The 57,671-nt window shown below is 41.6% G+C and carries 36 protein-coding genes and 3 pseudogenes (1 of these 39 only partly in view); 6 read left to right on the top strand and 33 right to left on the bottom strand.

Features of this window, described 5'->3' with window-relative positions:
- Window positions 1-696: 696 nt before the first annotated feature.
- The 13 genes and pseudogenes from AC0YN6_RS20625 to AC0YN6_RS20565 form a co-directional block, all read right to left on the bottom strand.
- Window positions 697-6,390 (bottom strand): discoidin domain-containing protein, encoded by a 5,694-nt coding sequence (locus tag AC0YN6_RS20625; protein WP_475749132.1) that lies wholly within the window; start codon window positions 6,388-6,390, stop codon window positions 697-699.
- A gap of 610 nt (window positions 6,391-7,000) precedes the next feature.
- A complete protein-coding gene (locus AC0YN6_RS20620) occupies window positions 7,001-7,291 on the bottom strand; it encodes a hypothetical protein (protein ID WP_475749131.1) in 291 nt (96 codons plus the stop codon).
- Window positions 7,292-7,497: 206 nt separating this feature from the next.
- Entirely contained in the window at window positions 7,498-11,844 is a 4,347-nt protein-coding gene (locus AC0YN6_RS20615; RefSeq protein WP_475749130.1) for a carbohydrate-binding protein, read from the bottom strand.
- A 215-nt stretch (window positions 11,845-12,059) separates the two neighbouring features.
- A complete protein-coding gene (gene galA / locus AC0YN6_RS20610; protein ID WP_475749129.1) occupies window positions 12,060-14,429 on the bottom strand; it encodes a beta-galactosidase GalA in 2,370 nt (789 codons plus the stop codon).
- Window positions 14,430-14,482: 53 nt separating this feature from the next.
- Window positions 14,483-16,588: a DUF5054 domain-containing protein gene (locus tag AC0YN6_RS20605; RefSeq protein WP_475749128.1), complete on the bottom strand. Its 2,106-nt coding sequence runs from the start codon at window positions 16,586-16,588 to the stop codon at window positions 14,483-14,485.
- Between the two features lie 157 nt (window positions 16,589-16,745).
- Window positions 16,746-18,845, bottom strand: coding sequence for an alpha-galactosidase (locus AC0YN6_RS20600; RefSeq protein ID WP_475749127.1), 2,100 nt, complete (start codon window positions 18,843-18,845; stop codon window positions 16,746-16,748).
- Window positions 18,846-18,928: 83 nt separating this feature from the next.
- Window positions 18,929-20,488, bottom strand: coding sequence for an ABC transporter substrate-binding protein (locus tag AC0YN6_RS20595; RefSeq protein WP_475749125.1), 1,560 nt, complete (start codon window positions 20,486-20,488; stop codon window positions 18,929-18,931).
- A 77-nt stretch (window positions 20,489-20,565) separates the two neighbouring features.
- Window positions 20,566-21,462, bottom strand: a complete 897-nt coding sequence (locus AC0YN6_RS20590; protein WP_475749124.1) for a carbohydrate ABC transporter permease — start codon at window positions 21,460-21,462, stop codon at window positions 20,566-20,568.
- Between the two features lie 11 nt (window positions 21,463-21,473).
- Window positions 21,474-22,388 (bottom strand): ABC transporter permease, encoded by a 915-nt coding sequence (locus tag AC0YN6_RS20585; protein WP_475749123.1) that lies wholly within the window; start codon window positions 22,386-22,388, stop codon window positions 21,474-21,476.
- A gap of 426 nt (window positions 22,389-22,814) precedes the next feature.
- A complete protein-coding gene (locus AC0YN6_RS20580; RefSeq protein WP_475749122.1) occupies window positions 22,815-27,047 on the bottom strand; it encodes a discoidin domain-containing protein in 4,233 nt (1,410 codons plus the stop codon).
- Between the two features lie 489 nt (window positions 27,048-27,536).
- On the bottom strand, window positions 27,537-29,891 hold the full coding sequence (locus AC0YN6_RS20575) for a helix-turn-helix domain-containing protein (RefSeq protein WP_475749121.1): 2,355 nt from the start codon (window positions 29,889-29,891) through the stop codon (window positions 27,537-27,539).
- A 639-nt stretch (window positions 29,892-30,530) separates the two neighbouring features.
- Window positions 30,531-31,046, bottom strand: a pseudogene (locus tag AC0YN6_RS20570) (ATP-binding protein); the annotation flags it as partial.
- Window positions 31,047-31,428: 382 nt separating this feature from the next.
- Window positions 31,429-31,635 carry a hypothetical protein gene (locus tag AC0YN6_RS20565; protein WP_475749119.1) on the bottom strand — a complete coding sequence of 69 codons (207 nt, stop codon included), beginning with the start codon at window positions 31,633-31,635 and terminating at the stop codon, window positions 31,429-31,431.
- A 435-nt stretch (window positions 31,636-32,070) separates the two neighbouring features.
- Between AC0YN6_RS20565 and AC0YN6_RS20560 the strand changes: the two genes are divergently transcribed.
- The 3 genes from AC0YN6_RS20560 (at window position 32,071) to AC0YN6_RS20550 (ending at window position 34,109) form a co-directional block, all read left to right on the top strand.
- A complete protein-coding gene (locus tag AC0YN6_RS20560; RefSeq protein WP_475749118.1) occupies window positions 32,071-32,946 on the top strand; it encodes a helix-turn-helix transcriptional regulator in 876 nt (291 codons plus the stop codon).
- Window positions 32,947-32,965: 19 nt separating this feature from the next.
- A complete protein-coding gene (locus tag AC0YN6_RS20555; RefSeq protein ID WP_475749117.1) occupies window positions 32,966-33,640 on the top strand; it encodes a phytanoyl-CoA dioxygenase family protein in 675 nt (224 codons plus the stop codon).
- A 166-nt stretch (window positions 33,641-33,806) separates the two neighbouring features.
- A complete protein-coding gene (locus tag AC0YN6_RS20550; RefSeq protein WP_475749116.1) occupies window positions 33,807-34,109 on the top strand; it encodes a type II toxin-antitoxin system VapC family toxin in 303 nt (100 codons plus the stop codon).
- Window positions 34,110-34,448: 339 nt separating this feature from the next.
- On the opposite strand, the pseudogene AC0YN6_RS20545 reads toward AC0YN6_RS20550, so the two are convergent.
- From AC0YN6_RS20545 to AC0YN6_RS20510, 8 genes and pseudogenes are all read right to left on the bottom strand, one after another.
- A pseudogene (locus tag AC0YN6_RS20545) lies at window positions 34,449-34,538 on the bottom strand (recombinase family protein); the annotation flags it as partial.
- 316 nt (window positions 34,539-34,854) lie between these two features.
- On the bottom strand, window positions 34,855-36,738 hold the full coding sequence (gene drmB, locus AC0YN6_RS20540) for a DrmB family protein (protein WP_475749114.1): 1,884 nt from the start codon (window positions 36,736-36,738) through the stop codon (window positions 34,855-34,857).
- 1 nt (window position 36,739) lies between these two features.
- Window positions 36,740-40,243 carry a helicase-related protein gene (locus AC0YN6_RS20535; protein ID WP_475749113.1) on the bottom strand — a complete coding sequence of 1,168 codons (3,504 nt, stop codon included), beginning with the start codon at window positions 40,241-40,243 and terminating at the stop codon, window positions 36,740-36,742.
- A gap of 5 nt (window positions 40,244-40,248) precedes the next feature.
- Window positions 40,249-41,763 (bottom strand): DISARM anti-phage system protein DrmE domain-containing protein, encoded by a 1,515-nt coding sequence (locus AC0YN6_RS20530; protein ID WP_475749111.1) that lies wholly within the window; start codon window positions 41,761-41,763, stop codon window positions 40,249-40,251.
- Window positions 41,760-42,752 carry a hypothetical protein gene (locus AC0YN6_RS20525; RefSeq protein ID WP_475749109.1) on the bottom strand — a complete coding sequence of 331 codons (993 nt, stop codon included), beginning with the start codon at window positions 42,750-42,752 and terminating at the stop codon, window positions 41,760-41,762. The genes AC0YN6_RS20530 and AC0YN6_RS20525 overlap by 4 nt, the downstream gene beginning before the upstream one ends.
- Before the next feature lie 118 nt (window positions 42,753-42,870).
- Window positions 42,871-43,098: a DUF2188 domain-containing protein gene (locus tag AC0YN6_RS20520; protein WP_475749107.1), complete on the bottom strand. Its 228-nt coding sequence runs from the start codon at window positions 43,096-43,098 to the stop codon at window positions 42,871-42,873.
- A 129-nt stretch (window positions 43,099-43,227) separates the two neighbouring features.
- Window positions 43,228-43,788: a hypothetical protein gene (locus AC0YN6_RS20515; protein ID WP_475749106.1), complete on the bottom strand. Its 561-nt coding sequence runs from the start codon at window positions 43,786-43,788 to the stop codon at window positions 43,228-43,230.
- A gap of 89 nt (window positions 43,789-43,877) precedes the next feature.
- Window positions 43,878-44,732 (bottom strand): hypothetical protein, encoded by an 855-nt coding sequence (locus tag AC0YN6_RS20510; RefSeq protein ID WP_475749104.1) that lies wholly within the window; start codon window positions 44,730-44,732, stop codon window positions 43,878-43,880.
- Window positions 44,733-45,236: 504 nt separating this feature from the next.
- On the opposite strand from AC0YN6_RS20510, the gene AC0YN6_RS20505 reads away from it, so the two are divergent.
- A complete protein-coding gene (locus AC0YN6_RS20505) occupies window positions 45,237-45,668 on the top strand; it encodes a very short patch repair endonuclease (protein WP_475749102.1) in 432 nt (143 codons plus the stop codon).
- A 227-nt stretch (window positions 45,669-45,895) separates the two neighbouring features.
- Here the strand turns inward: AC0YN6_RS20505 and AC0YN6_RS20500 are convergent, their stop codons facing one another.
- The 12 genes and pseudogenes from AC0YN6_RS20500 to AC0YN6_RS20445 all read right to left on the bottom strand — a co-directional run bounded on the left by AC0YN6_RS20500 (window position 45,896) and on the right by AC0YN6_RS20445 (window position 55,746).
- Window positions 45,896-46,735, bottom strand: a complete 840-nt coding sequence (locus AC0YN6_RS20500) for an SEC-C domain-containing protein (RefSeq protein WP_475749099.1) — start codon at window positions 46,733-46,735, stop codon at window positions 45,896-45,898.
- 4 nt (window positions 46,736-46,739) lie between these two features.
- Window positions 46,740-47,828 (bottom strand): restriction endonuclease, encoded by a 1,089-nt coding sequence (locus tag AC0YN6_RS20495; protein WP_475749097.1) that lies wholly within the window; start codon window positions 47,826-47,828, stop codon window positions 46,740-46,742.
- Window positions 47,806-48,957 (bottom strand): DNA cytosine methyltransferase, encoded by a 1,152-nt coding sequence (locus AC0YN6_RS20490; protein WP_475749095.1) that lies wholly within the window; start codon window positions 48,955-48,957, stop codon window positions 47,806-47,808. The genes AC0YN6_RS20495 and AC0YN6_RS20490 overlap by 23 nt, the downstream gene beginning before the upstream one ends.
- A 51-nt stretch (window positions 48,958-49,008) precedes the next feature.
- Window positions 49,009-49,257 (bottom strand): HAD family hydrolase, encoded by a 249-nt coding sequence (locus AC0YN6_RS20485; protein ID WP_475749196.1) that lies wholly within the window; start codon window positions 49,255-49,257, stop codon window positions 49,009-49,011.
- A 468-nt stretch (window positions 49,258-49,725) separates the two neighbouring features.
- Window positions 49,726-50,010 (bottom strand): hypothetical protein, encoded by a 285-nt coding sequence (locus tag AC0YN6_RS20480; RefSeq protein ID WP_475749093.1) that lies wholly within the window; start codon window positions 50,008-50,010, stop codon window positions 49,726-49,728.
- A 243-nt stretch (window positions 50,011-50,253) separates the two neighbouring features.
- Window positions 50,254-50,481: pseudogene (locus AC0YN6_RS20475) on the bottom strand (GmrSD restriction endonuclease domain-containing protein); the annotation flags it as partial.
- Between the two features lie 203 nt (window positions 50,482-50,684).
- The gene (locus AC0YN6_RS20470) at window positions 50,685-50,903 is read right to left on the bottom strand and encodes a hypothetical protein (protein ID WP_475749091.1); all 219 of its coding nucleotides are present in this window, start codon (window positions 50,901-50,903) and stop codon (window positions 50,685-50,687) included.
- Window positions 50,904-51,026: 123 nt separating this feature from the next.
- Window positions 51,027-51,635, bottom strand: coding sequence for a hypothetical protein (locus tag AC0YN6_RS20465; protein WP_475749089.1), 609 nt, complete (start codon window positions 51,633-51,635; stop codon window positions 51,027-51,029).
- Window positions 51,636-51,891: 256 nt separating this feature from the next.
- On the bottom strand, window positions 51,892-53,112 hold the full coding sequence (locus AC0YN6_RS20460) for an AlbA family DNA-binding domain-containing protein (protein WP_475749088.1): 1,221 nt from the start codon (window positions 53,110-53,112) through the stop codon (window positions 51,892-51,894).
- A gap of 345 nt (window positions 53,113-53,457) precedes the next feature.
- Window positions 53,458-53,589 carry a hypothetical protein gene (locus tag AC0YN6_RS20455; RefSeq protein WP_475749086.1) on the bottom strand — a complete coding sequence of 44 codons (132 nt, stop codon included), beginning with the start codon at window positions 53,587-53,589 and terminating at the stop codon, window positions 53,458-53,460.
- A gap of 123 nt (window positions 53,590-53,712) precedes the next feature.
- A complete protein-coding gene (locus tag AC0YN6_RS20450) occupies window positions 53,713-54,726 on the bottom strand; it encodes an RES family NAD+ phosphorylase (protein WP_475749084.1) in 1,014 nt (337 codons plus the stop codon).
- Between the two features lie 48 nt (window positions 54,727-54,774).
- Entirely contained in the window at window positions 54,775-55,746 is a 972-nt protein-coding gene (locus AC0YN6_RS20445; protein ID WP_475749083.1) for a hypothetical protein, read from the bottom strand.
- A gap of 657 nt (window positions 55,747-56,403) precedes the next feature.
- Between AC0YN6_RS20445 and AC0YN6_RS20440 the strand changes: the two genes are divergently transcribed.
- Both AC0YN6_RS20440 and AC0YN6_RS20435 read left to right on the top strand, forming a co-directional pair.
- On the top strand, window positions 56,404-56,760 hold the full coding sequence (locus AC0YN6_RS20440; RefSeq protein WP_475749081.1) for a hypothetical protein: 357 nt from the start codon (window positions 56,404-56,406) through the stop codon (window positions 56,758-56,760).
- 65 nt (window positions 56,761-56,825) lie between these two features.
- Window positions 56,826-57,671 carry the 5' portion of a spore germination protein gene (locus AC0YN6_RS20435; protein WP_475749079.1) on the top strand. The gene runs 729 nt beyond the window's last position, so 846 of the gene's 1,575 nt are visible here — the first part of the coding sequence; it begins with the start codon at window positions 56,826-56,828; the stop codon falls past the right edge of the window.

Here is a 57,671-nt window from a genome sequence, read left to right as displayed (position 1 = left end):
CTAAGATTGTTCTCTTGGCTTTCGATCCCCCTGGCGGTGATGGATGCACGAATTAGCGTGTCCGATCCGCAAAGGAATTTCACATTCTAAAATCTATAATACTATAGCAATCATACTAATCCAGCTTTTTCTGGTTAATGGTAACTTGGACGAAAGCAAAAAAGACGCCATCCCATTGATTCAGTATCAGACAAGTGGTAAAAATGACGTATAATACATGATATTATCGGTGTAAACTAAAAAGAGCCTTCGCCACTCCAACGGCAAAGACTCTAAGGACAGATGTCAAATACGCCGCGCTCTTGAAGGGTGGGCCATGGACAGTCGCATGGGATGAAGCTCCAAGGCGCTATGGCCATTTTCACGGTTAATCTAAAACGGATTTTGAAGCTAATGAAGTAAGAAAACAGCCATACAGGCATACTTAGATAATTAAATGTCGACCTTCATGCCTAAAAAATGGGAAAAGTTCGTCTTTTTTATTTGTGTCTCTTTACCACTAGGAAAAACTATAAGTTATTCAGCGGCCTCACTAAATGCAAGAAGTTTTTCTATCATTGGACAATTCGCCCTTTCTGTACTCGTCTTAATTGATGAGAGGGAAGAAGTAAGGAGGGGAGAAAATAGATATCCCCCCCCCATTTCATTACAAGCCCATCCTAAATCACGCTAAAGCAAACATAATTGCAGGTTTGTTTATTTCAGGATCGCTTTAGCTACGATTGCAAGGTCTTCGATATCAACCTTGCCGTCTTTATTGACATCCGCATTCACATTCCAACCCGCTTGACCTTGTTGTGTGCCATAAGCCGCTGCGACAATAGCCAAATCTCCAATCGAGACCTCGCCTTTACCATCGACATTTGCGTTTATCTTCTTGTTATTAAACGCTTGAATTGCTACTTCCAATGCGCCTTTCGCATTATCAACCTGCTGCTGAGAAGCATTCGAATCGTTTGCTGTCACATTAGCCGCATTGATAGCTGACTGTAATAGCGCTTTGGATCCAATCACATACTGACCGTCCGCATTGCCTTCCACTGCAGCATCGTACTTCGCTTGAGCACTTGTAATCAATGCATTTAGCAATGATTTATCCACGCTTTCCACGATTTGAATATCCTGGTTGCTTCCTTTGATCTGCAGTTCATGCCCCTGCGCGTTAGCAATCGCAACATTATTGAAAGAAATCGTCGTAGAGGTTGCCTGCGTTCCAGATTTGGCAGTAAATGCGAATGCAAGGACATCCCCTTGAGCATTCACTCCTTGATTTTCGTTCACGCTAGCAACCAAAATCCGGACTTGTCCCGGTACTGCTTCCTTTTGATCGATGATTTTAAAACCGTCTTTCAATGATGTAACCGATTCAAACTGTAAATGTGCCGGATCATAGTGAAGCGTCAAATCTTGAGCATACACTTGCTTGTATACACTATCCGTAACGCCAGTCAATCCCATCTTCAGATTGAATGCTTGGCCAGCGTTCACCTTAACTGGACCTGTAATAACCGATTGCGGCACTTCCACTGATTCAAGTAATACATTGATCTCAGCAGCTGATGCGTAACCACCAACGCCCGCTGTTGCTTCGAGCTTGACATATGATGCTTTTGTCGAAGTAAATGATGCGTATTTCTCCTTGTTATCGTTTACCCAATCTCCATTTGCAACCTTAGTGTAGGATACTCCATCCTCACTTACATACACGTTATAGCTTGTAATATTTCCGTTGTTGCCTGATTGCCTTGGTAAATAAGCGAGTCTATTGATTTGGTGGGTTCCTCCAAGATTTAAGATAATCGATTGGGGGAGAACGCCTGATTTATCCCACTTTGTATGCCAAAACGTTTGTGGGTTTCCATCTACTGCCAACGAGGCTGCATTGTTCTCGCTGGCAGTTTCCTGACTTGCCGCTGATGCCGTCATTTGTGACTGAGGAACACTATTACTAGCTACATTTATTGTCAAAGGACGACTTATAACGGTCACCCCGTCTAAAGTAATCTTTACCGCAACAGTTGCTATAAACCCTACGCCAAAATCACCTTTAACAATGATCGTGTTACTACCTTCAACAACAGATAACCTTGCATCGCTAAATTGATATTCTACAGCAGCCTTTGATAGATCGACCGTCTCTCCATTACTTAATATGCCATTAATAGTAGATACGATTGGATCATTCGGTTTAATTGTCGTTTTATTCAGAGTGAAGTCAATTTTCTCTAAATAAGGAGCCATGTAGATTTCCTTTTGCTCATTAACAAAAAGATACGTAACTTTGTCAATCGAACGTCCGTCTATTTGCACTCGGATGTTAATCTTCGCCATACCTTGTGAAACAGCGGTCAGCAGGTTGGATTCGTCCACCGTAATCACATCCTGGTTTTCGCTTGTTACTGTGATCTTCGCATCTTTAATATCAATCGGTTCACCCTTACCCGTAAAAGCCGCAATGTCATATTTTCCTGTAGTAGCATCAACCGGCTTATACTCATAATCGAATCGATCAAATAACCCGGACTTATCCACTCCGTTTATTGCCACTTCAAGTAAATCAATCGTTGGCCCGTTTGAACCATTTTCAAATTGTAATCTAACGTATTGAGCTCCCACTCCCGTGTTTAATACATATTGATTGTAGAATCCAAAATAAGCAGATCCCGTCGGGCCGTTAACGGTGCTGACATCATTCCAGTCCACGCCATCAGCGCTCGTTTGAATTTTTATTGTTTTTGGTGTATTGATATATCTTTGATCCAAAGAATTGAAGTTTAAATTGATACTGGAAATCTCAGAGATTGTCGGAAGCTTAAATTCAATCCAAGCCTTCTCATTTGCTGGTACCGACCATTTGGATTGATCAAATTGAGTTCCGTCAATTGTTTTTCCATCAACTAGTTGACTTACAGCATCTTGATCATGACTAGCTGTAATTTCAGCGGCTCCTGCAAGGTTTTCGTGTGGCAGCAGATCCATGAATACTTTATTTGTTGTAAATGTTTTACCGTCTAAAGTTACATCCGCCCACACAACTCCCCGTGTAGGTTTTTCTACGAACGGCGCAATAATTTCATCATCCTTGAAAGTAAACGTATTTACTTCTTGGATAGCCACGGGATTATATTTATCACCAGCTTTTAAATCAATAGTACCCCCATGCCATGTAATATCTGCTGTATCAAGCCCGATCGCTCCACCTTTAGCTGATCTGCCTTCTATTTCATAGCGTAGGCCTTTCAGTAAATTAAACTCACCATAGGCTTCTTTACCTTCAATCAACAAAGTTGCTCCAATCAAGCTCTCGCCAACATAAACGACTCCATCTTTAACGGATATTTTTAAGATGTCCTCTTTCGTTACACCCTCATAAGCAGCACTTACGGTGATGGATGTTGTTCCGTTTGATACCGGAGTCACAATTCCGTTAGTATCGACCGCAGCTATTGCTGGATCTGCACTACGATAAGTTAAATCTGAAAGCTGGGCTTTCAGCGCCGGAAATGTCATATATCCCTCAGCGTTGATTTTCAGCGATGAAGGCGTTAACTGCTCCCCTGTTGCATTTACATCAGTAAGTGTATAGTTACGTTCAGGATTGTCAGTTACTATCTTAATAATCGTATCAATCGGATCCTCTTGAACGTTAGCAAGATTGATAGTCAAGCTGTCCCCATTTTGTTCAAACGATGTGACTGGGACATTCTCGTTCAACCATGTCACGGATGTTACCTTATCTTTAACCGGACGAATGGTCAAAGATTTTCCTTCAATGGCGTCAAACCCTCTTTTGCTGTCTGGTCCTTTCATAATATGAAGATAAACATTGTTGTCTCTATACGTTGCGTATCCCCATTGTGGACCTGTCGTACTGTTAGGAAAAGCAAATTTTTCATAATTGCCTTTCCCATCGTCTTCGTAGCCATAGCCTGAGAGGAAATATGGCATTGTACCCGTTGTAGACTCATGTCTTTCCGGCTTTCCTGCAGGTGCAAACCATTTTACAAAACTTTCTCTAACATCTATGAATTCCTGCTCTGCTTTCGGATACCTTGTAGCAATATCCTGAACGGAATCCCAGAAAGGCCCCCGGCTGTCTACGGGCGTCTGATCATTATTGTCCACGTAGCCTCTGCCTGCATTCATTATCATTTCTTTTGCCACTTGCCGGAAATCGTCGCGTTTGCCGTAGTAGGGAGACAGCGCGTTTTTCGTCCGAATCATTTTCCACGGCTCCATCGGCGTCCGTTTCAACAGATGATTCGCCCCGGCATTGTGGTAAATGCCATCCGCTTCCGCTGTTCTTAGATCCGGGTCTCCGAACTCCTCGCCCCAAGCATTGGAATTGACGATAATTTCATCGCTATAATTGCGGATGTTGCTGTACATCACATCATAGTTGGCACTACGCATAGCTTGAGGACCGTCAAAATAAAGGTAGGCCGGATCATATCGCAATATGAGGTCCTCCACATTCTGCATAAACACATCCGTAGAATTATGCTGCAGGCCCCCGCCTTCGGTTGCGTAATAGATACCGAACTTCATGCCATGGCGTTTGACTGCCTCCTCAAAAGGCTTAATGGTGTCGATGAGCTTGCCGTTCTCATCCTTGGGTAAATGCTCATGTCGAGGATGTTTCGGATCTGCAAATTTAGACGGCCAAGTATAAATTTGTTGCAACGATTCAATCGAAACTAATGAATGGCCTTGACGTTTTGCTCTTTCTGCCCATAGATCTGCCGAGAAATTCGGATCCACAAAGTTGCTGTACGACGGGAAAGCATGAGTTAAAGCGCCCACGCGCCCTTCTTCAAACCATTTATTCGGTCGTTCCTTTACCGTAATCGTCATATTCTTTCTAGCTGTATTCCCATCAAGATCCTTTACTTGTACAGTAAAGTTATAATCACCTGGTTTAGTATTAATATCGATGATACCTTTACTGCTAGTTAAATCGACATTTCCGTTCACTAATCCATCTGCAATGGTACCATCTGCATTTAATTCCAAGCCGTCAGGCAGTTTGCCGTCTACGAGCGTCCACGTATAACCAGGCTGCCCACCGCTCGCCATAAATTGAAATGCCGATGCCGCGACGCCGTGTTGCTTAGCGGAAGTCGATTTATTCCATACATAAGGCCATTCCTTGTAACCAAATGGCATCGTATGGGTTGGAAGCGATGCTTCCAAGTCATCCTCGGTTGAAAGGCCTTGCGTGACAATTTTTAAAGTTTCAGCTTCGCCTTCGACCGAATGGATTAGTCCGCTTATTTTATTGCCGTTTTGATCCGCGACTCGGCCATAAAACCCGAGATAAGCCACGTTCTGATCTTTTCCTACCGGGATATTGTTGGCATTCACATCTTCTGTATAGGTATGCTTGATTTGAATCATCAGTTTATTCCAACCCTGCTTCAACAGGACTGCTTGTTTGGTCAAATCCTTTTGCACTTCTACTGGTACAGTCGGTGCGGTCAAAGTTTTATCGTTTACATAAATGCGATATGAACCGCTTGCGCCTACATTAAAATACGCTTGTTGTTCTACCGGACTGTATATGTACGTGTGAGCATACACATATTTGTTTTTAGTTTCGACACCTTTTTTCACATAATAATAACCATGTAAATCTTGATAATCATCATAGTTTCTGTTATAAATTCGATCATCAAAGTACTCCCACTTATTACTTTCACCGTCAGAACTTAATGAATCGCCAATATTAGGAGTAATCGCTGTCGTTGGCTCTACACCTGTCACTGCTGGATTGTTATAAACTTCTATTTCAGAAAGGCCGGTGATTGTTGGATAAGGTGTGCGTCCCTTATCTATTTCAACCTTCATTTGAACCACATTCTTCAATCCGGATGATAAAGCATAAACAGTTGGTTCGGATGAGTTAGAAGATGTACTTTTAACCTCTCCGGATTCAACTTTACTGCCGTCTTCAAGAGTAAACGTAAGATGATACCAATTGTTTACGTGACGCGAATCGCCCCATTGCGCTATTTTCACTTCATTGATTGCAATAGGTGTACTCCATTTTAGATTTACCCATGGGTTAGAGTCTCTTTCTGTCACCCATTGCTTTTTTTTGTCTCCATCCACTAAATTTGATACAGGGTTTACTGCAAGCGTTGACGACGATGCTGTTATTTCTGATGCCAACGGCGCATAATTCACGTTTTCTTCCACTTCAGTCCCGTAAATTTTGTCCACTACTGGCGCATCAAATGGACCAGATACCAGCCACGAATTTATAAATGGCGCATTACCTGCCACTTGCTGTGCACTTACTCTCGTGTTAGTGAATACAAACGTAAATGTTGTCATAATCATTGCAGCTGCCAATGTTACAGAAGTGATTTTTTTGAATCTTTTCATCATTTATTTCTTTCCTCCCAATTTCTGAATTTCTCCGCTTTTGAACGTAAAACAACTCAGATTGTGATAGCGCTTTCATAATCTCATGACAAGGTCGTTCTTAGTTGCGCATCCGGTGAGCGATAGGGTAGATACAAGTACTAATGAGATTGTCGATGTTAAAAGATATTTTAGTTTAAATATGTTTTATCCTCCTTATATTCACATGTACGCACTCAAACCGAACTCCTTAATAAGCTAACTTCTACAAAACCATTCTCCCGATAGGCGTCCCCCTTCTCTCTGATAGACTTCAATGTTGCATATTACAATTTCACAATAATTGATAAAACAAGTATTGCAAACATAAAAAAGTGTTTTTCTCTTTGATAAATCATCATTTCAGCTCTTTGAATAATAACACTTCTCCGAAATTATTAAATTTTAGAGAAAAATAACGATGGCTCTTGTATCCTTTTATGCTTTAACGGCTTCAAGGGTAATTCCATTGACAAAATACCATTGCAAAAAGGGATAAATCGGCCCTATCGAAAGTATGCAGGCAGCCATTCTGGCGCTTTCGCTTGGTAGTGTGCTCATTGCCATCTCAACCGATCTGGAAGCTTTCTCATTACTAAGAAAATACTGTATATTCGTCAGTAGCGATTGAAGCAAATATACCTTTGACCCTTAAGATGATCGTTACCTTATATGCGTTCAAAATCGATACAGCGCCGGATAATACAAACCGATAACCCGCGAGACCGAAATCTTTCGGGATAAGATGATACCCTTCTGCCAACAGCGATTTCTCACCCGTTAACGAAACGAATAGTACCATCAACATCGGAATAAGGCACATCGCGCAATAAACAATGAACATCAAATTGATCGCGAACTTTGGAAACACTCCTAATCTTCCCATTCATCGCTCACCAATTCATGCATGCACTTCTACACGAGAACCCGATTTTCCCGTTAAGCAAAAATAAGATCTCCCTTGGAGTAGGAAGACCTAAGTAGTAAAGCAACTTGCCCAAATGGATGAGGGGAAGCATATATCTCCCCCTTTTAACTACCAATACTTACTAGTGCGGTAAAACGATCAACACAACAATGTTCGATGTTATTTTATTGCAAGATTGCTTTAGCTACGATTGCAAGGTCAACAATATCCACCTTGCCGTCTTTATTTACATCTGCTTTCTCATTCCAGCCCGCCTGTTCTTGTTGTTTGCCGTAAGCCGCTGCAACAAGAGCCAAGTCTCCAATAGAAATATTTCCATCCCCATTGACATCCGCATTGATTTTCTTGGTGTCAAACACTTGAATGGCCGCTTCCAGTGCAGCTTTCGCACTATCCACCTGCTGCTGAGTAGCATTCGGATCGTTTGCTGACACTTTAGCTTCAGTGATTGCTGATTGCAGTGGCGCTTTGGATCCATTCACATACAAGCCGTGCTCATTGCCTTCCTCTGCTGCATCGTACTTGGCCTGAGCGCTTGTGATTAATGCATTCAAGAGCGACTTATCAACGGATTTACTAATTTGTATTTTGTGGGAGGATCCGTTAACCTTCAGTTCATTCCCCTGTCCGTTGGCAATCACAACATTGTCGACAGCAATTGTCGTTGCCTCCGTTGCAGATTTGGCTGTAAATTTGAAAGTCAACAAATCGCCTTGGGCAAGTACTCCTTGGCTTGCTTCCACGCTGGAAGCAATAATCCGAATTTGACCCGGTGCAATCTCCCTTTGGTCAATGACTTGGAATCCATCTTTAAGGGATGTAACCGAATCGAATTGCAAATTCGCTGGATTATAATGCAGAGTCAAATCTTGGGCATACACCGACTGGTATACACTTTGTGTTACGCTGGTCAATCCCATCTTCACATCAAATGTTTGACCAGCGTTCTCCTGCTGTAACCCTGTCAATGTAGACTGGGGATTTGAATTTATTGGATACAATAGCTTGAACCAGTTGAAATTAAATCCATCTGCAGTTGCCTGGAGCCTTATGGTATGCTTCCCGGCCGCCAGTGTAACCGTATCGGACACTGTTGACCAATTCCCCCAGCCTCCTGTACTCGGCAATGTCGTTGTCTTCTGCGGAACTCCGTCTACGATAAATGTGATGCCGGATCCTGCCGACTTATTGACAGCTACCCTGTATTGCAGAGTATAAGTTCCTGACGACGGAATATCGATATTACTGTATTCCATCCAAGAACCCGCACCAATCCATCCAAGACTCTGTCCGCCGCCAATGTCACCCGTATCCTCTTTCTTTACATTGTTCATAGAGGTATAGTTTTCCGCCTGAATAAAAGCTGGTGTATCAACAGTTACTCTAATGCTTGTTGTCAAAGGCGCGCTATTGGGATTTCCCACCCCAGTTGGCAAAGTTACAGCTCCATTTAAAGTGAAGGACTGTACAGTCTTTACTGTGGGATCATACTTTGAAGCATCTACATTCCATACAACATTAGCATTCAAGTTTTTCTGATCTGTAACCAATACTACTGTGGAAGGCAGTCCAAGGGCGTCCGCTGTCTTCGCCGTTCCGATTGTCACCTCTGTTATGTCAGCGGGCGGTGTGATGCTAACAAGCGTCATATCGCGCAATCCGCCCTTTGGCTTCAACTCATAGGAAGCATTTGTTTTGGTTGCAATTGTGTAAATGTCACCTAAAGCATTGGCACGCTTCGTTGCAGAAATCAGTGTGCCATCCTCATATACTTCCACTTCTTGATCTGGCCATGGGTTCAGAACGGAGAGATCTTTTCCTTTTTCACTTAATATTTTGACAAATGTCGTTTGACCAAACTCATTTTGATTGGCATCTACCAGAAATGCTCCTTTTGCGCGCAATCTTTTAAAGCTTGCTGCTTGATTATCGAACCAGTTCGCAAATATATTGAGAAAACCTTCATTGCTTTGCAATAACGAGTCTTGAATCACACCTAATAAGTTGGCGCCACCAATATCGCCGATCGTATTATTGCCTCGTAATCCCGACCAGTCACTTGGTTTTGGGTTAATCGAACCGATATTAAGCTGTTCGATAATTTCATTAATGTCATAGCCTAGACGCGTAGCGCTTGTTAATCGTCTTGCATTCCCAATGCCATTTTTCACGTTGAGATAGTTAATATATTTTTCCTTCTGGTCCGCAGGCGTGCTCATGCCGGCCGCATCATAATAATAAACGCTCTGAATAGTAACCGGATTGCCGTCAAAAGTAGGACCCGTATTTTGTTGGGTTCTACCCTCAACATCACTAATTGTTACTTTGCCATTATACAAAAACGTAGGTTGCGAGCTCATGTTGTCAATGATGTTCTGCCAGACCGGTATTTTATCCGTATCCACACCAAGCGCATTCGCTCCGTCGATTGCATTCTTCAAGATATAGACGCAAGCATCGATATCAAAAATCGCGTTTCTTCCGGGAGTGTTTTCATGCGTAGCGCCGTATACGACGTACTTGCCGTTCTCCAAAGTGACATAGTTCTCCCAGAAAATCGCTACCGATTTCATCATTGGATATAAATGATCTCTCAAGTATGCTTCATCCTGATTGTATTGCCACAATTTGACGAGCGGCATTAACACTGAGCTTGCATCCGCCGGTGAATTCCAGTAATCTCTTCGATCATTATTCTGCTCTGTCGAAGCACCCCAAGGACCAATATGGGTTGGAAATAGTGCTCCTCCACTAATACCCGTTGTAAAAGAATTCGGTCTGCCTGTCCCCTGAATGACCCAATTCAAATCTTGTACAGAATTGGAACGTCTTTGCGCCTCAGGCCAATAATCTTCCAGAACATTTACATAATTCTGAATGCCTTCTAATCTGTTTGCTGTAACAAGAGGATGAACTTGGCGCTGCATATCCGTATTTGTCGTGTAGTCTCCCTGCCATCCGGGAGTATCGGCCGCTGTCCATGGGAATAGCCCTGCAGAAAGGCCGCCATTATTCTCGCTTGATACGGAGGTAGCAGAGCCTAGCATGTACAGCAAGCCATAGTACATTCGTTCCACTTTCGCATCTTGAATGTCAATAAAAGACTTCAACCAATACTGTTTCCAATAATTGCGGTGAGCCTCGTTGGATGCCGCTAACGATTCTGCCGTACTTCTGGATTCCACCTTCGCCTTTGCCTGATCGATGATCTTGTCCTTCGTATTGATTTCGCCGTTTTGTTTGCCGCCTTCAACTGCTGATACTAAGGTGACCGTCTTATTGACTGGGAGCGTGAAGAAGGTTTTATTGGTTTTGGCATCTACATTTTTAACCACTGTATCGATATCGTCTATGAGTTTGGATGCCATCGATACATTCACGGTCCAGCCTTCCCATGTCCCTGTTCCGCTAACACGGCTGGATGCTTTACTAATACCTGCTTTAGAGGCAACCATCATTTTGTCGTCAACGGTTGCTGAAGTATTATCATTCGCCGTCCATGCCGCGATCTCCATAGGGATTGGCGAATCTGTCATGTTGGTGACTTCCGTTACAATGATATTTTCTTTAGCGGACAACCAGGTTTTCGTCTTAAACCCTTGCTCTGACTGCGCAAGTATTTCTGCATTCTTCATATCTTGTTCATAACGAAACTCAGAGGAAGCGGTAGAAGCAGTTTTTGGCTTCTCATATAATTCCAATCCATAGATTCTTACTGTCGTTCCAGTACCTTGCTCTGCTTTTGTAACCAATAGCCGGACATATCTTGTTTTAATCGAGCTACTCAGGTTTCTATCCGTTAATGCAGCCGTATTGCCAACAACGGCGTCTGCATCGATCCAATCTGTATCCGTAGATCCCTTCGGACTTGCTTGTGTTGAATATTGAAGCTTAAAATCTTTTGTATTTGATCCAGCACCTTCTCCACCTGCCTGAGCATGCTTGACAACCCAGCGGGAAATATCTGTCTCTTCGCCGAGATCGATCACAGCCCAATAGGTTGACGAATTGTTATTCGTTGCCATGGTTGAACACCATTTCGTATTGTCCAGTCCATCAACCAACTTCAGACCATCCTCATTACTATTCGTATACCCGAGTACAGAAACATTCTTTTTCAGGGCAAGATTTTCACCTTCGCTCTTCTTAATGGTTAAACCGCCGAAAGTCGTGTGCTGTTGGCCATCATTGGTAGAACGATCTTTCCACATATCGCTTCGAGAGATATAAATATTCTGTTCCTTGCGGTCGCCAGCCATAAACGCATATACCGTACCATTTCCAATCAAAGGCCCATCTGGACTGTAGCGAGTATTCCACGGAGTACCAAGCGCGGTATCCTTGGTATAAACCCCTTTGTAACTGTCTAATAATCCTGACAACTCTGTCCATTCATCCATAGTTTCTGTAGCGTAGGCCTTTGGCGTTACAATCGCACCGCTCATCACCAATGTTGATGCAGTGATGCAAGCTACCATGAAACCCGAAATGACTCGTTTCATTTTTAACATATAGAAAAATCTCCTCTCATATTTAACTGCAAAAATCTCATGCAATGGACTATACCTTGCAATCCCCCCCTTTCATCGAACAAATCAGCCGCATATAAATAGAACGCTTACATAATTGTTTGATAAGTTCCTTGAACGAGAGAAATAGATCCCCATTCAAGAAAGCAGCTTACCCATTTATCAAAATAACCCCTAAATTTGCTTCAAAATGGCCATCAGATCGAAACTAATGAACAGTTCGCCTCAAGCAGCCCCTCGGAGGATGCACGGATGAGGATTTCACCCGCTTCTTCCTTGGATTGAACAATAAGCAGGCAACTGCCGTTAAATACTTTTCTTCGATTCGCTTTATCAGGTTCGTGACTGCTTGGATTTCCGTTGCCTACACCCAAAATGTTCGCTTTCCCTTCCACAGTGAAATGCAATTCGTTATCCGCTGTAGGCACAACTCTTCCAAGAGCATCCACCACATTCGCCCTGAAGACGGCTACGTCGCAACCATCGGCTTCAATCTGAGTACGATCAGGCACTAATGTTACCGCATAAGGTTCATCCGTTGTTGCGATAACTTTTCTCGCTGCCTCCGTCAATCCGTTCCTGCCGATAGCCCTGAGTTCGCCCGGCGCATAGTTCACTTTCCATTCCAAATGTGAAGCGCGCGGCATCTCTTGATCACCCAAGCTCTTTCCATTCAGAAACAATTCTACGCGTTCGCAGTTGCTATATACCCATACATCAATGATCTGGCCTTCTTTACCGTGCCAATTCCAATGCGGCATAATATGTACGATCGACTCATCGGTCCAAGCCGACTTTAAATAGAAATAGTTATCTTTCGGAAAGCCGCACGTATCCATCACGCCAAAGTGAGAGTTGATGTTTGGCCATTCATAAGGCGTAGGCTCACCTCTGTAATCAAATCCTGTCCAAATGAACACGCCGGAAAGAAAAGGATTCTCTACGACATCACGCCATGCTTTCTCCACGGAGCAGCTCCATTCAGGAATGTGGATGCCGTATTCCGGACAATACCCTTGAACATCATCCCTTTCATAAATACCCCGGGTTACCGTACAGCTTGCACTTTCGCTACCGATCATCTTCCGAGAAGGGAATTGCTTATGGTCACGGATATCTTGATCTTCCCGCTGGCCATAGTTATAGCCGACAATATCGACTTCATCGCTATATCCGCCGTCATTCCACCCATGATTCATAGCGGCAAGCGTCGGTCTGGTCGCATCGATGCTGCGCGTGATCGAAGATAACGTTCTTAGCATACGCGAGCCCATGACGGTCCCTTCCAGAATTTCTTCATTTTCCATACTCCACAGGATGACGCACGGGTGATTGCGGCCGCGATATAGCATAAACTTCAAATCATCAATCCCGCTTGGCGAAATATCCAGCTTCCTGTTCTCTTCCACAACTAGCATTCCTAATTGGTCACAGAGATCTAGAAGCTCCGGGGTCGCCGGATGATGAGCGCTCCGATAGGCGTTGCATCCCATCTCTTTAAGCAATTTTATCTTGTAAGCAATCAGTTGATCGGGTAGCGCCACACCTACGCCTGCAAAATCCTGATGGTTGCATGTGCCTTTAATCGGATAAAGCTTCCCGTTCAGGTAGAATCCTGAATCCGCCGTAAATTCAATCGTACGAATACCGAAGTTCGTCCGGTAAGCGTCAAGCAGCCCTTCTTCGTCGTAGACTTCCGACATGACATAGTATAAGGAAGGCGATTCCGGTGACCAAAGCACGGGATGATCGATGCGAACAACCTGTTCGAACGTCCCCTTCCATTCAAATTGAATGTCCAAACTGCTAGAACTTTCCCCTACGAAATTTCCTTCTGCATCATAGATCTTCGATACAAGTGTGCAAGCTTTATCTGCAAAATACTCATTCTTCACGACCGTGACAATGGAAATTTTAGCTTGCTCTTCGCTAACCACAGGCGTCGTCACATACGTTCCGAACCGATCTACATGAAGCCGATCCGTTACCGTTAACCAAGTATGCCGATAGATGCCGGCCCCCTCATACCACCAGCCCTCATAATCAGACGCATCCACTTTGACCAAGACAACATTTTTGCCTTCGATGCCATAACGCACAATATCCGTAATGTCGTAGCCAAAGCCTGTGTACCCGCTTGCGTGCGTGCCCAGCATATGACCGTTCACCCAGACTGTACTGTTACGAAATACACCGTCAAACTCAAGCGTTAATTTCTTGCCTTCAAGCTCCTGCGGAATGTCGAACACTTTCCTATAGAACCCAACGTGGGCAGATAGATAGCCATGGCTTTTGTGGTGCTTGACTTTGCCTCCATCATTCACATATTCTCCCTCAACACACCAATCATGGGGCAAGCTAACCTTTTTCCACGCTTCGGGATCTATTTGCGAAGGTTCTCTTTCGTCAAAGTAGGCGATCTTCAGCCATTCTCCACCTTCAATATCCTCACAATCGGTGATGCCTCCCGCCATACCGCCCTTCACGGCATGCATGATCGGCAAATCTCCTTGATGGAACATCCAACCATTGTCGAAACTTTCCTTTAATCTATTAATATCAGCCATATTAACTCTCCTTCTATGATGTCAACACCTATTCCAAAATTTTCTTCTGTCTCTTAACACAATTGGATCGAGAATCTGAATTTGGCATTCTCCTCGAACCACATCGGGAAATTCGTCCCCCACACATTATTGTGCAGGTTAAAGTGCATACCGCCTTCAAGAGAAGCAAAGTTCTGGTTGAAACTCAGTACTCTCTTCTCGCCTGGTGAGAGTACCGGGGCATCCAATGTTTCTAAGTGAACCCTGCCGTCGCTCCCATGGTAGTAGACACCTGTACCCACCGCATGAAGATTGCGATTCCCGTTCTTAACCACCTCAAGTGGAGAAATCATCTGTCCCATCTTATCCATTTTCCATAGATTCGGGTTGTCGACGCTCAAGCAAAATGTGAACCAACTAGCTTCTGGCAAACGACAAGCCTGCTTATTAAACCAGCTTAATTCCACGTCGATTTTCTTCTCATTTTTATAAAAACGATAGTCGATATGGAGATCCTGCGGTGCTCCAGTTAATTGAACGCATTCCGAAGGCATCATTAGTTGCACCTGCACATGGTCGTATTCTGCTTGAGAGTGATGTTTTAAACCGATCAGTTGAGGTGAAAATAGCTTATGTTCAGGCCGCGGCTCTGCAAATTCCATGCCTGGCTTTCCCCAGTCCGCATCGGCCCAGAAATAAGTTTTATTCAAATTCTCAACATAATCTTGAATCCATGCATTGTAATTCTCTTGACCGAACGTTTCATATTGATAAGATCCTAACCTGTGGTCCGCATCGGCCCACATCTTGCCTTGGCTATCAACGAGCTTACATATCGTCCCTTCGCCATCGAACGCCACCTGAAACAATCCGAGCGAATACACTGTATTCATGTTCAGTTCCTTCGCATGCTGCAGCAGCGACTGGTCAGGAACGAGCTTGCGGAATGCTTCTGCGACTTCTTGCTGTTTATCGTCCGATAAGGCACGAACAGCTTTGTGGACATATTCCCGCTGTTCTTCCCAAGAGCTCTCAAAAAAGCTAAAACTCTTCTCTACATCTGCCGCTGCGAATAAATCAGGTGATGCGCCATACTCATTGTCCATCGCAAACAGTCCCAGATAGCGATACTTGTCATGAATGGCTTCGCTTGTAATTCGATCTGTCTGTCTTGCGCTCTGGAAATCCTGATTCGAATAATTCTTGAAATCGGTCAAAAATTTCTTCTCATCCATTCCCCATGTATGTTCTGGTATTAGAATCAGCTGACTGCAAAATTCGGCATATTCTTTGCCGCCCTGATCCAATCGCCCTTCAAGGACCCACTTATTGCGCAGCCTTAACAAGGCCCGATACTGGGATACCTTCGTAGGATCCGTAGCAACGCCTTGTATCCAAGTATCTCCTATCTCTTCATGCACGACTGGAAAACGATCCTTTACTTCGAGCAGCTTCCAGGCAAAGGCATCCATCGTCGAAGCCTGAATCGTTGCACCTGGGAACCGTTCCGCAAGCCACGCAAATTCTGCTTGGATGTCAGCCGATGAGGGCGGTCCTGAGTTGTCGCCGGAATGGGCAAACACCATGACCTCATCCAGCCCGTCAATTTCGACGATATTTCCATAGTCGCTTGCATAATTCACGATCATTTCAGATCCATCTTTCGCTTTCCAGACAAAGATCGGCGGGACATTCGGTATTTTGGATGACGGATTCACACCGAGATGCAGGTATCGAATTCCGTATTTCGCCATGTAGGGAATCATCGCAATCGTATGCCCGGGAACATCCGTCATTTTGGCAGCAATAACATTCTTGCCATAGATATCATTCAGATTTTTACTTAATGACAACCCGTATTCGAATAAGGCAGAATCCATGAGTTCGGTGTGTGTCGTGAATGGCAAACCATGCCATACGAAACTTCCACTGCGGATCGCTTCCTCCATTTCTTCCCGTTGCGGCTGGGAAGCTTGCTTAAGATATTCATGGATGAGCCAAGAGCCCGTCGTCCAGACGAATTGCTCCTTTCCACCTTCCAATTTTAATTGCTTGGCCAATTGTATGGCCTCGGGAATAAATAGGTTGAAGTATTTGTTGTTGACATTCTCCGCCAGATCCGTGAACCCGATGTCCAAATGGGTTTTGAAAATAACGTGAATTTTTTTCGAATTACTCAAAGGGAAAGCCCCTTTCCTTCATGTTAATTATGAATTGTTACTTTTTTTGGACAGCACAAAAAGCAATAACTCCGGTCAGTTATTTGTTATGGATTCCTATCCGGAATTATCGTTTCATGCCGTTATCGTAACGTATTTAAACTCTTCTATTTTCGTCCTATACTTGAACCAGTCTGATTATCGCGCTGTCAAAATCTCCTGTTAAACTGAGAAGAATGCCTTGCGACATCCAACCTTGTCCGCTGCGGGCTTCGCCCGTTTCTTCATTGCGATACGTTCGGAGCGGCTCAAGACCACGCGGTCTCACTGGAAGCGCAGGTGATCTGAAGTGCTGTGCATGCCGGAACACGAATACGACCGCTTCCTGCCCATCTTTCCCTACGTACTGCACTGATGTCAAATCAGATTGCTCAGGCGGTGAAAGCCGATAGCAGAGCCCTTCCTGAACGATTGGCCGAATCGCTTTATACTGTGCAATGTAATGTGCGGACTCCTCCATCTCTTTTTCAGTCAGAAGGTTTAACTTCATCCCGATGCCAAGCGACCCCATCATGGCACAATGAAAACGGAACTTAAGAGGGATTTGGCGCCCATTCATGAAGTTAAAATCTTCAGTTACCCAGCACATCATCGACTTCGCATTATATGCATAGGAATGTCCCCATTGAATCCGCAGCCGGTCAAGTGCATCAGTGTTATCGCTGGTCCAGAACTGATCAGCAACCCGCATCATTCCCATGTCCACGCGTCCGCCGCCGCCTGCACACGACTCGAACTGCACAAGAGGATGCTTCTCCTGCAGCCGTCGCCAAATGTCATAGTTCGCGTTAACATGTCGAACCCAAATCTCACGATCCCGTCCAGCCGGAGCTTCCGGCCAGCCCGGCTCGCTAATATAGCGATTCATGTCCCATTTAATGAACGAAATCTCATAGGCAGACAACAATTCATCGACCATGTTATAGACAAATGCCTGTACATCTTCTCGGGCCAAATTAAGAACGAGCTGATTTCTGCCTTCCGTACGTGAACGTCCCTTAAAATGATAGACCCAATCCGGGTGCTTTCTGTATAGATTGCTATCAGTATTTACCATTTCAGGTTCAACCCAAATACCGAAATCCATGCCAAGCGACTTGACATGATCAATGAGCGGCTGAAGCCCGTTCGGAAACTTGGTCTTGTTCACATACCAGTCCCCTAATCCAGCGGTATCGTTTGCTCGCTCACCGAACCAGCCATCATCGACAACAAACCGCTCCACGCCCAGACGCGCCGCTTTCTCCGCGAGCTGCTTCTGGTTCTCTTCATTCACGTCAAAACCAGTCGCTTCCCATGAATTATATAGAATTTTCCGAAGCTGTCCTCCGTTACGAAGAACATGCTTTCGCTGATAGTCATGCAGCTTGCGACTCGCGTCTCCAAAACCTTGAGCCGTGAAACCTCCTACACACACAGGTGAAACGAAGGTTTCTCCCTCTTCAAGCAGCCAACGAAAATCAAAATCATGTATACCCGCCGCGATCTGTAGCGTTTGATACGGCGTCTGCTCCGCAACAATCTTCCAATGGCCGCTAAAGGCAAGCCCTCCGAAGTATACCGAACCATACTCCTCTGTCGTTTCTCCAAAATCAACCGCAAAAAACGGATTATTGTTGTGTCCCGTAATCCCTCTACGAGCTTCAATCACTTTTTTACCCTCTTGAAGTCGTTCCTGGCGAAGCTGTGTTTCCGCTCCCCAATAACCTGTCAAATAAGAGAGTCGATAGGATGGGTATACCGGAAGATGCCAGATCGCACTCATCACCTGCTCGATATTTACTGGTCCATCGCCTGCATTCGTCACTTCCACCGACCGCTCAATTAGATCAAATTCTTCAATGATGTGATAACTGATCCTTACCTGCAACGACTTCAGAGTATCCATTAAAGTGATTTTCAGGGTACTCCCTTCAATATCTGCTCGATCAAACGTGAGAACCAGATCCCGCGTTCGATCGGCAAATTCGACCTTTAAGCCAGGTTCCGCAAAGTTAAGCTTGCCCCAAGGCATCAACTCTTCACGGCTATTGCCTTCCGCTGTCTCCCAGATCCAGGCATGCCGGTTCGACGCTTCCGGATATTCGTCCTGCAAGTTCAATCGCTCGCCCCAGTACAGATGCTGAAGCGCCCCTTTATCATCAACGCCGATAGCATAATCGGTATGATTTGTCCGTAAAACCCATACCTGTCGTTCAGGATTGCTGAATATTGCCATACGAAGTCCCTCCTAGATAACTCCGGCTTCTTGATAGAGTTATCAAGTCGTAACCGGAGCTATCGTTTTTCGCTCATCTAATGTTATTTGCCGTTTGCTGCCTTCCAGTCGTCAATTTGCTTTTGAGCATCGGTGATTAATGCATCCACGCCTGCTGCTTTCAGCTTTTGAATCAGTTCCGACACTGATTTTTCAGGATCCTGCGTGCCAGTATAGATGATTGGAAGATACTCGTTCATGATTGCATTGACCTGAGCATTCTCTCTTTTCATCGTATCGGCATTGTATAGAAAACCAAGCAGCGGCGAAGTTACAGAGTCGTCATTCGCTTTTTTCATTTGATCCCATGTATCTGCAGGCTGACCCTTCTGTACATAAGCATTGAACCAGCTGCCGAATTCCCATGCATTATTTGGGTTGTACGCCGAATCCTTAACAATCTCGACGGTATTCTCATCTACTTTCGTATAATGCTTGCCCTCAATGCCATACGTAACCAGGTTATAAAGATTTTTATCCGCGAATAGAAGATCAAGCAGCATCATTGCTCTTTCCGGGTTTTTACTATTTTTATTTATTCCCGTCATTGCGGCAATAACAGAGCCTGTATTGACATATTGAACGACAGTTTTTGCTTGAACGATTGGATATCCAAACTCCGTGGTAGCAGCAGTTTCACTTCCAGGACCATATCCGCCTGTAGTTACCGCATATTTACCTGTCTTTGCTTCCGCTTTCCCGTCTTTGAGCGATGCAGCGTCCTTGCGGATATAGCCTTTTTCGTACCATTCTCTGAACATCTTAGCTTGCGCCATAAACTCCGGACTTTCCACCAGGTTGAATACCTTTAATGACGAATCATCTGTATGAACGCCAAGCGGGTTTAGACTGTTTCCTTGCACTTGGTCAATTGTCATCCCTAATTCGTTATCGAATAATTCATACATGGCAGGAACGCTGCCTGTCGCCAAGAATGATGTAACGCCCGGCTCTCCTTGCTTCACTTGCTCAAGAAAAGGCGTAATATCCGACATTTTCTTGATATTTGATGTATCTAGCGTATATTTGTCGGCAAGGTCTTTCTTGATGTTTAAGCCTCTTCCAATCGCATAAATCTGATAGTTCAAGACGCCATACGTCTTTCCATTTACTTTCGCGGCAGCCCAATACTTTTCAGGTACTTGCTCTAGAATATTTTTACCATATTCCTGTAGCAGATCATCCATTGGCAGCAAGGCTCCTTTGGATACATTCTGCGTGTAGTTATTCGCCCAAGATGAGGTAAAAGCAAGGTCGTACGGTTCTCCGGAAGAGGTGATGACGTTCATTTTCTGATCGTAAGCACCCCAGTCAATCGTGTTGATCGTTAACGTCGCATTGATTTTTTCCTTCAAAATTTTATTAATTTCATCGGTTACAAGCTGCTGATCCTTTTGAGGCGTGCCAACGACATACCATGTTAAATTCACGGGATCTAATGTTTGATTTCCTTCTGAATCTGTTGTTGATGCTTGCGAAGGCGTATCCGTTGAAGATCCATTTTGATTCTCAGATTTGGTACCGCAGCCCGATAACGCCACGGTCGTAAGCAAACCCGCCACCAATAGCAAACCTAATGACTTTGTAAATTTTCTGTTTTTCATTCTGAACCCTCCTGAAATGAATAATATCTTTATATATTGCATACTGTTTCCAGTATAACAACCCCTCATAGCATGGCCTACCCCTTGACAGAGCCAACCGTAATACCTCGGACAAAATATTTGTTCGCAAACGGGAAAATGAACATCATCGGGCCTGACGCCAGCACACAAATCGCCATTCTCGCGGACTGGTCCGGCATATTCACGCCTTGCAGCAATCCCATGGAAGCCGCTACAGAATTGCGGAGGTAATCCACGTTGGACATAATTCTCCATAACAGGAACTGAAGCGACACATAATCACTATTCTGGATAAACATTAGACTTAAATAATAGTCATTCCAGTACATGAGCAGAATGAACAGCGACACGGTGACTATGCCCGATACCGTAATCGGAACAACGATGCTGAAAAATATACGGTATTCGCTGGCGCCATCCAATTTGCCTGATTCGATAATCGCTGGAGCAATATCAGACATGTAGCCTTTCATAATCAATACAAACATCGGCATGACCAGGTAAGGAACAATGAGAACAAAAATCGAATCGGACATATGCAGAACACGAGAGATAATAATGTACCATGGCACCAATCCTCCGCTGACCAGCATCGTCAAGAACACGTACAGTGACGTTTTCTGTGCATACGGATAGTCTTTGCGTGACATCACATAGGCCAGCATCGTGGTAATGATTATACTCAAGCTCGTACCTACGATACATACAAATATCGTTACGCCATAAGAGGTTAGAAGCTGACCTGGGTCTGCAAAAATAAACTTGTATGCAGTGAAATCGATATCCTTCGGAATCAAACTGTACCCATGCTCAATGATGCTCATGTCGCTGGTTAAAGACACGGAAACAACTAGAATTAACGGTAATATACAAATCAATGAGAATCCAAACAAAATGATGTGTGAGATAATTCTGAATACCGGAAAGCCTCGGTTAATTACTGAACTTGACATAAGCAACCACCTTAAAATACGGAATTTTCTGAGTCGAATTTACGAATAAGTCTGTTGACGATCAGGACCAATACGAGACCAACAACCGATTGATATACGCCTGCAGCTGAAGCCATTCCTATATCGCCGAGTGATTTCAATGATCTAAACACGTACGTATCGATAACATCTGTCGTCTCATAGAGCATAGAAGAATCTCGAGGGATCTGGTAGAACATATCGAAGTTCCCTACGAAAATTTTGCCGACCTGCATGAGCACCATCAGAATGATCAGCGGCTTCAGTAATGGAATAGAGATGCTCTTGATCAGCTGCCATCTGCTTGCGCCGTCTACTCTCGCGGCCTCGTAATATTCTTCGTTTATGCCAAGGAGACCCGTAAAATAGATGATCGTATAATAACCGGCATTCTTCCATACATACGTTAAAACGAGTAGCGGAGGCCAATATTTCGCATCGTTATACCAGAGGACAGCCTCCTTCCCGAACCATTGAAGGATCACGTTGACAAACCCATTCTCCATATCGAACAGGGCCAAGAAAATGTAGCTGACCACCGTAAAAGATAGAAAGTACGGCAAAAACAGTACCGTCTGATAGAACTTCACGGAAGATCGTCTCATTTCATTCAGCATTAATGCGAATATTATAGCGACGATCAGTAAGACAACAATAAAGGCCAGATTGTATAAGACCGTATTTCTGGTGATCCGCCATGCATCTTGGGAGAACAAATATTCAAAGTTATCGAACCCTACCCAAGGGCTATTCCAGAAACCTAAATCAATTTTATAATCCTTAAAGGGCAGCAGGATGCCGTAAAGTGGCATATAGCTGAGTACGAATAACAACAGCACGCCCGGAAGGGATAAAATGAATAGTTGTCTGTGCCTCATGAAGGTTTTGATGAAGGTAGAACTTCGCAATTCCAATTCAACTCCTTGTTGTATGTGATTTCTCTTGCTAATTCGAATCATAGAATGAATCACTCAAAAAAAAAACTGTCGTATTTAAATAATCCTGCAATATAACCCTGTAAAATCTAATTTTTACTGTATTTCAACTGTAAATCAGGCTTTAAACACATAAAATCCGCTCACTCCCAATGGGATATGAGCGGATTTGTACATTTAGGATTTAGTTATTGTTTGTTTCAGCACGTGTTCTTTCGGCATTTTACGCCATACTCTGTCTTGAATAGTCTGTAGAAACATGTCTATAAAATAAACGCTTTTCATTAAGATTGTCGTTTTTTCAGATTTATTGTATAAAAGAAGCCATTGATCCCATAAAATTGGAATCAATGACTTCTTTAAACTGATTAGATCATGTAAACAATGTACGGTCCTGTTCTATTGCAAAATCGCCTTGGCTACGATCGCTAGGTCTTCAATATCTACTTTTCCATCATGATTGACATCGGCTTTCGCATTCCAGCCTTGCTGACCTTCTTGCTTACCGTAAGCTGCTGCAACGATCGCCAAGTCTCCAACCGTGATACCTTCATTACCATTAACATCGGTAGAGATTTTCTTACTTTCAAACACTTGAATGGCTGCTTCCAGTGCGGATTTCGCGCTATCCACCTGCTGCTGCGTAGCATTCAGATCGTTAATAGTAGCTTTCGCCGCATTGATGATCGACTGCAATTGCGCTTTGGATCCAACCGCATACAGACCGTGCCCGTTTCCTTCTACGGCTACATCATGCTTAGTCTGAGCGCTATCGATCACTGCATTCAAGAGAGACTTATCTACAGTGGTATTGATTTGTAGCTTGTGGGAGACTCCCACTACCTGCAACTCGTTCCCCTCTCCGTTGGCAATGATAACATTGCTTACAGAAATGGTCGTATCGGTTGCTTGGACAGTAGATTTGGCCGTAAATGTGAAAGCCAATACATCACCTTGGGCTTGCACGCCTTGGTTCGCGCCCACGCTGGCAGCCACAATTCGAATGTGTCCCGGCATCATTTCTTTCTGTTCAATGATTTTAAATCCGTCTTTCAGTGATGTAACCGAATCGAACGTCACATTCGCCGGATCATAATGAAGCGTCAAATCTTGCGCATACATTTGCTGATATACGCTTTGCGTAACGCTGCTTAATCCCATCGTGACATCGAATGGTTGATCAGAAGCGACTTGATGTGCACCTGTCAAAGTAGATTGAGACATCGTTGATGCTTGAAGCACAGTCACGTTGATTCTCGTTGTCAATTCTACATTGTTCGGATTTATCACATCTTCGGGCAGGGCGACAGTTCCATTTACAGTGAAGGTCTGTGCCGTCTTTAGAGCTGGATCATAGCTTGATTCTCCTACATTCCATGTCACATCGGCATTCACACTTCCTGCATCGGTAACCAGTACTACTGTTGCAGGCAATCCTAAGGCACTCGCTGTCTTCGCCACTCCGTTGTCCAACCCTTTGACGGCAGCTGGCGCTGTGATTCCAACAAGCTTCGGCGGTACTACCGCTGGATCAGCAAATACATTGATTTCCGCAGCCGACGCCCACCCACTGACGCCCGTTGTCGCTTCGACCTTGACATGCGATGCATTGGTCGAAGTAAAGGTTGCGGTTTTCTCCGAAGCGTCGTTTGCCCAGCTTCCGGTTGCAACCTTGGTAAAAGTCGTTCCATCCGCACTTACATAAATATTGTAGCCTGTAATATTTCCGTTGCCGCCACCTGGCCTTGGTAATACCGTAACCTTATTAATATTGTTGTAGGCTCCTCCAAGGTTTAAGGTAATCGATTGCGGGAGCGCATCGGATTTATTCCACTTCGTATGCCATATCGACTGCGGATTCCCGTCAATCGCATTGGATGCCACATCTTTTCCAGCCTCCTCGCTAGTCGCTGTTGCTGTCATTTGCGACTGAGGAATTTTACTTACAGTAACTTTAATCCTGGTTGACAAGGATACAGCATTCGGATTCTCAATACCTTCTGGCAAAGTTACGGTACCATTGACTGTAAAGCTCTGGTGTTCTTTTCGCACTGGATCGTAGCTTGCGTTGGCTACATCCCATACAACTACTCCTTTCGTTTTATTCTGGTTTGTAACTAGTTGCAGGTTGGAAGGCAAAGCAAACGCTTCTGCCGTCTTTGCCGTGCCAATCTCTATGTCTGTGATTGCTGCTAGTGGTGTAATACTCACAAGCGTCACTTTTTGCAATCCGCCTGTTGGCTTCAATTCATAGAATGAATTCGCTTTGGAAGGCACCGTGTAGACATCGCCTAAATTATTCGTAGACTTCGTTGCACTAATCCGTTCGCCGTCTTCATAGACCTCTACCTCTTGTCCCGGCCATGGGTTCAGAACGGAGAGGGCCTTTCCTTTCTCACTGAATATATTGACATATGTCGTTTGACCAAGCTCATTTTGATTGGCATCTACCAAAAATCCACCTTTCGCTCTCAAGCGAGTGAATTCTGCCTTTTGATCTTTGTGCCAATTCGCAAAAACATGGATAAAATCCTGATTGCTCTGCAATAGAGAATGCGTGATATTATTATAAAGCAAGGATGACTGAACAGTACCGCCTACTGTATTATTGTTACGAATGCCCGTCCAATCTCCAACAGGTCGATCTATAATCCCTTTAGACAAAAAATCAGTGATTTTCTTAATGTCATAACCAACATTGGTTGCAATCATAGCAGAACGATCTTCTTTATCGTTGTCATATTGCCAAGGAATAACATATTCAACATAATTTTTTGTATATTCTAATAGCTCAGAATCTGATGCCATTCCTACCAAATCATACAAATAGGTAGTATGAATGATAGGGAAACGCTGCCCATCGGGCTTAAGTCCATCTGCAGCAACAAACGTTGTTTTACCTGCACCTGGTCTCCCCTCCGGTATTACAGCTGTCGGCAACGGAGATAATTTGTTATGGAATTGTTGCCATGTTACTCTCTTAGCCTCATCAATTCCTAACGTTTCACTTGCCTTAATGGCTTTCTCAAATGCAAAGTATGCAGATGCCAAATCCAAGAACGAGTTCTTTTGAAGATGATGTCCTTCAACGGTAGCCCCGCCAATAATGTACTTATCCGTAGTTGAATCAAGTAATGCGTAATCTTCAAAGAATTCCGTCAAATCGACGAGTTTGCTATATAATTCATTCTTTAAATATTCATCATCACCAGAATATTCCCAGTATCTCACCATAGGAACTAGTGCTAATGATGCATTTGCTATCGAAGCAAAGTAATCTGAACTGCTGTTGAAATGTTCCGTTCTACGCCCCCAAGGTGCAATATGTGTTGGAAATATTACGCCTCTTACTCCTTTAGTAAATCTAGGATACCAGGAGCTATTATTAATGATATAATTCATTTCCCTAGGATCGGACGCAAGTAACCGCCCTACTTCCCAGAATTCATTAATGAGTTTCGTGTAATTGTCTATATATCCAAGCCTATTTGCTACAACCGCTGCGTTCGGCGCTCGCTGCATATCGGCATTCATTGCATAATCTCCCTGCCAGTTTGAGTTTGGATTACCAGTCCAAGGAAATTGATTGCCTGCCAATACTCCGCCGTTATTATCGCTCTGAGCATCCAATGAGGCTCCCATCATGTACAACTGGCCATAATAAACTCTTTCAAATAAGGCTGATTCATCATCCAGCTTAATGAAGGACTTTAACCAGAAGTTTTTCCACCAATCCAAATGTTTTTGCTTGATACTTTGCAATTCCTCTTCGGTTCCAATCGACAATACATGCTGCTTGGCATCATCTAGTGAAGTAGTGGAGCTTTTCCCACCCTCAATTGCGGCAATGACAGTTACCGTTTCATCGGCAGCCAAATCGAATCTTGCCATGCTTGTTTGATCACTAACTTTGCTTAATACAGCTTTTTTACCCATCACCTTTAAGGCTGTGGAAATATCAACGTGATCATTGTATCTATTTGAAACCAAGTGTTTGGTTACTGTAATAAGCTGGTTATCATTATCAACTGCTGAATTAAAGGAGCTCCCGCTATACGATTTATCAGCAGCAACGGCGCTAACACCAACTTCTATATTTGCTTCCGTCGTATTCGTTATTTCAGTAACGATCAGATTTTGTGTTGCCGATAGCCACGTTTTCGTTTCAAATCCTTTTTCAGAGACAGCGCTTACAATTCCATCTTGCATACTTTGATCATATCTAAATACATTACTTCCTGACCCAGTATCCAACCGTTCATATGTGATCCTACCATAAGTAGTATTGTGATGATCTCTGCCGCCTACAGGAGAATCCTCCCAAGCATCCGATCTAGATATAAAGATTTGTTGCTTATTTTTATCTCCACCCATAAATGCAAGTACAGTGCCATTCCCCATTAAAGGTCCGTCTGGCGTAAGGCTTGTGGTGTTACCAATACTAGGGAGTTTTGTATAGGTTACAGGGTATCTATCTAGAATTCCACTTACCTCCAGCCATTCTGTATCTAGTTTCTCACTTGAATCACTAGCCTTTGGACTTGCAGCTTTCGTTTCCTGTGGTAGTAAAGCATTTGTAGCAATCATGATTGTAGCTAATGATAACACAATGTACTTCTTGAATTTAACCAATTTCCATACTCCTTTCGCATAAAAGAATTTTAGAGATATCACTGTTAATTCAATGTCGGCCTCCACCGGATTTTTAGCAATAAAATTGAAAGTGATAAACATGATGTTGCCTTTATCGCCCGGTACTTTCCCCAGTTTGGTATAGGTGAATTGGATATGCCCCTTCGAAGTCTCTCCTACCGGAAGCCGAATCCACCAGCACTCGTGCTTGCGTCCTACCCGGAAGGGATAAAATGAATAGTTGTCTGTACCTCATGAAGCTTTTGATGAAGGTAGAACATCTCAATTCCAATTCACTCCTTGTGGTTAGTGATTTCTCTTACTAGTTCGAATCATAAAGTTAATCATTTTCAAAAAAAACTGTCGCATTTAAATAATCCTGCAAAGCAGCCCTGTAAAATTTAATTTTTACTGTATTTCAGCTGTAAATCGGGCTTGAAACACATAAAAGCCGCTCACTCCCAGTGGGATATGAGCGGCGCTGTACATTTAGGATTTAGTTATTGTTTGTTTCAGCACGTGTTCTTTCGGCGTTACGCCATACTTTTTCTTAAATAGTTTGTAGAAATAACTTTCATTTTCCATGCCAATCTTTTCAATAATCTGCACGATCGGAAGGTTTGAATTCTCCAGCATCTCCCTTGCCTTTTCCAAGCGGACGCCATTAATATACTCCGACAGTGAAAACGTCATATTTTCTTTAAAAATTTTGCCCAGATGGGTGGAGGACATTTTCAGATGCTCTGCGATAAGCTGCAAGCTTAGGCCAGGATCCGCATAACTTTCCTCTACGATCCCCTTTGCGGTCTCAATAATAATGGCATGCTTCTCTACATTAGATTGCTTAACACTCCCTACGCCAAGGGAAATTAACTGCATCAACTCATCCAGAATCTCTTTCATTGTTTCGAATTCCATCATCTTAAAATGATACACATTGTAATCGATATTTTGAGGTTGAAGCTTGGATTTGTTCATCTCATTAAGCGTGTTCAATATAAAAGTCGTTATATGCATGACTGACAACGTCATATTGTTGTAATTCAGCTCTTTGATCTCATCGAGGATGCTTAAAATCACATTTTCAGCATTTTTGATATTTCCCGACTTCATCGCTTCAACCAGCTTTTTATTCCACTGCTGAGCATAGTACACTTGTTGATTGTCGTTATTCGTTTTAACTTTTTCTCCTGTAATGATGGAATTTCTTCCGAATAGGAGCCGATAGTTTGCATTATATAACGCCATACGATAGCTGCCTTCCAGAGCAATCGCAGATTCGACCATTTCGCCAATGGACACAGATACAGTCAACTTAAAATAATTCATGATCATGTTCTGAGCTTCCGCAATACAACCCGACAACTTAGGAATGACCTCGGCACGATCAATTTGTCCTGTATTCACTATAAGCACAATCTGGTCTTTCTTCATATCTACTGTATCATTTTCAAATTCAGCCTTAACCGTATCCTGCATAATATTAGAAATCGCAAACCGGAAGAGCTCTTGTTCTCTATTGCTCATCAGAACAAAATGATTGTATTGATCGATTCTAATCACACACACGACCAGATTCCCGCCGGATAGGCTCAAAATGTTGTTGCTTTCTATAACGCTAGAAACATCGTCCTTCGTCATCGCATGACTATCTACTAGAAGATTTGTCAGATAATAGTTGTTAAGCAACTGCTCTTTCGAGCGAGTTTCTTTATAATATAGCTCTCGATATTCATAATATTTATTATACATTTGATTTAAAACGCTGATTTCATCTTCAAACGGCTTGATATCACGCTCAACCCGATCCATCGCATTAATCCGCTTAACAAGCCTACCGATTGGTATATATATGTTTCTAGAGATCGCGAAGGAAGCAATTAACGCAAGAACAATGAATAACAATGTAATTAGCAGAATAAAGAATTTAATATGATCTACATTTTGGAATACTTCATTATAAGGCTGAACCTTCACCAATACCCAATCAATACGGTTCAAGTAAATGTAAGACACATAGCTTTTTTCCCCATTGAAATCAGTGGAGAGAGAATCGAAAGAGATACCTGAATCTGTAAAGGAATTCTTAATGAAATGGCTATAAATCGACTGTAGGGAAGCTTTCGTCACCTCATCATAATTTTGATTGCCAATATTCTCGCCATTGCCGTTTATTAAATAAATATTGCTCTTGGATTTTGGATTTGATGTATTGATTCGATTGATATTCTCCAGCATCCAATCCGCTTTAATATTCACATAGATGCTATCATCCGGTTTGTTTTCCTCGCTGAGCCAATCATACATCGCATAGGTGAATACATCATCCGTTGGTTTGGATGCAATCGGATAGAGGCTCTCCACTTCTCTATAAATCGGCTTAAGTACGGGTACGACCGGGTTAAAATGTAACATTTCCTCAAGTCCGGGATCACTGCTGGAAATCCCCTTGTGAGTCGACACATAGACCTTTGATTTTCCATTATTGATGATGATGGAATGGATGAATGCGTTATTGCTCATATAGGTCGTTCTTAAGTTTTCTAACGCAACACTTGCCTCTCGATAATTGTCGCTAATATGATCCATATCTAAAATAGCCTTCGTATCACTGCTAAAATAGATCGAGTTAGTCAAGTTTTTCACTGTCTGATCGAAGTTATCTACATTATAAGCAACCTGGGATAAGATCTGTTTGTTTAGATCATAGTTATTTCGGACCACCGATTTCTCGACATTCAAGTAAATAATCGTAGAGAAGAGTACCAATAAACTTAGAAGAGCCAAGACAGTCCATAAATAAATTCTGATAAAGTATTTACCTGATCTAAAAAAGTTCTTCATGATAGCGCTTTGCCCCTTTGTCTATTCGCGTTGCCCATAATTCAACTACTATCATTTTCAACTGTATTCTATCATGTGCAATCATATCGTTCCAGCAATAACTTTCAAAATGAATAGAAATGAAAACACAGTTTGGATTGAATGATTCTGGATTTAAACATTTGCCATCCCTTTCAAAACGGATGTTGATTAAGCGTTTTCATTTAATCTCTGAAATTTCGAATGATTAAGAGCTAACTCCTATATATTTCAACGTGACCGAAGATACAGAACGATTAAATATTATCTGCCGCATTCAAACATATTAATAGGAATGATTATACGCTCTCATACTTTGAAAAAGAAACAACAAAAAATATAGAAAACGATAATTTCTTTATAAACCTCTTCAATTTATTTCAAAAAAGGTTAATTATAAAAAAGAAACCGAACAAATTAATCGGCTGCTCGCTGATCAAACAATAAAGCTATCAAAACGAAGGAAATCATTCTAGTGATTATTTATTCGCAGCGAGCCAAGCAGTCTATTCAGAGTTTGTAAAACTCTAGCTTCAAGATTTTCATTAATTGGAAACAATAAAAGAAAGTTCCGAATCAACATATCCTGATCTTTTAACACACTTCGCCCAATTATCAACATCAATCCAATAATTCTTTTCCCCATCCGCTGTTTTCTGGATAATCAATCATATCGTAACCTTTTAGGCAGACTGCTAAATCCGTTATATTTCTTGCACCAAATAATTCATGCTCCTTAATCATAAATCTACCAACTATTTGATGCATTCCATCTGCCACGTATAGAGACTTATTTGTTTTAAGTTCTGGCTGGCCTACTAACAAAACTGTTAATTTGATTTGATATTGTTGTAGCCAATTATACAGGTCAATAAGCCAATTATAGTGAGCTTCAAGCAGAGCTTGTGCTTCATCAAGAAACATAACTATCATTTTGTACTTTGAACTCTCCCCCTTTTCTAGCAAGTACCTGGCAAGTCGATCGAACTTTTGATTTTTCTTACCGCTGAATGTAAAAGCGTGACCAACCCCCTCTAATAACCACTCATCAAAAGCCTCTTCATTTGCAGTATATTTATGCTTAGCTGGTATATGAAAAACAGGTAAGTTATTTCCATATTTCATCTGAACTCTTTCGCAGAAATAGCTAACAGCCTGACTCTTTCCGCGTCATTGGCGTCCATATATAACTCCACGAGGCGATCTATCTTCGATCCATTCAACAAATTTGCTTTTATATCACCAGAATAGATCATGCAACAAATTGCCTCATATAACCGCGGTAAACCTACATTTAGTATTTGATTCAATTCTTTTACTGTTTTTCTTCCGTTGATACTCTGAGAAATGACTTTATATCGATCAATTTCAACAATGGTACTGTTATTCAGTACATATGGAAGTATATCTTTTAAGTTCTCCAGATAAATTTCATTTTATCTAATTTCTTTATCTGTCTGAACTTGATGCTCTTTACCATGTAAATCACACCATTTTTTTTGTATGTTTATTTGTTTTACTACCCCTTCTCATTAAGATCACTATCATATTTAATTTCAAAAAAGACCTCTGTACCATCAGTTTTTCTAATCCACATATCAAAAATAGAAGTATCTTTTTCTCCTTCAATTGTTGCTATCTCTGGCTGCTCACAAAAAACTTCAACCGTTGGATCGGTTTCAATTAAAACCCAGTGATCAAATTCAAAATCGCTAAATAAATTCACATCCCTCTTTAACTTTGGACTGTAAGCTATCCAATGATTATTACCATAACGACCGTGACGCTGTTTTATTAAAGGTGTTGTATACTTTTCATTTACCTCCCAAGTATTCTTAGTAAGTGTTCAATACCTCAATAAATTAAACTATATTGTTCTTTATAACGTGACTCATTTGTCGCCAGTCCAATTTAGCGGTATTTTTATGTCAAAAAAAAACGACAAGAAAATCCGTTCTAATAAAAAAAGCCTTTATATATTCAAGGTTTTTTTACGGGATTTTTATGTCGTTGTACTCTCGCAGACTATTCAATTAACGAGTGCGAATTCGGCCCCGATGATCATATCAGACACAAAGAGGCGGTTTCTGTGCATTTTCAACCTGGCCGGATTGCGTTACCATTATAGTACGGAAGTCGGGAACAATGGAGGTGTTGAGAAATGTTGGCAACCGTCGGAGACAATCTTCCGGTTTTTGAATCGCTGGAATGTTTTGCGGGGACGATCGTGAATATGCCGGGCCGCACCTACGGGCCACGCATGCAGAGCGAGCTGCAGCTTGTGCTGCTGCATGACGGCTCGATGCACGTCGATATCGACGACACCGTAATACAGATTCAGCCCGGCAATCTTCTGCTTTTCTTGCCGGGTCATCGGGTCTATATCGCTTTCGACGAGGATGTGGGAACGTGGCATCGGTGGATTACCGTCTTCACGTACCGGATCGAACCGAAGGTGCTGGAAGAATTGGAGCAGTTGCCTCGTGTGTTGCCGATATCGGAGCACATGAACCAGCTGATCGACGTTCTGGTCGGCCTGCAGAAGCAGGATATCGAGGGCGGGGACGCCGTACGCAATACGCTGGCTCTCGGGGCATTCCGCCTGTATGCCGCCGAATGTCGTAGCGGTGCGGCCCTTTCTTCCGTTCCTCCGGTCATTCCCCTCGTCAAATCGCTAATTCGGGAGCGCTATCGCGAGGAACTGACGCTGGCTGACCTGGCGGCCAAAGCAAACGTCTCCCCGGGCCATCTCATCCGGTTGTTCCGGAAGCATGAAGCCATGCCCCCCATGCAATATTTATCGCGTTATCGTGTCGATCGGGGTATCGAACTGCTGCGTACGACCGGTCTTGCGGTCGGAGAGATCGCACAGCGATGCGGCTTCAAGACATCGTACCACTTTGCCCGCATGGTCAAAACGTACAAAGGCATGCCGCCAACAAATATCCGCAGCGGCGATTGGAATGGCCGGGCGGCGGACAATGCTTCACTCGTTCTCCTTTCCGTGAAAGACCGAAACGATAAGGACAAAGCTTGATTATAGGAGGGCCTCGACAATGGCTGTGGCGGTAAAGGAGCAGTTCGCGCAGCGCGGCTACGCCGTGCTGGAACGACTTTTTTCTCATGAGGAAGTTGGATTGTTAAAGAAAGAAGCCCGCGCCATCTTGGAAAGAAACGGTGTCGGCAAGGAGGGCGTCTATGTCGGGCTGTCGGTGGCAAGCCCCGTATTCAAGAAAGCTGCCGCGCAACCCGGGTTGGTCGCGGCGCTCCAGGAAATCATCGGCGATAATATCATCTTTCTGAGTGACAAGCTCGTGTTCAAAAACGCGGCAACCGATTTCGGTTCACCGTGGCATCAGGACTATCCATATTGGAAAGGAAGCCACAAATTTTCGGTGTGGATCGCCCTGGATGACGCCACCCCGGAGAACGGCTGTCTGAGAGTGGTGCCCGGTTCGCATTTGCTTGGAGCGGTGCGGCACGGAGGAGACGCTTCGGACGGCCTGGGCTTCGGCAATCGCCTTGGCAAGAATGAGGTGGAGGAGTCACAGGCGGTCGACTTGCGGGCTTCCCGGGGCGATGCAATCATTTTTCACGATTTGTTGTTTCACGCCTCCTACCGGAACGTATCGGGCAACGACCGGTGGGCATTGATTTCCACTTACAAGGACGGCACGCAAGAAGATCCCGAGTACGGCTGGGCACAGGCGGCCTTCGAGGTGAGCACTTGAATAGAAAGATAAAGAACAACGAGCCGGCTGCATCGCAGTCGGCTCGCTTACATGAAACACCAAGAATTTAGGGGATTAACACCTTATCATCATGTCAATCCATACGGAACCTCAATATGGATCAGCGAATACCTATTAAGTTGAAAGTGTCGTAGTTTTCATCTTTTTGACCGGTGAAAAAAAACCAGCTAATATCTTGTCATGGACCGAGATCCTCGTGAAACCGATTCGGGATGGGAACCTGGCTTTAGAGAAGCAGTACAAGCTGCTTTTCACTCATTTCCAAAATCCTTCGGTTGTGTCCGTTGACAATGCGGTTGCTGAACGGGCCGCCTTTCTGAGAGGAAAATACGGAATGAAAATACCGGATGCACTTGTGATCGCATCCGCCATCATTGCACAAGCGGATGTTTTTGTTACAAATGATTTTCGACTGGAACAAGTGGAAGAAATATCTTGTAGAAGTTAGGATCAATTATAAATGAAAGACAAAAGCTAGCAGGTTCCTGATCCGCACGCAGTGGTCGCCTCAGTCAAATACCGGACTCTGGAATCTCGTCCGTCAGTTTGCGTCTGTAAAAAAAGGAGCAGTTCGTTCGCCCACTTTCAAAAGAGACACGATCTCCTCCTACTTTCACGCCAGTTTTTTCAGTACATAACTAATCTTATGTATTGAAAATAGCCGATCCCCTTTTAAGGATCGGCTATCAAACAATGCTATTACAACGAATCAACAAGCTCTCTACTGGCACAAGCAGCTTCTTCCCGAAAATTCCGGCGATCCATTTTTTTAGTTGTTAAATCATTTACGCTCACATCCTGAAGCCTTCAAAGAATCGATTTGTAAATCCATGGACTGATCGAAAGTCGAAACACGTGCATATCCAATTTCGGCCATTTCCCAATCCCCTTTTGTCTATTAAACCTTCGATTAGTATATTTAATACACCTTGAATAATAGACGATTTAATAGACTGAAACAATGATAAGTTTTGGGTATTTTAAGCTGATGTTTACAGAGTCTAAAAAACGATCGTTATATGGACAGTCGGTGTAGTGCACATCATTACAGCATACGAACAAACCCAACACTATTATGATTTGGTGTTGGGTTTATTCATAAAAGTTCAGGTGGCCTGATTTTCGTTGTTTTTTTGGACAATCGATAGATGCCCCTGCTTGTTTCACTACTTCATTTGAATATAAGCAGTATCTTATGAAAAATATGCAATCTGCTGAACTTCCGGCAAACCAACCGTCAGACCTCTATCCAAAAATCGGTTAAATTCCTCACAAGCTGTTTCTGGTACAAGTGAACAACTATGACAAGCGGCCAAGTTACAAGAATCAGGACCTTGTGCACCAATTTCGGAACAAATTGGATCCGAAGAACACCAGCCCGCATTTATTAATGATTTTCGGATAACTTGCTCTAAATAGCCCGGTTTACCCATTCGGACCAGTCCACCCATAGTTCCGTCAGAATCACCAGCTGCTGTATAAATCAGTATTCCATACATAGGACGTGACTCGTCATCGGATATATACAATCGCTCTCTTAATGAAGAAGAACTATATCCACATTCAAAGGTAAGCTGATTCATGAGAAGATGAGCAAAAGTATGAGCCATAACAAACCTTGGCGAAATTTGTTTTTCCCGGGTACGCCGATTGACAAGTAAATGTCTGTAACGTTCCGCCAACGGTTCAATTCTAGAAATCACACCGTCTTGTTCCTCCCACCGTTGTAATTGAGCTGGATTGAATTTCAAAAAAATTCCTTCTCCATAAACAACGTATGCGGGTAACCAATCATCTGAAGCATCTGGTACATTACGCCACATTTGGTGTTTCAATTGTTGAAAGTCTGCTGGCCGATCGTTAAAAACCCGGTTAAACCCAGCAAGCACCCGGGTTTCTTTTAATTTTTCCACCAGAAACACCTCGGAAAAATACTTCTCCATATCAAACAGACTGCCGTTATATTTTTCAAGTGGAATGCGCCGGATTTTAAGTTCATCTTGATCAGAAGGTTCGCTTAATACGCTGTATTCCTCTAAACGTAGTACTCTTTCCAATTCTGCACCGCTAGACTCTTCATTCTCCTCAATTTCTAAAGTCTCACGTTGTTCTATACTTAAAAGTGTACGCTTTATCTCTGTATCAGAATACGATTCCAACTCATTCCGAAATTGTGCACGAAGTTCATCTACTGTTTCATCTTCATTTAAGTTACCCCGCTTGGAGAGATTCAAAATACGCTCATATTGGGGGGTTTGGAACAGTTCAATCAACCTATTGATTTGTTTGCTTACTTCACCCGGTATATAAATGGCACTTCGGACCTGAGCGAAATAAACATTAGAAGCACTACGAAGAGAGCCGCGCAGGTGGCACCCACATGTTTCCCCCTCCTCTGTACCAGTCCAAGGACTTTTCCCTTGACAATAAAATACGTTCTCTCCACCAACTAACTCTTTACTAAGATCAGTTGTGCCGTCCGGATGTGCAGTTGTTATTTTATTGAGCATACGGGGTTCCACTCCACAACCGCACTTAACTTGCATAGTTGTCAAAGCACCTCCACCGGTACTTATCAACTTCATTGTTGCAGTACAAGATGGGTTTGCCGAACGATGTACCCATTCCCTCCATGGGAAATCCTGTATATGGCCGTTTTCACATATCGCTATAAAAGGTACTTGTACCATAAACTTTTTTATATTCTTAGCTTCACATGAAGTGCATTTTTCTCTGGATTTCGTTGTCAGTTCCGTCTTCTTCATATCCCCGCAGAATGTGCAATAATGCCACTGTGGAAATCTTAAAAACGGTACATTTAAAAACTTATTATTCTCACTCTCACCTCTATAGCGGAAATCAGGCGGGAGACGAAAATGGTCTACTCCCAACAAACGCTCCAATCGCCACTCTTTGATTATATACTGCGATAAATCAACCCGTTCCGATGATCCGTTTTTATCCTTGTACCAATGGTCAAGCCCACCACAAATAGCTGAGATTCCATTCTTCGATATCGACATTGCTCCCGTACCAAATGGGGCTATCAATTGTGCTCTACGTATCGGATAAACCATATTATTCTAAGTCCTCCAATTCCTCAAGTTTATATAGCACTGAAATATCCCCCTGGCATTGGGCATCAACGTTCCTTAAGGACATTGGTGTAGCCCAGGATAGTCTACTTGAACGCTCATCAGCGTATTCCCCTGCGACTCGTAACAGAGGATAATTACCGTTTTCGGCTTTCCCCGACCACTCTACGGGGCTAAGTCTTCTCCAGAGCTCAAGTCTTTTTTCGAAGACTCGCTTAACATTCTCTAATTCCTCGGGATCAGTACGTTCTACACGCCGTGTTACTATTTCTTTTAATTGGTTCAAAATCTCCTCTGGCAATGGCCTCGGTGTGTCAACCTCATCAGCATCGCCCATTTGACGCACATATCCTACCATCACAGCATGGAGTAAGCGGTCTATTACAGCAGGTGAAAACGGCGTTACACTAGTCGGTTCTACTTGAGCATAGAGTTTTTCATGATAACTCCTGAATTTTTCATAGTGTGAACGATCACGCGGCTTTGAAGCACTGTATAATGTCACCACTAGCCCTGGCCGTTCAAACCAACGACGACCTACACGACCGGTGACCTGAATGTATTGGCTTGTGGTCTTCGGCTGACCTATCACTGCCATCAACGAAAGGCGGTCAATATCTATACCTACCTCAATAATATTGGAAGCAAGGCAAACATCAATAGCAGTGCCACGCTTCATATTCGTTTTCAGTTCACCGATAGCAGCAGAAACTTCATCGCTGGTTAATCGGGATGTTAATTCTTTAATCCTGTTCAATCGACGCAATTTGTCATAACCGATATCTTCTCTATTCTTAATTACTTTAAGATGGTTGGGAATATCTGACTGTAATAACGTGACAGTCGTACCCAGTTCCCGTAGACTATTAAAGAAAACCAACAAAGTCCACCATGGATCCCGTTCCTTCTCTTCCATTTCAATGGGCCCTTGCAGTAGTGCAGTTAGAGATCTTACTTGTAGTGTTTGCATGGATCCCAAACCTGGTGTATTAATTCCAACATACTTTCTCCCCGGCATCAGATTGCCGTTATTATCGGTAGCATTTTGAGCAAAAAAAGAATCGTCTGCTTCAAGTCCGGGAGTTGGAAAAAGTCGTGTTTTCTCTCTAGCGTAAACATCCTTGACTTGTTTTTCAAAACTTCGTATGGTTGCAGTAGAACAGACAATTTTAGGACGGACTGGTGCTGTTGCACGATAATCTGTACACAATTCTTCCACTAATACTTCGAACAAACCAGTCATTGATCCCAGTGGACCTGAAATTAAATGTAGTTCGTCTTGTATAATTAATCCTGGTGGAGAACAAAAACGCTCCCCATCCGTGCCAATACCAAACATGGTACGAGGCTTGGAATTCCAAGCAAGCAATGCAAATTTATCGACTGTACCAATTACCAAAGTTGGCCTTTTTGAGTAAATATCTTCATCCACTACATAGACAGGAAGTTCTTTATTGAAGAAACAATCACGGTCCGGACAGTGAATGACCACTTGGCCTGCAGATACTTTATAGCCATTAATACTGTATTGCATGCTTTTTTTCTTACCTCGTTCGTTTTTCCGTCCGTTTTCAATTTTCCGATTATCCGGTATTTTCCCCATTTGTGCTCCACACCAAGGGCAAGAACGAACCAGGAACGGATTATCTTCGCTGGTTCCATTTTTCAATGCTTTTAAATCAACCAATGCACTTTTGTGCGTATTGGGAGTTGTATCCGATCCCAACCATATGCCTATCGAAAATGAAGCCTTCCCCAGATCATTCTCATTTAACTTTCGGATATAATCCATAGAACAAATGAGTCTCGATGCTCTTTGAAATTGGTCTGCAGTTAGCAACCGCAATGTATATCGCATGAGTACTTGGACACCTGTATCATAAGGGTCTCTCAATCGGCGTAAGAACATGGAGAATGCTGCTAATCCTAGATATGCTTCTGTTTTACCCCCACCTGTCGGAAAAAAAATCAGTTCGACAGTTTCGCGCTCATCGGAAAAGAAATTAGCAGTGGGTTCAATTGACATCAGAATAAATGCAATTTGAAATGCACGCCATTTACCCTTGTCTGTGTCAATGATGTCAGGGTTCTTGTAAGGTCTACTAAAAAGAATACCACTTTCGGTAACTTCTGATTCCCGGACATCTGTACCAGTTTTCTGCTGAAGCAGCATGGCGTGATTGGCCAACTGAAAAGCCCTAAATGCCTCCGAATTATTTTTAAGGTACTCGAGTCCTTGTTCCATCCTATCCCCGCATTCACAACAAAGACGCAAGTTTCTTTCCGCTACTTCATGTAGATGTTTATCCAACCCTGGTATAGTTTTTCGTTTCTTCTCAATCCATTCCCTATACAAGGATATTATTTCCTCCAATTCTCTAAAACCAAATTTACTTGTAGAGTCGAAACCTGCTAGAGTCCTCATGGAAACTTCGATATCGGAACCATCCTCACGTTTTATATCGGGTGTCATACTTTTTGTCTCATAGGAGGGGAGAAACTCAGTACGTACGCTTCCAACTTTATCTCCTGATACATCCCAATCTGCTGAGCAACCATGTCCTATAGCATATGTTTTCATGGACCGATATAATAACGCTAATGAAAGTTCCTCCTCATCAGTTACCATAGAATCTACTACTTCAGGATACGGCAGGATTTCAATAGTTTCATTTGGCTTCTCTGGATGAAAAACGTTTACTGTAAATTGTGATTGGTAAAAACAAACACTATCAATCGCTATGTTACCCTCACAATCTGAGCGGTTAACCAAGCAGACAGTTACTAGACGGCTTCCATCTTGAATTGGTCTTGAGAGTATTTGCAACTGAAGATTTAACCCATCCGTATTGGTGGCTTCGATGATATGTCCTGTGGTCAAAACCTGACCTTCTGCATTTAACTGTTCAGCTGCACATGTTACTTTAAAATTAACAGGAGAACGGACCCACCATTTTCTATCCCTTTTATCCCCGTTTATCCGTACTTTCACTGGATAATATCGTCCGCCGCTCACACAGATTCTGAGTTCAGAACCATGTTCAAAGTAGGCCCTAAAACTCACAGCCATACTGCTTTGTTGATAGTCATTAGCAGAAGAAATATCAAGTTCCGATTGCTCATCAACTTTATTAGAAGTATTGTTACGTGTTTCAATTATCTCAAGTTCCTTACTGTTTACAAGTTCTACAGCATCCAAATCTGCCATTGGATCTACCTGGTGATCTTCATTTTCATCCCGACCAATTCCGTTAGGGTAAAGTACAGCTGCCCCGTATCGTCTAGTAGGTTGTTCATGTAAGATTTCTTCTCCAGTCTCCTTGCTTTTATACGGCTTGTAAAGATCCTGTTTATTTTGCAATAATATACCAGTCTGGCAACTAATCGGTGTGCTATTGGTTGCTACTGATGGGCCGATAAATTCCCGTCTCAACGCATCATAAAGTAAATCCCTGTTGTCCATGTTTTTCTGTAATTCAGTTTTCATAATCCCTACGCCCCTTCCAAATCTAAAAGTATACGAGTTTTATGTTCTTCTACATAAAAATCTTTTTTAGAAATATACTCCACTTTAAAAGATGTAAAACTAGCCTCTTCAGCTCCTGGTAAAGGAAAGACCATAGTATGTTCAAGTTCCAATTTAGAGAGATCTGTCTGGTTTACAACCTTCAACAACTGCTGTCTGATGGCAGTCCCTGCCTGAAGATGACATTTCGCCAATATTTCCGCTTCTTTCCATAAGCTCATTTCACGCTCGCCATACTTTAATATATTGATAATTGCTGAGAAGTCTTCACGGTCACGTGGTTTGATATTGTCCTCTGACATCCAATTTCGTAAGTTTATGTAGTTTGCTCTAGATGAACCTTTTTTCCGCAACTCACGAATAACACGATCGTGACCGTACTTATAAACAAGTTTCTGCAAACCTTTTTTCCATTCACTATGTCTATTACGAATAGAAGGAGCTTCCACACCCAATAGTTTATCGGCAATGAGATGTATCACATCCCGTTCAGTACCCGTACGAATAAGTAAATAGCATTCCGTATCCAGTTGTTGTACGGGGAGTCGTGTAACTTTCTCCTCCTGATTAAAGGCAAGAACCCATATATTACTAATAGTGTGTTTTTCAAAAAAAATACACTTCCCACCTGCTAATGCCACCAAAGTGGCTGCTACTTGATTAGGCTTTTCACGGTTACTAGATGTTTTTAAAAGGGATTCTTCTATTACCAAGTAGTTTTTATCTATTTGATCAATTGCTATTTTATTGGTGGACTTAGTAATGTTTTTTTGTTCTGTAACTGTACAGCCGGCATACAGAGTAGATAACCGGGACTCCCCCCCACTTAAATGGGGGCTTTTATTATGGCTCCATTGTTGCCATGCATAAGTAACACTATCAATTGAGCGAGCTCGGGGACAATTGTACAAATACTCCGGGTACCAATGCGGTGGACCGACAATAAATATTTGTTCAAAGAATGCGCCTTGCTTCAAGGCTAATGGACTGACAACCGTAACAGAAGATGACAGAGATTCTCGTATTATCCGGCTAACCAAGTCTACGTTGTTTGCCACCTTTACTACTAATCCTGTGTAAACGCCATCCTGTACCCGATCGTTAAGAAAATCCAAAATTGGTTTCTCAGCTGATTCAATGACTGCAATACCAGCATCAACTAATTTTATCGTAGCTTCTTTGAGATTTGGAAACAATAAACCACATTGTTTTACAAGTCGCCTCAACTTTAAATGATCTAACTGATCCTGCGAATTTATAAAAGGCAAAGGGCTTGCCGTTACATAAAAGCGGAATCTCCTTAAATCATTTACAAGTTCGCAGATAAATGCATCTCCCCTAGCTTCCTCATTTAACATCCGTTCAAACTGCGACAGCATGACTGAAAAAACAGACAATGAACTTGACGAAATTTCATGAAAATTCAGCATGTAACGTTGTGATAATTCAAACATACTATTCATAGTTTCTAGTTTGTTCATCGTCGTTCTTCCTTCCAATTTAAGATTTCAATCCCCTGAGGTATCTCAGATAAATTCGGTCGTACTGTTTCCAAACAATGCATGTTCTCCAAATATCTATTATTTATTTCTTCAACCGCCAATGGATATTGGGTTTCCGACCGATCAAGAAGAATGATAGAATTATTATCCGGAAATTTATGAGACCAGTTCAAGTAGCTGACCGCACTGCAATATATAATTACCGTCCATGGCTGCAAGATTACATCACTATTTTTTGACTGTGAAGCAACTACTTCAGATTGGTAAGTATCAGTTGCTCCCTGAAACTGTCGGATTTTCAGTATTTCGTTAAGGTAACCAGATTTATAAGCATCTCCAGATATTACTGCAAATGGGGTTTCCTTTGTTTCGACCTCCAAAGTATCTTTATTACCAATTAAGCATACTTTTGGATCCGAAAACCTAAATACTTGCTTATATTCTATTTTATTAAAGAGTACATCTAAGAAAGCAGACTCTTTATCTTCTGCTCTTCCGACCTGATTGTTTGGTATTTGAAGATGTTGATTATTACTCACACTAATTTCAAATGCGCGTTTTTTGGGTACATAGTGTACTAAACCACCAGCACGAGGGTTTTGTGTCTGAATCATTAGTCGGGTTTCATCATTAATTACTTTAACACCCATAAATGTAGCTATTTTTTGTCTGCCACCCTCACGGAAACGTACCAGCGTACCCACCTGTAACTGGACAAGAGCTGAAAAGTGGTTATGAAGCAAACTGTCATGGGGAACAGACTCGATAATTCCAGCTATTACACCAAGTGCAAGTAAAGACGGGAGAAAGTGTGTAGCCGGAACAGAAATACTCATCACTGATTTTCTATTTTGTTCTGATTGTGTCGAAAAATAGAAACCGGTCTTAATAAAAAAATTAAACCACTCGTGAACTGGTACCCAGTCATTGTTCGAATTATAAAAAAAACGCTTGTTATTAATTGACATTGATCATCTTCCTTTAGTACTTTATGAGCATATTTATTAATAGGTATTCTATACTCTATTCCCACATTCCTCCTGTAGCATGAACCGAGAGGATCCATCGAAAGTCTCTTTAAAATCCCTATCCGCGTGGTGGGAATGGATCATTCCCATAACTGTTTTTATCTCTGATTTGACCATTTAGACGATGTATTACCACTTCAGTACGCTGATTTTTCGCAACTTGTGTAGCCTTGGTAATTGCTGCAGTTTGTGTTTCTGATCTTACCGTTGCCCGAGAATTCCCTGCACCTTTTACCTGCCATCCTCCATTTGGATGAGGAGTTACATGTTGATTTTTTTTATTCATTTTAAGCACGCCTTTCGTTTTCAAATTTATTTTTGAAACCGTTTTATTTTAAATGGAGCATTTTATGCCCCATGAGTTTTCAATTTTATTTTTGAAACCTTTTTTTTAAAAAGAGCTCTCTGAGCCCATTTAAAAAAGACTTCTATATATATATTGCCTTCCACCCTCTTCCAGTAAAACTTCATCACGAGCAATTAAACGAAGATTGTATAATTCAGACAGCTGTGTACTAGCGAGGTTTAACTTTTTCCCATACTCATCAGACAGATGCCTTGCCGTTATTTTTTTCTTTTCATAAACGATATCCAAGACCTCTTTAAGGACTTTTCCTAAGTGGCCGAGAAGCAAGTGGCCGGCGGCACCTTTCCTCGCCATGATGCAGTCTTTGAGGCCTTCCAAAGAACTCCCAATATTGTATTCATGATCATATTCTAAGTTCAAGTTGTCAAGAAAGAGATACTTATCGTGCGTCTTAGCATTATCCCTCATCCATAAAACAACCTTTACTATTATTTCATCAACACCCGATACGTTAATACCATCGACCTCGCTCATGTCATAAAAGAACACAGTACCCTTGGAGGCATTAGAAATTTCCGACTTTATTCTTGAAATCAATTGTTGTAATGAAGGCCGATGTAAAAAGTTTCGCTTGTTGTATTCTGGGCTTAAAAGATGTATACGTACCATAAAACACCGCTCTCTGAGATTTCAATTTTATTTTTGAAATCGAAATCTGTTTTTAGATTACTTCACAATTCCCACGATGTCAATAGAAGCTATACTTGAATTATTAAATAAAAATATGTTCCGTAAAAAAATTCATCCTGTGATATTAGAACAAGATTATCTTCTTTTATAATGTAAGCCGAATTGTGTGTCCTTAAATAAAAATTTACATTTTTGAAATTATACGCTCTCGATGTAACATCAATTAAGCCCTTTCCCCTATATTCATTCACGCGCGAGGAAGCAGTGGTGAATATAGCATTTTTTATGACTGAATGCGAAGTTAAAAAAGGTGAAAATGTATGTTTCAAACTGTTGTATATTCCTAAGCCTGTATCACATATTGCTATACTCACAGTATTTGAAGCTTCATAATGTTGTATACAGGAATAAGGTGAACGCTCTGCATGTTCCAGTGCATTATTTCCAAGTTCAGAAAAAATATTTGCAATATCAGATACCCGGTCCCGTGGTAAAGACTTATCCCGGAGAATTTTTATTATTGAATTATAAAAATTATCTACATCATCCGGATCGGTACACTTAGTTATTTCAAACAAATTGTTTTCTTTATTATTACGATTTCGGTTATAATAACGCTCCATATCTGTCTTACTCTCAAACTGATCACTTATTTCCTTTCCACATACTTTAAAAAAGTTCATTCTTTCCATGTATCCGATAATTTCTACGTTTTCAGGGATAGCTATATCAAGGCGAAAATTCTGATTAAAGAAATCCAAAGTTGATATTAGTACAGCACAGCCTGCAGGGGACAGCCACCCTAATTGACTTAAATCAACCTTAACTGTGTCAGTCCGATGTGATTTAATAATACTGGCACATTGCTTGATCCAGTTATTCACATCCTCTATAGTTTCAAAATTCCCCTTCCGTGCAAGCATACATATTCACATCCAAAAGATTATTATAAAAGCCAAACTTCTAATTGTTATGGTATCAATACCATTATATTTAATCCGCTTTTTTTGCAATAAAGTATATTCTTTCAAATCAATTTTTATGGGGCGTCCGGATCCTGGGATACCATTTCCTTACAACAATGTATGTAGCTGGATCAGCCTGGTCAGTTAAACTGCTCCAGGATACTACAATGTATCTGACATTGTCCTTGTATTGCTCATATAATCCAGGTGATAGTGGTTTTAAAGGCGAACCAGTTATTTCTTCATATGTCACCGTTGAAGATCTTATATCATCAGTTATTACAACTACTTCGCACGCGGTTTTGTACATGTTCTGAAGTCTATCTTTGATTTCAACTGCTCTTATTTCATCCATTTGGTACTGGGTCTTAATAGATTGACACCTATCACATTTTTTATTATAACAATTTGGGCTTAAAACAAGCTACATTTGCCTAAGATTTAAACATGAGGTGAAAATAAATGACAGATAAAATCTCGCCAGAAGCCAGAAGCCGCAATATGAGTGCTATACGTTCAAAAAGAACAAAAATTGAAGATAAGGTTTCAAAAGAACTATGGAATCGTGGATTCCGTTTCAGAAGGAATGTTCGTGATTTAAAAGGCAAACCCGATATTGCAATAAAAAAATATAAAATCGTTATCTTCATTGACAGCTGCTTTTGGCATTCGTGCGAAATACATGGACACATTCCAAAATCAAATTCTGACTATTGGATTGCAAAATTTGGACGAAATAAGCAAAGGGATTTAGAAATAACTCAATATTATAAAGAGCGCAGTTGGAGTATCCTACGGATATGGGAACATGACATTAAAAATAACTTTAACCATGTTATTGATAGCCTGATTGAATTTATTACAACGACAATGAATTTTTATAAATCAAAATAAAAAAGCTAAGTCTCACTTATTAAGTGGATTTAGCTTTTCATTATATTATTTAATCTCAACCACAAAGTGTCTCAGTCATATTTCTGACCCTTTAATATAATATAACAATCAGGACATTCAACTGTACATGTACGTTCATACTCTAATTTTTCTGATGATGATAATCTTAATGGATACGGTTCTATTTCTTTAACAAGCATTACTCCACCACAAGTACAATTAAACAATCAATGTCCCTCCTCTGATTTGCATAAGCATTTAAATATGTCATCAATCATACTTAACAGCAGTTTCCAATATTTAAAGCAAACATGATTTGCCGAGAGTCCATCAATGCTTGGATTACTCGCCAATCCTTTTTCATATTCAAATGATTTAAATCCAGGTAACACCCCATCATGTTGAACAGCATCTCGCATCTTTCTAAGGTCAGTAATCCAATTTTCATTATTGAGATAAATACGACAAAGTTCAGAGAAGTTTTTTTGATGTTGAGGATTTTGTACAAACTTATACATATCCCCATTGGTTTTGATTTTCTTATTCTCTATTATAGATGATATGAATTTTGCCACTACATCTAATGTCACTCTAATTCGAGTCACAAATGCTTCAAACTCATATCTTAAAGGCAAATCGTCCAGTTCAACAATAACGTTGCCTCTGACTGGACGATGCATTAATACTTCTTCTTGAAAAAGCAATCTTAACCTATAAAGGAATTGTGTCTTGTGATAATGGCAAGCATGAAGTGCATCATCAATGTCATGTAAATACCTAGCACTTTCATTAGAAATCATATTTATCTCATTAATTCGTGGAACAATAGAATTCATAAGATTCAAAATTTGATTAGAAAGCTGCTGTGGTTTTCTCATTTCAATATTCGTTTTCATCCCGAACAGAGGGGTAACTGGATTTCCGTACTCATCCACTAAACTAGAGATCAGTGTTATTTGTGAGTACCCTTGATTTCTTTCAGTTATAGGTGACTCATCAGGCAGACAACATTGTTTTAATAAGAAATTGCTGCCACATGGACATGGTTCATCTGGTCTTAACTTCATAGTATTATGCCAATTGAGCCAGAACAGGCTCCATATAACTATCCAAAAACTCTTCTGTAATCCCTTTGATTTTGCGCCGCTTAAACAGAGCATACATCTCTTCGACTGCGCTGTATGAGAAAAATCTAGCGTTCAATGATTGAAATTGTGGACGTGATGCTTCTCTAAATACTTTGTCTCTATCTTCATCAGGCGCAATAATTACATAACGTGTTGGAAATGGTGGAAGAGCATCTTGAAGACCCTTCATTCTTGTTAAGCCACTGGTGACACCTGTGCTATGTTCAACTTCCATAACAGCTGGCATCAACTTGCCATTTTTAAACCAAATGCAATCAATAAGTAATGCAGCCTTTTGAGCATCATGAAACGAAGCCATCACATTTTCTTCTTTTCTCAAAGAACCAATGACTCCATCCATTTCACCTATTTTTTGATTTTTATATACAATGCCTTTATCGTTCTGAGCAACCCAAGTTTTGAATCCCAAATGTTGCCCAATTTCAATTAGAGCAATTTGCATTTGGCAATGTCTACGTTTCATTTCAATGTCTAAATCAGGCGTTTGAATCTCGTCTGGAAGAACCAATGCATCATAGACAATTTCAGTATTAGGCACTTCTGAGATGACCATATCCACTTCAGCTTTGACCATCACATTTGGAGCATGGGGATTTTCTGGACACCACATGATGTGCTTATGACCTGGCTTAATTTTATTATTAGAACTGATGCTCTCAATTCGACCTGGATAACAATAATAAAATTGTGGTGTATGAGCCAACAATGCTTCCAGCACGGAACGTGTGTTGTAGCTTCCACCAAATATTCTATCTACATTGATTGGATGATTTTGAGCAAGCGCATTAGCTAATCTCCAGATCATTTGAGTAGAAATAGATTCTTCTTTTGCATTGCTCCACGTCTCACCTTTATTAGGACGAATTCTTTGAATAACAATTGGTCCTTCTGGCTTCACCACATTAACAATTTTTATCAATGTTGGAGTTTTACTGTGAACGTAATTATAAATATTGTTCTTTGGTAACAATCCAATTTCATGAACAAGGTTAGCTGCGGTTAGTTTGCTCATTCTGTTCCACCTTCAAAAAATCTAGGATAGTTTCAGCAATTCCTTTGGCTGCTTCAAAAGGAACACCATTCCCCACAGTCTTGAATGCGTTCGATAACGTGATGTTTGGAGGTAATTCATATTCCTTTGGTAAGCTTTGCAATGCTAATGCTTCTGCAACTGATAAGCGGCGAGCTTTATATGGGTGCAGATGAACTTCATTATTGCCATACGCCACTGTTGGAGATGGTCTCCATCGATGTAGACGCTTGTATGACTTTTTAGAATCATCACCTTCTGGAATGACCAAGAACTTCGCCAATCCTGCTCTTGGTGTAAAGTATTGATGAGCATTGGGATGGTTTTCTACATTATTTTTTTTGAACCAATAATCAACCGTCAAATCTTCACTAATACCTTCTGGCTTTTCTCGCTCTCCATCTTCAACGAACGGATCCATTCCAGACCATGGCATTGCATTAATATCTTCAAAGCGATATTTCAAATGCTCTTCCCAAGGGAATATGTCTGTTAGAGATTGGTTTTCTTCAAGCTCAATCCCCAAATTATTTAATATACTTTCTTGGAATCCAATTAATATGATTCGTTCACGCTGTTGTGGTGCGCCATATTCAATTGAATTAATCAATCGTTCAGTGGTTAAATACCCACATCCATGCAATTTGGTTTTTATCTGTTCATAAAAAGCGCGATGTTTGGCAGTTCGCCAAAGCCCTTTTACATTCTCAAACAAGAAGAAATCAGGCTTTTGCTTGCAAATTAAATCTACATATGTTGCAGACAACTTGCCGTTTTCACCTTCATGACCTTTATTTTTTCCAGCAACAGAAAAATCAGGACAAGGAGGACCGCCAATGAATCCAACTAAACGTTTTTCATTTTTTGTTTTATTAATAAGTCTTGAAAGAGACTCACTTTCAACTTCTTGCTCAAATTCAGTAATGTCACACAAATGATATCCATACTCTGGCTCCGTGATACCCATAACTCTGCGTGAGTGCATATATGTCTCCAAGAAAGGACGATGATACTCATTAACAAAAGCAACATTAAATCCAGTTTTTTCGAAGCCCAAATCCAAAAAACCTGCGCCAGAAAAAAATGAAAAGATGGTTGGTGCATTATTCATTGTTGTTTACCCTACCTCGAATCAAATTTCGACATATCGAATTAATGTTCACTATTTAGTTCGCATTTTCCTGCTTCCTAGACATTTAATCATAACAAAATAAAAAAGCGTTGACCAGCAGAAGCTAGCCAACGAAACAGCTCGACTCGCTCTTATATCGTTTTCAGGATGGTCCCCTACAAAAAGAGCTTCGCTTGCTTCCACTCCGAGTTTAGACAATGCTCTAATAAAAATTGCTGGGTCAGGCTTACGCAATCCTTCCCATTCCGATATAAGTACTTCATCGAATAAATGACTGATATCCAGTGATTTAAAATTATCATACTGGAATTGTCCATAACCAGCTGTGCCTTAGCTCTGTAAGCATATTCATTAAATTTGGAAAGCCTACACAATGTCTCCAACCATACGGTTTGCGGACCTCATCGGATTTGTCAGATAATTCCTTCATGTTATTCTGAGCAGTACTTTGGGTAGCGTGTATTGTAAGTGCCAATGTAACGATGAGCTGTTAAATGCCGAAGGCAGATTAAATACAAATCCTTCTTTATGTTCGTCACACCATTCCATATAATCTTGTTCTCGATTTTGAAAAAATGAAACCATAAACAATCACTCCAGCTGCATTTATTCATTTACTTTTCTGAAATTTAATTAGTTATTTCATTCGTTAAAGAGCTTCTTCGAATCCAAACACCACTCGGTATTAAATGGGGATTGAGAGATGACTGCTGGAACTTAAGGCTATGGTTACAAAGAGCAGAGGCCTTAATGCGCTTCTTGTAAAAAGCTTCTCACGAACTCTGTTGCGGCTTCACGGTTTGTCTGCAGCAATCCTATGTATGTATCAAAAAAAGCTTGAGCTATCTGTGCATCATGGAGATCCAATTCCAATTCCCCAATAGTATCATTAACTACCCCATTAAACTGCTCTATAGAAGCTTCATCTGGATTTAAACGCTGTAATCGTTGACCGAATTCAATTACGGTACGTTTAATCAACTCTTTATGCTCCATCATTGTCTCAATGCTAATGAATGATCTGTCTAACATAAGCCCCATTCTCCTTTTACTATGTATTGGCCTGGACTATGGTGAATCCTTCTTATTCTAAGTCTATTCCTACTTATAAATCTTTCTAAGACAGTTTGTCCAGTAAAGTCTGTAAAGTTAGAGAAGCATAAAACAAGTGCTTCCTCAATCTCCAGTCCGCTTTTCAGGGTAAAAACAAAATGCACTTTAAATCTTCTCAGCAGTGCATTAGACAATTGATAATCGGTTTAATCAATTTAATGATTAGACAGTCACTAACTTATTTAATATTTCAGTTTGACGTATTGTAAGCACATTCACATTCCATTCGTTACTTTGTTGAATGAATATTTTACTTCCATGGAAGATATCTATACGACTTTCTAAATACTTAGTTTTTTTATCATTAAAATCTGAGTTGTTCAATTTTGAGTTTTTCTTTTTATTAATACGCACCAAATTAGCTAATCTATGAGTCCATTTCTCCATTTCTTGATCGTTTTCGCCAAAAAAATTCGCAGTTTCTTATGGTAGGGTTCCCGGCTAATCTTAAACGCAACATAATACTGGCATTCTACAATCTGCTTTACCATCACTTGTGATACGGTTTGTGATTTAATATCGTTGTTGGGGGCTCTGGCCCCCGATCGAACTAATAGGCTTTTAGAACCGGAGCATCCAGCATAAAAGATTCACTAACTTTCAGCTAATTGAGCACTTACAAACTCACAAGCTGGCCAGCCTGCAATCTTATTTGTTGTTCCTGGCTCCCAAAAAATCAAAGCATCCTCATACCATTCCTTACAGTAATGAAAGCCGCGATAGTGAAATGTGAAAACATCACCTTCTGAATTCTCCACCTGATAAACCTTATCCGGAATAAGATGACGGTATTTCGTGATAACGTAAGCCATGTCAAAACCTCCTCGAAAAATAAATTATCGACTACCCCGGACATCGGGTATCGTTTGCCATCTAGCCTGATCGGCGATGAACGGAAATAACCAAAAACTGTATTCCATCACACATCACAACCACTAGCTCTTATAATAATGTAAAAAAGCTATCGCTGCCCGCGTTTTACGCTCTACGTCCTTTGATTCCATTTCTTCGGCGAGTATCGATATAGCCTTACTTAGTAAATCATTGGTTTCGGTGCTAGTAGTGACTAATTGTTGGTTAATGTACCTTTCAAGTTTTGCGACTTCGATTGGATGCTTAAACTGTGTGACAATAGGTCGGTTTCGGATGAACTCCTTTAACTCTGGTATTAGTTCACTCCGAGGAATAACTGCCTTCCAATCAACAGGACGCTGATGAGATAAGCCTATATCATCAAACTCTTCCTTAAAGCAATATACCCCCAACACCCCTACATGAACGTTTCCGTTGTTCCGATCCTCGATTAATACAATATCTCCGGGTGACATTGTATTACAAAAGGCGTTAACCATTCCCAGATGATAACGGGTTTGTGCTGGATCTTCATGATAGACACGCTCTAATCGTTCACGAATATCTTGTTTGTTAAGACCAGCTAAGTCACCTAGTTTAGGATAACCAATCGCAACAAAGCCTCCACTTAAAAACTCACTAAACTTATCCTCTACATTTAATGGACGAGTCTTGCACTGAAACAACTCCATCACAAATCGCTCCCTCATTCGAATAATTCTTCAAGAGTATCTTGAAGAGGTTCATAATAAAACTTTACCATGTATTATTTCTCGCGTCAATCTTCAAGATGCTCTTCAAGGATACATTAAATAATAAAAGCCAACCCTCATTGGAAGTTGGCTTAAACCCTTGATCTTAGTTTTTAATTTGATATTTTCAGTCTGTTTTGACCCTATACTCAGGCCTCCGGTTGGAGTTTAGCTCGAAATGATGCTAAGTTTTGAATTATCGTCTCGCTTGTCCTACCCATTCGCCATTTGCGTTGTAGTTAAGTGATGATGAGAACCCAGCGGCATTCCACAGTGTATCGAATGCAGGTTTAAGTTTTTTTGCTAGATCAGAAGGATCTACCGGATACGATTCTAGGACAATTTCAGGTAACAATAAATCTTGTTTTTCGATCAAATTGTATTCATGTCCAAAAAATCTCTGATCAATTCCAAGTTTGAACCCTTTAATACCAAGCAAGCTTATCATAAAAACAATAGGAAGTCTTACCCCTAAGTTCGATAAAGCACGTAAGTATTTAAAAACATTTTTTATAATTTCCTCTTCGATGTACTCAGAAGGTATGCTCCGCCTTCCATCCTCTTCTTCACGCAGGATACCGCCAGACTCAACTGCTTCAATTACGCCCTGTTTTGTCAATTGAACGTATGTATGCGGAAGAGTATCTCCAGGCCATTTTGCAAAAGTTATATATCCGTCGAAATTATATTTATAGTCAAGCCCTGTAGTGAAAAAGGCCCATAGGTTTGAACTGTGATTGTTAAAAGATGAAACATCCAGTATTTCATCACCAAATGAACTAAATGGAACCAAATGAACTGCAAGTACATGATTACTGTTTTTCAATTCTATGAATCCAGCGTTATTTTTTATTCTCGAAATACGGGAAAGTCGTAAATCCCGTACCTTTTCTGAGATACCAGCAGAAGAAAGAATGGACGAGCGAATTTCAGTAATATCCATCGGGTGTTTACCTGCTGAATTTCTCGTGTAAAATCTTTGCGTTCCACTCATGTTAACCATATGCGGAAAGTTAAGACTATTAGGTATTCTTATCAGTAATACATATTGTCCCGACCTTAGTGAAATTGCTCTTATTTGTATGCCAAATATACGAGGTTGAACATTTGATCTAATTAACTCTTCTTTCTGCCTAATTAGAGTATCCGTGTTGTCTATAGTGACGCCTACTAGCTCAAAAGGTCTTCCCGTAGGTTGATTGTTAAGCCGCACCTCCGATATTCCGTAAATCAACTCACCACCACCGGAGTTAGCAAACGCAGTAATATCATACAAAAATTCTCGTTTATCATCTCCTGTATTTCCAGGCAACTGTTCTTTGTAATCAAGAAATCGACTTTCTTGAACCTGATCGTTGACTAGCTGTTCGAGGTCTGTTTCAGTTATTTGATCTATTGGCTTACCTATAAGTGACAAGTTACTCAGCCTCCCTAAAATTGCTCCTTCCCCAAATAAGGCAGAAGCTATTCAACTCACTAAATAATAACATACATATCCAATGTTGAGATTTAAGAACTGCGAACAGCTTATTTCTTCTTTCACACGGTGGTAGCGCAATGATGTCAGTATTTGTAGAGTGTATTGTGAAACATGTCCTTTATTCACAGGTCGCCTTCGCATCCAATTATACTTTCGCAATTTTTTTGTCTGTCTGGGTTTGGCCAACGACAGAAAAATGCTCATTTCCTCGATGTCAATATAAAAGGTATGTACCACGCAAAAAAGCCGTTTCCCAGTTTGGGATTACGGCTTTTTTTGTTTCTAGACAAGCGGGTTTCGGACAAGCCCACGATAGTAGTCATACCAACCGTTCTCTTCAAGAATGCCTCTTAGTTGATCACGAGTGCTTTCCTCACGCTCCGCGTCCTTTTGCAGAGCCCAGATAGCGCGCATGTCCCACCCAGATTCCCTGTCCCCAGGGTCAACACCTAGGTAGTTTAAGGGGTACCTCCATGGCGGTACCCCTTATAGTAGAAAATTTAGAAAAGATAACTTACCGAGCAAGGGTCATAAGGCTTAGAAGCCCCGATCCCTTCTCATCTGCTCCAAAATTTCTTCCTTTGAGATGTACCGGAAGTCCAAGACGGAAATCCACTGCTTCACTTTTTCAAAATCCAGAAAGACATAATTGAATCCTTTATTAAACCGAACACTGGGGTACCGGATAGCATCGTAGCCTGCTGAACGTGCGACGTCTGCCACGAATCGTGTGAAAACATAATGAGGCTTATGCCACCCCTCCCCTTCTGCCGGAGAACTGAGCAAGGAAGACCACTGGATGGCTTGAAAAATGCTATTCTCTTCTAATTTTTCATCCATCAAATCGAGAACCTTCAGTGGGACGGACACTTCGATACTTCCGAGCATAATTCCCTCATCTGGCATTCGAGTTTCATAAAAGCACGTCAAGGGGTCTTCGGCTAAATAATAGACCTGATTTCCGGCATGGTTATACCTCCCCTCGGTAATGATTCCCCTTCTGGGCGCCATGAAATCGGCTCTGGAAAAGCTATGATTCGGATCGTATTTTCGAGCTCTGAACATTGGAGATGGGAGGCCACTTGTTGACGGGACATGTTTTGAGAGTCGGTGGATTTCATCGAACACGGTCTGAGCAAACGGATGGCTCAATAGTAAAAAGGGCGTCCGCTGAGCAAGTGCAGCGATTTCCTCTGCATAGGTTTCAAAACGATCGGGCAAATCAAAATGTAACTCATAAGGGACGATGTACGCTGTAACGGGCCCCCCACAATGAGGGCAATTCATTTGTTGAACGAGGTAACGAAATTCCTCTTTAGTGAAAGAGTCCCTTAAATACGTCCCTTCATAGAAGCTATCCAAACCAATGGTATTTCGTTGAAAGTCCAGATCCCGGTTATAAATCCCGGGCCATGCTCGAATAAAATCCTCTGCACAACCCTCGCAATAAAAGGTACTTGTATTAAACCACGATTCCAACTCCATATAAAAGAGCATAGACATCTCTTCAAACCGATCATCCAGTTCATCCGTCGTCTTTTCTACTTGCATAGGGCTATATCACCTATCTATATGTGTATTCTAGAAACTTAGATAAACCTAAAAATGCTTAATCTTTCTATCATCGTATGCGATATCAATAAATTGCTTTAGTTTTTCAAATGAGTCAACTAATCGCATACTTATATGGACCTCTTTTGAATGATTATTCCTAATATTCTCCTCATTGCCTGGAAATAGATAGTTGGCTTCATATTGAATTTTTTTTGAACCATATATATACTTACTACCTTCAGAAAGTAAATGCAAAATATAAATTCCTCCGTTTTCTGTAGATGAACTGAAGAATTTCTGTGTACGGCCCCCATCATTCTTTTTCATTAACACATACCCTAAACAATTTTTTATATCTTTATTGTAATCTACATGATCTAAGCTCATTAAATATTCGTGGGCTTCCATGATCACTCTTTGCACATGTGGTTGATTAATGAAATTCGTTAGGATGTAGCTAATTTTCTTTTGATAGATAAAGCCCATATTCTCGCAGTACGACAAATACTGATTGACTAAAAAGTTCGTTAACTCGTTCAGTGTATATCCCGTATGCTGAGCTACTTCCTCGAAAAATTTATGAACCTCTTGCCATGAAATATATATAGTAGGCTGAATGTTTTCACCCATTGCAAATAAGCGTTGGTGATCACTAATCTGTTGCTCATCTATTCGAGAATCTTCTACTTTCGATTCGACGAGTATTGTGGCATTCCCCATCTGAATGAGTGCATCTGCGATTGAATCTCTTATCTTCCTCGTATCAACTCTTTTTTGAAGCATCGAATGATCGCATATTGCGATGACGTACCCTAATCCTGTTGGGGAAGATAAACGCTTCCCGATTTGCAATTCATATGACCGTGAGCCCGCTATGAGTCCTGATATACCTAAACAACGTGTAATAAATAACTCAGTCAGTTTAGCATCAGAGTGTCGAAGTACATCGATCAACGCTTTTGTCGCATTGTTCTCCTGTTGCGAATAACTATCAAATATGGTCAAACCCTTGATCATACGGATCTTTCCCCTTACTCAAGGCCTCATTATTTTTGTTCGTCATCGCCTTTTTCTGCATTTTGACGCTTTCGTCACGGATTGGCTGAACGGTATTCGCACCTTGAGATGGTCTCAGGGATAACCCTCCTCCCACCTGAAATGTTTAGCTAAATTATACAATAGATTCAAAATGTTAAGTACAAGTTTTAATGAAACCAAAAATAAACAAAAAACGCATTGCTAGAAGCCATTTTTCAGCTATCAGCATGCGTTTTCTCCAATTTAACCTTTTGTGCATTCTGTTAAATACATTCTTCAATCGGTATTTTCGATCTGCAATAGCTATCTGTGGCTCCACCTGAGCACAAGAAAAGTGCCCTACGATACCATATATTCTTAGTGCTTTCCTGAGCCCGTTCGATTGCTTACGTTAAACCTTTTTAATAGCCGTCCATTAGTACGACTCACTTTAGTGAAAATGTCAGAAGGGGTTTTCACTCGCTCATTTAGATAAACGCGTATTTCGTACGCTATTTTCCGCACTAGCGAATATAAGATATTATCTTTGGCGATAACTGGAATTGATTTGATGAAGAAAATTTGGTCGCGGACATGTGAAGAAAAACGAGACGGTTTCTCCAAATCATTGGTACAGCCGAATAATGCGCGCTTTAAATGGTATCCCAAGGAGGACTGGGTGGTATTTCGGGTACGTTTGGAGATTCACCTTATCATGTCATAAACGCAGCGTATCCCGGTTATTTTCAACCTTGGGAATTTTCTAATGTCACGATGAACTATTGGAAGAATCCTGAACATATTAAACTGACGTTTGAGTGGTTTCTTTTTCAAAAGATTGGCTTTTCTTCATATCAAGAAGCGCTTACCAACTTGAAAAAAGCACATTTTTCCCAATATCAACTGACTGGATTCTTTCAAATGGCTTTCGATCATCGATTGTATAATGTGCAGCACTGGATAGCGGAACAAATGATCAACGAAGATCTTAATCGTAAGAAGTGGCTACCTTAAAAAGTCTAAAACGCTCCCTGCAACAATGGATTACTGGACACCAATAATAGCCGAGGAGTACGATCATGAAATTTTCTAAATCTTTGAAGCCATTGTCTGCGAAAAACGCTGTAACAAAGAAGACAAATGAGAAAGAGCCACTGCAATCAAGCCTTAAAATAAACATACAAAAGGTGCATGATACTTTCGGTAGCAGTACGGATATCATCGTCCGCGAGGTTCACATGAAATCCGGAAATCAGCTGTTGGGGGTATTTTACGCCGATGGCTTGGCGGATAAAAAAGGAATCAACGATTTTATAATGGAATCGGTGATGCTGGATATTACTGGTGCTTCGCAACAGCTTTCATCGCCCCCGGAAGCCATACAAGTTTTGAAGAACCACGCTCTCACGATCGGCGATACCAAAGAAGTTACTGATTTTGATACGTTATGCCATTCGATTTTGTCCGGAGAGGTCGTCTTCCTGCTGGACGGGCATGCGATAGGAGTAGCGGCCAGTACACAGGACTGGCAAGACCGCGGGGTAACCGAACCTTCGACCGAATCCGTCATTCGCGGACCGCGCGAAGCGTTCTCCGAAACGCTGCGCACGAATACCGCCTTGCTTAGGCGCAAAATTAAAGACCCTAATCTGTGGTTAGAAACCAAACAAATCGGACGGGTGACCAAAACCGATGTAGCAATAATGTTCATCAAAGGAATAGCGAGTGAAGGCGTAGTCGAAGAAGTTCGCACGCGTTTGGACCGGATCGACATCGATAGTATCCTGGAAAGCGGCTATATCGAAGAATTGATTCAAGACGAAACATTCACTCCTTTTCCGACCGTTTACAATACGGAACGCCCGGATGTCATTGCAGCTGAACTGTTGGAAGGAAAAGTCGCTATTCTGGTAGATGGAACCCCA

The organism is Paenibacillus sp. J22P15, from assembly GCF_056269345.1.
Note: the sequence above shows the minus strand (reverse complement) of the source record. Positions and strands in the feature narration are given on the sequence as shown.

Coding starts and splice junctions, on each gene's coding strand:
- AC0YN6_RS20625 (WP_475749132.1), bottom strand. CDS start 6,390: ATGATGAAAAGATTCAAAAAAATCACTTCTGTAACATTGGCAGCTGCA.
- AC0YN6_RS20620 (WP_475749131.1), bottom strand. CDS start 7,291: ATGGGAAGATTAGGAGTGTTTCCAAAGTTCGCGATCAATTTGATGTTC.
- AC0YN6_RS20615 (WP_475749130.1), bottom strand. CDS start 11,844: ATGTTAAAAATGAAACGAGTCATTTCGGGTTTCATGGTAGCTTGCATC.
- galA (WP_475749129.1), bottom strand. CDS start 14,429: ATGGCTGATATTAATAGATTAAAGGAAAGTTTCGACAATGGTTGGATG.
- AC0YN6_RS20600 (WP_475749127.1), bottom strand. CDS start 18,845: ATGGCAATATTCAGCAATCCTGAACGACAGGTATGGGTTTTACGGACA.
- AC0YN6_RS20595 (WP_475749125.1), bottom strand. CDS start 20,488: ATGAAAAACAGAAAATTTACAAAGTCATTAGGTTTGCTATTGGTGGCG.
- AC0YN6_RS20590 (WP_475749124.1), bottom strand. CDS start 21,462: ATGTCAAGTTCAGTAATTAACCGAGGCTTTCCGGTATTCAGAATTATC.
- AC0YN6_RS20575 (WP_475749121.1), bottom strand. CDS start 29,891: ATGAAGAACTTTTTTAGATCAGGTAAATACTTTATCAGAATTTATTTA.
- AC0YN6_RS20560 (WP_475749118.1), top strand. CDS start 32,071: ATGTTGGCAACCGTCGGAGACAATCTTCCGGTTTTTGAATCGCTGGAA.
- AC0YN6_RS20555 (WP_475749117.1), top strand. CDS start 32,966: ATGGCTGTGGCGGTAAAGGAGCAGTTCGCGCAGCGCGGCTACGCCGTG.
- drmB (WP_475749114.1), bottom strand. CDS start 36,738: ATGGTTTATCCGATACGTAGAGCACAATTGATAGCCCCATTTGGTACG.
- AC0YN6_RS20535 (WP_475749113.1), bottom strand. CDS start 40,243: ATGAAAACTGAATTACAGAAAAACATGGACAACAGGGATTTACTTTAT.
- AC0YN6_RS20530 (WP_475749111.1), bottom strand. CDS start 41,763: ATGAACAAACTAGAAACTATGAATAGTATGTTTGAATTATCACAACGT.
- AC0YN6_RS20525 (WP_475749109.1), bottom strand. CDS start 42,752: ATGTCAATTAATAACAAGCGTTTTTTTTATAATTCGAACAATGACTGG.
- AC0YN6_RS20520 (WP_475749107.1), bottom strand. CDS start 43,098: ATGAATAAAAAAAATCAACATGTAACTCCTCATCCAAATGGAGGATGG.
- AC0YN6_RS20515 (WP_475749106.1), bottom strand. CDS start 43,788: ATGGTACGTATACATCTTTTAAGCCCAGAATACAACAAGCGAAACTTT.
- AC0YN6_RS20510 (WP_475749104.1), bottom strand. CDS start 44,732: ATGCTTGCACGGAAGGGGAATTTTGAAACTATAGAGGATGTGAATAAC.
- AC0YN6_RS20505 (WP_475749102.1), top strand. CDS start 45,237: ATGACAGATAAAATCTCGCCAGAAGCCAGAAGCCGCAATATGAGTGCT.
- AC0YN6_RS20500 (WP_475749099.1), bottom strand. CDS start 46,735: ATGAAGTTAAGACCAGATGAACCATGTCCATGTGGCAGCAATTTCTTA.
- AC0YN6_RS20495 (WP_475749097.1), bottom strand. CDS start 47,828: ATGAGCAAACTAACCGCAGCTAACCTTGTTCATGAAATTGGATTGTTA.
- AC0YN6_RS20490 (WP_475749095.1), bottom strand. CDS start 48,957: ATGAATAATGCACCAACCATCTTTTCATTTTTTTCTGGCGCAGGTTTT.
- AC0YN6_RS20480 (WP_475749093.1), bottom strand. CDS start 50,010: ATGTTAGACAGATCATTCATTAGCATTGAGACAATGATGGAGCATAAA.
- AC0YN6_RS20470 (WP_475749091.1), bottom strand. CDS start 50,903: ATGGCTTACGTTATCACGAAATACCGTCATCTTATTCCGGATAAGGTT.
- AC0YN6_RS20465 (WP_475749089.1), bottom strand. CDS start 51,635: ATGGAGTTGTTTCAGTGCAAGACTCGTCCATTAAATGTAGAGGATAAG.
- AC0YN6_RS20455 (WP_475749086.1), bottom strand. CDS start 53,589: ATGCGCGCTATCTGGGCTCTGCAAAAGGACGCGGAGCGTGAGGAAAGC.
- AC0YN6_RS20450 (WP_475749084.1), bottom strand. CDS start 54,726: ATGCAAGTAGAAAAGACGACGGATGAACTGGATGATCGGTTTGAAGAG.
- AC0YN6_RS20445 (WP_475749083.1), bottom strand. CDS start 55,746: ATGATCAAGGGTTTGACCATATTTGATAGTTATTCGCAACAGGAGAAC.
- AC0YN6_RS20440 (WP_475749081.1), top strand. CDS start 56,404: ATGGTATCCCAAGGAGGACTGGGTGGTATTTCGGGTACGTTTGGAGAT.